Genomic DNA, 52,877 nt, shown 5'->3' with positions numbered 1-52,877 from the left:
AAACACGCACACGCCAATCAACGCGCCGCGCTATGCTTTTTACCAGCCCCACACACAACGACGCCACCCGAAGGTGGCGTCGTTGTTTTGCTTTCACTGCGCATCACGCAACGCAGAGCACGTGCTAGCCGATTACTTGGCCGCACCGCCCTCCGGCACGAACTTGATCAGCTGATTGCTGGTCGCGGCGGTGCCGAAGTTGAAGCGGCCGTAGCCGGCGCCCCAATACAGCGCACCATTGACCACGGCCGGCGAGCTGAGCACCGAGCCGGTGGCGTCGTAGTTCCACAGCGTGGCGCCAGTGTCGGTGTCGAGGGCGACCATGTTGCCGGCCATCGAACCGGCGTACAGCAGGTTCGGCGACACCGTCAGCGAGCCCTGGCCGCCTGCCGGTACGGTCGGGTTGACGCGGTTGATACCCGGCACCTTGACCTGCCACTTGATCTTGCCGGTAGCCGCATCCAGCGCCGCCCACGAGCCGCCGTTGTGGCTGACGGTGTTGTCCGGTCCCAGGGTGTAGGTGGTGTTGTTGTTGTTGTTGATGGCCACATAGATCTGCGACTTGTACGGGTCGAACGCGGTGCCCCACTCGACGCCGCCGGTGGTGCCGCCGGGGCCGACCTGGGTCGACCATACCTTGGCGCCGGTCTTGGCGTTGAAGGCCCAGTAGATACCGCTCTTCTGCCCGGCGCCGACTAACTGCTGCGGCTTGCCGTCGCGCCACACGGTGAACAGGTTGACGCCAGCGCCGCCGAAATCGTAATCGGGGCCGGTCAGGTTGGTGGCCTGCGTATTCGGGCACAGACCGTTGGTGGGCGCGATGATGCACGACAGGTTCCAGGCATCGTAGCCCTGTGCACGATTGGCCCAGGCCAGCTTGCCTGTGTCCAGATTCAGCGCGACCACCGAGTCGACATAGTTATCCGGTGCCATGCAGTTCAGCTCGTCCTGCACGGTGAGGTCGCTGCCCAGATAGGAGCGTGCATTGGAGACGCAATTGCCCACGCCCTCGGGGATGTTGTAGTTGTTGCCGGTGCCGAAATACAGACGCTTGCTGATCGGGTCGATCGCCACCTGGCCCCACACCGAGGCGCCGGTGTAACCCTCAGGCACGTTGTAGAACTGCCACAGCTTCTTGCCGGTGTTCAGATCCAGGGCCACCACGCTGCCGCGGAAGCTGAAGGTGTGGTTGGGCGCCAGATTGCCCCAGTCGCCCGAGGAGATGCCGACGTAGATGCGGTTGCCGTAGATCACCGGCGAGGAGGTGATGCGCGCCTGCGGGTTGGCTTCGGCGGTGGTCTTCCACAACAGCTTGCCGGTCTTCTTGTCGATCGCCATCACGGTGCCGGCAGCCTGGTCGCCGACGATGATGCTCTTGGCGGTGATGGCCGGGGTATTGCGCGTCACCGAGGCGGCGTTGCCGGTGTAGTCGGACAGCTTGGCCTGCCAGTTCGGCTTGCCGGTCTGGGTGTCGACGCTATACAGAGTGCCGCCCCAGTCGGGCACGTAGAGGGTGCCGCCTTCGACGCTCGGCGTGGCCGAGATGTCGCCGGTGGTGGTCAGGGTCCAGGCCGGCTTGAGGCCTTTGACGGTGGTGCGATTGATCTTCCACTCACCCGGCGCGAAGCGCGCGTTGAAGTAACCGCCACCGGCGGTGGTCCAGCTGGTGGGGCTCGCGAACGGGAGGTTGCTGCCGAAGGCGCTCCACACCTGGCCGGAGCGCGCGAAGGCCTGGGTGTCCAGCGCAGACACCGGCTGTTGTGCGGTGGCGGAGCCGGGCTGGGCGAAAGCCACTGCGCTGGCGAGCAGGCAGGGAATGAGCGTCAAACTGCGTAACCGCAAGCGGCGATTGGAGTTGGTCATCACGGCATGTCCATTAATGGAAGGAAGCGCTGGATCCCCCCGGATCTGCGTGGTGAAGATCGCCGATTGCGGTGCCCGTGCAACACGCGTACTCCGTTGCATTCACGCAACGGTCGGGTCCGTCTGCATCTGGTGATACCAAGTCGAAAATTTTGCGTTCAGCACGTGCGTTAATCGCACAAATAGTGATGATTCATCACTATTTCGCTCCAGTACGATAGAAAGAATGATTCAACGCTGCAGCAGCGAATTCGTCAGTAATTCATGGGTTTGCAAAAAGTAACCAGGAAATTTTGCGCCACCTTGTACGGTGGGTCGCTGTCGGATGAGGCGCTGCCCGCGCCACTCAACGTGGCGCGTCACTGACTCTCGATGGGCGAGCCAGCCAATCAGCTACACGACGACAAAGCCCCTCTCCCGCAGGAGAGGGGTTGGGGTGAGGGTACGAAGCGAAGCCCTGTTGTATCCCAACCGCAGGGGGCTTTGTGCGCACCGGCATACGGCGCTTCGTACCACCTTCTTCCGATGGGAGAAGGAACGATCAAAAGCCCCTCTCCCCGCGGGAGAGGGGTTGGGGTGAGGGTACGAAGCGAAGCCCTGATGTATCCCAACCGCGCGACGCTTTGTGCGTACCGGCATCCGGCGCTTCGTGCCACCTTCTCCCGATGGGAGAAGGAACGATCAAAAGCCCCTCTCCCCGCGGGAGAGGGGTTGGGGTGAGGGTACGAGGCGTAGCCCTGATGTATCCCAACCGCGCGACGCTTTGCGCGCACCGGCATACGGCGCTTCGCGCCACCTTCTCCCGATGGCAAAGGAACGATCGAGCGCACGCTCAGTGGTGGGCTTGGCCAGCAGTGAGCTCGGCGCGTTACGCGCGTTGAGATGAGTGCGCGGCTGTGTGCACTGCAGCAGACGCGCTCAGCGCCAACTGCGCAATCGCATCGCGCACCACTTCCGGCACGGTCGCGTCCACATCGACCGACACCACATCTGCCTCGTCCAACGGCAGCTCCAGCGTCTGCAGCTGGCTGTCGAGCAGGCTGGGCGGCATGAAGTGGCCGGCGCGTGCGCTCAGGCGTGCGGCAATCACATGCGGCGCCGCATGCAGGAACACAAAGCGCATCTGCACGCCGCTGCCGCGCAGCAATTGGCGGTGCGTGCCGCGCAATCCGGAAAATGCCAGCACGACCGATTCGCCGGCATTCACGCAGTCGCGCAAGGTGGCGGCCAGCAGCTCCACCCACGGCAGACGCATGGCATCTGTGAGCGGTTGGCCGGCCGCCATCTGCGCGCGCGCAGCCACGCTGTGATAGTCGTCGGCATCCAGAAAGCGGAAGCGGTAATGCGCGGCGAGCGCCTGCGCGATGGTGGTCTTGCCGCTGCCCGAGACGCCCATCACAACGATGGCCATGGGCGAAGCGGACGCAGGCGTGGCAGGTACGGCGGTGTCCATCACGTCAGGTTATATCTCCGGATCGATTCGGCATTTGAGCCGATTTCACGTTGGCGGCAGCCGATGCGTGGTGTAGCGTCGGCGCTCCTTGCCAGGTGAGCGGGCACCCAGCGTAACGGCGTGCCCGGCCGGGTACAACGCATCCGAAGGTCTGTCGATGACGTCAACACCCGCACCGTCTCCTGCACCGGCGCGCCTGCGCTGGCGCGAAAAGCTGGGCTACGGCGCCGGCGATTTGGGCCTGAATCTGTATTGGGCCAACATCTCGGCGTTTCTGCTGATCTTCTACACCGACACCATGCATCTGCCGGCCGCAGCGGTGGGCACGATGATCCTGCTGACCAAGATCGCCGATGCGATTGCCGACCCGGCAATGGGCGCCATCGCCGACCGCACCCGCAGCCGCTGGGGCAAGTTCCGCCCGTATCTGTTGTGGGGCGCAATACCAATGGCGCTGACCGGCGTGCTTGCCTACACCACGCCGGACCTGGATCAGAACGGGCGCATGGTGTGGGCCACGGTGACCTTCCTGGTGATGATGCTGGCCTACACCGTGGTGAGCATTCCGTACTCGGCCTTGTCGGGCGTGATCACCGCCGACAGCCAGCAGCGTACCGGGCTGATCAGCCTGCGTTTCATCGGTGCATTTGCAGGCACCACGTTGGTCAATTACTTCACGATGGATCTGGTGCGCTGGTTCGGCGGCGGCAACGATGCGCTGGGCTGGCAGCGCACGATGATGCTGTACGGCGCAGTGGCGCTGGTGTTGTTTGTCACCGTGGCATTGACCACGCGCGAGCGCGTGCAACCGCCCCCGCAACAACGCACACCGATCCGGCGCGACATCGCCGATCTGCTGCAGAACAAACCGTGGTGCGTGTTGTTCGTGCTGTCGTTGATCATCATGATCACGATCACCATGCGCGGTGGTGCAGGCGTGTACTACCTCAAGTACTACGTGCAACGCCCGGATCTGGTCGGCTTGTTCCTGGGCAGCTACTCGGTGGCCTTGGGCATAGGTGCAGCCATCACCCCATTGCTGACGCGGCACTGGGACAAGCGCCAGCTGATGTGCGGGCTGATGGTGATCGTCGGTGTGTTGAGTTGTGCGATGTTCTTCGTGCCTGCCAATGCGGTATGGGCGATCTTCGGGTTGAACATGTTGATCGGCCTGGCCCTGGGGCCGAAGTCGCCGCTGGCGTTTTCGATGTATGCCGACAGCGCCGACTACACCGAATGGCGCACCGGTCGGCGCGCGACGGCGATGACGTTTGCGGCGGCGACGTTTTCGCAAAAGCTTGGCGGCGCTCTGGCCTCGGCCGGCATCGCGTGGGTGCTGGCCGGGATGGGTTATGTGGCCAACAGTGCGCAGTCCACCGGGTCGTTGACCGGCATCGTGCTGCTGCTGACGGTGATCCCTGGGGTGGTCGCGCTGCTGGCTGCCTGGACCATGCGTTTCTATCCGCTGGACGACGGCTTGCTGAGCCAGATCCAGCACGAACTGGCCGCGCGCAAGCGCGACGAACCGGAGCACCCCTGACCGTGTCTGCAACGCCCACCGCTGCGTCCGACTCACTGTCCACCTTGATGGCGCCCAGCGCCGATGGCATGCGCTACGCGCTCTACAGCCCGACCGCCATGCCCAATGCCGGCGGCTTTTTGTGGAACCGCCGCATGATGTTGCAGCTCACCTGCCGTGGCTATGCCACCGGCCAGTTCATGCAGCCGGAGCCATCCAAGTACGCGCATGCACCGATGCTGGAAGCGCGCAATTTCATGATGCCCGAGCAGCCGTATTACGCACATCACCCCGGGCGTTTTTTCTATCTCAAGGACGAAGACAGTGGCGCGCTGTACTCGGTACCGCACGAGCCGGTGCGCGCGCAGCCGCAGGCCTTCGAATTCTCTGCCGGCAAGCACGATGTGCGTTGGCGCGTGCAGCATGACGACATCGTGGTGGAGCTGTGCGTGGCCTTGCCTACCGACGATGCGTTGGAGCTGTGGGAATGCCGCGTGCATAACGCCTCCGGGCGCGCGCGGCGGTTGAGCCTGTACGTGTATTTCCCGGTCGGTTACATGTCGTGGATGCATCAATCCGGCGGCTACGAGCCGGCGCTGGGCGGCATCGTCTGCCGCAGCGTGGCGCCGTACCAGAAAGTGGACGATTATTTTCGTCAGCGCGATTTCAAGGACTGCACCTTCCTGCTGCATGAGCAAGCGCCGGTGACGTGGGAGGCGCGGCAACTGGCGTTCGAAGGCGAGGGTGGGCTGCATGCGCCTTCTGCCATCCAGGCCGAGCAGCTGGGCAACAGCGAGGCGCATTACGAAACGCCGGCCGCCGCGCTGCAATATCGCCTGAGTCTGCAAGCCGACGCGGCCAGCGTGTACCGCTTTGCATTCGGGCCGGCCAAGGACGATGCAGAAATTGCCGCGCTGCGCGCGCGCTATCTGTCGCAGGAAGGCTTTGCCGAGGCGGCACGCGCCTATGCGCAGTATCTGCAGGCCGGCCACGGTTGCATGCAGATCGCCACACCCGATGCGGCGCTGGATAACCTGGTCAATCATTGGTTGCCGCGGCAGGTGTTCTATCACGGCGATGTCAATCGCCTGACCACCGATCCGCAGACACGCAATTATCTGCAAGACCACATGGGCATGGCCTATCTGCAGCCGGCGACCGCGCGTGCAGCGTTGCTGCATGCCCTGTCGCAGCAGGAACCCAGCGGCGCGATGCCGGACGGCATTTTGCTGGTGGAAGGCGCCGAGCTGAAATACATCAACCAGGTGCCGCATACCGACCATTGCGTGTGGTTGCCGATCTTCCTGAGTGCGTATCTGGCCGAAACCAACGATGCCAGCGTGCTGGAGACGGTGGTGCGCGCTCACGATGGCCAGGCGCTGAGCGTGGCCGAGCGATTGGATGCGGCGATGCAGTGGTTGCTGGATGCGCGCGATGCGCGCGGCCTGAGTTTCATCGCCCAGGGCGATTGGAACGACCCCATGAACATGGTCGGCTGGCGCGGCAAGGGCGTCTCCGGCTGGCTCACCGTGGCGACCGCGTATGCGCTGCGACTGTGGTCGGACATCTGCGCCGCGTATGGACGCACCGCGCAGGCGGAGGTATTCGGCCAGGCAGTGGGCAGGGTAAACGCCGACGCAAATCGTGAGTTGTGGGACGGCAACTGGTATGCGCGCGGCATCACCGACGACGGCATGCGCTTCGGCATTGCCGACGATTTGGAAGGGCGTATCTATCTCAATCCGCAGAGTTTTGCGCTGTTGGCCGGCACCGCCGATGCGCAGCAACGCACGGCACTGCTGGAGGCGGTGCGCGAACAACTGCACACGCCGTATGGCCCGGTGATGCTGGCACCGGCCTATACCCACATGCGCGACGACGTGGGTCGCCTTACCCAGAAATGGCCGGGTGCGGCGGAGAACGGTGCGGTCTACAACCACGCGGTGGCGTTCTATCTGTACAGCCTGTACCAGATTGGCGAGGCCGACCGCGCCTGGGAAATCCTGCGCGCGATGCTGCCGGGCCCAGCCCGCGAAGACGTGCTGCAGCGCGGTCATCTGCCGGTGTCGCTGCCCAACTACTACCGTGGCGCGTGGCATCAATACCCGCGCACCGCCGGGCGATCGAGCCAGTTGTTCAACACCGGCACGGTGGCGTGGGTGTATCGCTGCGTGCTGGAAGGTTTGTTTGGCCTGGTCGGCGAGGGCGACGCGTTGGCGATCCGCCCGCAGCTGCCTTCGCACTGGCCGCATGCGCAGGTGACGCGGCAATTTCGTGGCGCGCAGTTCGAGGTCGTGTTGACGCGGGAGGCGGGTCGTCGCGGCAGCGAGGTGCTGGTGGATGGCGAGGTCTGCCCGGATCAACGGGTTCACAACATCGTGGCCGGTCGCACGTATCAGGTGCGCGTGCGTCTGCCGGGCTGAGGGGTGTCTGCGGCTTGCTCAGCCAGCGGCCCTCACCCGCCCTTCGGGCACCCTCTCCCCCAGGGGGGAGAGGGGAGGTTGCCGGCTTTTTAGATTGTCGTTGCTAGAGCTGGAGCTGGAGCCAGATCCAAAGCCAAAGCTAACGCCAAAGCTAACGCCAAAGCCAAAGCTAACGCTCAAAGCCAGATCCAGGATCTAGAAGCCGTAAGCCGTAAGCCGTAAGCCGTAAGCCGTAAGCCAGAAGCCAGAAGCCAGAAGCCAACAGCCAGAAGCCAACAGCCAGAAGCCAACAGCCAGAAGCCAACAGCCAACAGCCAACAGCCAGCAGCCGGCCTTCCGTTCTCATTCGCTAGGCCTCCTTCCCCCGCCTGCGGGGGAAGGTGCCCGAAGGGCGGATGGGGGTAGCCACGTCATCCCCACCTCCTCCAGCCGTCCACGCGCAGCGCCCCGCTGCCCAATCCGCCGCCGGCAGCGTCCCGTCGCCCACGCGCTGTTCCCCACTGCGTAAACTCCCAGGCTCGCATCGCGCCGCCTAGGACACCCATTGGTCTCGAGCTGGATATTGCTGCTGGTCTCGCTGGGTTACGCCGCGCTGCTGTTCGGGGTGGCGTGGTGGGGCGATCGTCGGCCGATGTATCCGGAGCGGCCGTGGCTGCGCCCGGCGGTCTACAGCCTGGCGCTGGCGGTGTACTGCTCGTCATGGACGTTCTACGGCGCGGTGGGCTCGGCGGTGCGCAACGGTATCGGCTATCTGCCGATCTACCTCGGCCCGTTGCTGTTGCTGCTGTTCGGCTGGCGCATCATCGAGCGGCTGGCGCTGATCGCACGCTCCGAAAACACCGTGTCCATCGCCGATTTCATTTCCTCGCGCTACGGCCGCTCGCGGCGGCTGGCCGCGTTGGTGGCGGTGATCGCGCTGGTCGGCATCGTTCCGTATCTGGCGCTGCAGTACAAAGCGGTGGCGATGAGCCTGGAGGTGCTGACCGGGCATAGCAGCGCCGGGCGCGGCATCTTTGCCGATCCGGCGTTGTATGTGGCGCTGCTGATGGCCTTGTTCGCCACCTTGTTCGGCACCCGCCAGGTGGATGCCACCGAACACCATCACGGCATGATGCTGGCCATCGCGCTGGAGTCGGTGATCAAGCTGATCGCCATCGTGGCGGTGGGTCTGTTTGCGTGGATGTGGCTGAGCGATCACCAACTGCACATCGCCGATTCGGCGCGCACCTTGTTCGAACACACGCCGTCGGTGGGATTCATCTCGCAGACGCTGCTGAGTTTTCTGGCGGTGATCTGCCTGCCGCGGCAATTCCATGTGGCGGTGGTCGAATGCAGCGATGTCGGCGATATCCGGCGCGCGCGCTGGTTGTTCGGTGCGTACCTGGTGATCATTTCGGCGATGGTGGTGCCGATCGCCTCGGCCGGCATCGCGTTGTTCGGCAAGGGCAGTGCGGTGGTGGACGATGCGGTGGTGCTGGCCTTGCCGCTGAGCCAGGGCAATACGGTGCTGGCGCTGGTGGCCTACGTGGGCGGGTTTTCGGCCGCCACCGGCATGGTGATCGTGGCCAGCATCGCCTTGGCCACCATGGTCAGCAACGACCTGGTGATGCCGGTGCTGCTACGCCGCCGCGGCAGCGCGGATGCGCGTGCAGCGGTGGCTTCGCGCGTGCTGTGGATCCGCCGCGTGGCCATCCTGCTGCTGGCGCTGGTGGCCTACGGCTATCACCGCAGCGTGGCCAACGACACCACGCTGGCGGCCTACGGATTGATGGCGTTTGCGGCGGTGGCGCAGTTTGCGCCGGGCGTGATCGGCGGGCTGTATTGGCGCGGGGCCAGCCGCAAGGGCGTGGAAACCGGCATGGTGCTCGGCTTCATGACCTGGATCTACACGCTGTTGCTGCCGGCCGCCACGCGTGCGGGCTGGCTGCAGCCGGAGTGGTTGGTGGATGGGCCGTTCGGTATCGGCTGGCTTCAGCCGCAGCAGTTGTTCGGCATGCGCGGCTGGGACCCGCTGGCGCATGGCACGTTCTGGTCGCTGCTGATCAACGTCGGCGCGATGATGCTGGTGTCGGCACGCTGGCGCCCGGGCGTGGACGAGCGGCTGCGTGCGGCACCGTTTCTGGACCCGTATGCGCAGCGTCCGGCGGTGGCCGGCGACTGGCCCGGGCATGTGCGCGTGGCCGATCTGCAGGCGCTGGCCGAGCGCGTGGTGGGCGAGCGGCATGCGCATCGTGCCTTTGTCGAGCAGGCCTTGCTGCTGGAGCGCGAGCTGCAACCGACCGTGGTGGCCGATCGCGCCTGGGTGCAGTTCACCGAGCGCTTGCTGGCGGCCTCCATCGGCGCCGCGTCGGCGCGGCTGGTGTTGACCAGCTTGTTGCGTGGTTCGGGCATGGAACTGGGTGAAGTGGTGGCGGTGCTGGACGAGGCCGGCCAGGAACTGCGCTTCAATCGCGAGATCCTGTCCACCACGCTGGAAAACATCAGCGCCGCGGTCAGCGTGGTCGATCCGGAGATGCGCCTCACCGCATGGAATCGGCGTTATCAGCAGTTGTTCGGTTACCCGGATGGCATGTTGTATGTCGGCCGCCCGGTTGCCGATCTGATCCGCTACAACGCCGAACGCGGCGAGCTGGGCGAAGGCGATATCGAAGACCAGATCGACCGCCGCATCCGCCACATGCGTGCCGGCTCGCCGCATGTGTTCGAGCGCACCCGCAGCGACGGCAAGGTGATCGAAATGCGCGGCCAGGCGCTGCCCGGCGGCGGCTATGTCACCAGCTATAACGACATCACCGACTACAAGCGCGCCGAGCGCGCGCTGCTGGACGCCAACGAAAACCTGGAGCAACGTGTGGCCGATCGCTCGCGCGAAGCCGAGCTGGCGCAGCAGTCAAAGACGCGCTTTCTGGCCGCGATCAGCCACGACGTGTTGCAGCCGCTCAATGCCGCGCGGCTGTTCGCCTCCGCATTGCGCGAGAGCCATCAGAACAACGAAGAACAACGCCATCTGGCCGAGCGTGTGGATGCGTCGTTGCGTGCGGCCGAAGAATTGCTCGACGGTCTGCTCGACGTGTCGCGTCTGGATGCCGGCGGGCTGCGCCCCACGGTCGAAGACTTCGATGCCAGCGCATTGATGCACGAGCTGGCCGCGCAATACGCGCCGGTGGCATCCAGCCGCGGCCTGCGCCTGCAGGTGCATAGCCGGCCGATCTGGGTGCGCAGCGACCGCCGCCTGCTGCGCCGGGTGATGCAGAACTTCCTGGCCAACGCGCTGCGCTACACGCGCCAGGGACGTATCGTGCTGGGCATGCGCGGGCGTGGCGAACAGGTGGAACTGCAGGTGTGGGACACCGGTCCTGGCATTCCCGAGCACCACATGCGGCAGATCTTTGAAGAGTTTCGCCGCTATCAGCAGCCCTTCGATTGGGGCGAGCAGGGCTTGGGATTGGGGTTGTCGATCTGCCAACGTATCTCGCGTCTGCTCGATCATGATCTGAGTGCGCGCAGCCAGGTCGGCCGCGGCAGCATGTTCTCGATCCTGTTGCCGCGCGTGGCGCCGGTGCCGGTGGCGCCGCTGGTGCCGGTACCGGCCACGCGCACCTTGCCCAGCGGCGATTCGCTGGCCGGATTGCGCGTGCTGTGCGTGGATAACGACCGCGAGATTCTCGATGGCATGCGCGCGTTGCTCGGCCGCTGGCAGGTGGAGGTGATCACTGCCAGCACCGTGGATCAGGCGCTGGACTGTGCGCGCGAGCAACCGGATGTGATGTTGGTGGACTATCACCTGCACGACCGTCTGGATGGACTGGACACGCTGGATGCGGTGCAGGCCGCCGCGACTGCGCCGATCGCTGGCGCGCTACTGACTGCCGACGGTCGCGACGAACTCAAACAACTTGCACGTGCGCGCGGCTATCGCTTGCTCACCAAACCGGTAAAACCCGCCTCGCTGCGTGCATTCTTGAGCGCACTCCACGATGCGAAAAAGCGCTGAGGAGTAGCCACCCGAATGCAGCGTAGGAGCGTGCCTGCGCGCGACAGGGCATTGCCGATAACGCTTCGTCGCGCGCAGGCACGCTCCTACGAAGAACTGGCGATGAAGATGGCGCTTGCGCTGGCTGCGATGAACGCAAGCAACTTGAGCGCTAACGCGGCTACCGCTTGCTCACCAAACCGGTAAAGCTCGCCTCGCTGCGTGCATTCCTAAGCGCTCTCCACGATTCAAAAAACGCTCACTGTTATCGATCCGCATGCAGCGTAGGAGCGTGCCTGCGCGCGACGGGGGATTGCCGATAAGGCCTCATCGCGCTCAGGCGCGCTCCTACGAAAAAAAACTGCCAGTGAGCGTACGCACACGATGGCCGCGATGAACTCAGGCACGCTTCTATAGAAAACAGGCAGTCGAAAGATTCCCTGTGCGCAGGGGCTTACGCCGCGCCGCTGAGGTGTTCGTACAGGATCACGCTGCCGACGATCACCAGGATCGCGCCGCCCAGGATCTCGGCACGTTTGCCGATCAGCGCGCCCAGTGCGCGGCCCAGCATGATGCCGGCGGTGACCATGCTGAAGGTGCACAGGCCGACCACTACGGCCACCACGCCGATGTGCACATCCAAAAATGCCAGGCTGACGCCCACCGCCATCGCATCGATGCTGGTGGCGAAGCCGGTGGCGGCCAGTGCAAGCAGGCCGTTTTTCTTCGGCGCATCGGCTGCCTCATCTGCATCGTCAGGATCGGCACGCAGCCCGGCCACGATCATGTGCGTGCCCAGGGCGCCAAGCAGTACGAAGGCGATCCAGTGGTCATAGGCGGACACATAGCTGGACGCCGCACGGCCCAGCAACCAGCCGATCACCGGTGTGATCGCTTCGATGCACCCAAAGATCAATCCGGCGCGTAGCGCATCGCGCCACTGCGGTTTGCGCATCGCCGCGCCCTTGCCGATCGCAGCGGCAAACGCATCGGTGGACATCGCAAAACCGATCAACACAATGGAAAAAGGAGACATCGGCACTCTCGGGCTGGGCACGGTCACAACGGCATGCGCCCGCGCCAACCGTCGTCGTACGCGCATGCCGCTGGTCTCGCCAAACCACGATTGGTTGCCTGCACCACGGCGCAACGGCCGAGTATGTTGATGCAGGCGCTTTCGATAAACGAAAGCAGGCTACTCCCCAAGGGGCGCGCAGTGTAACAACGCAAAACCCGCTTTCGGGCGTTTTGCCTGCACGCGAAGGTCGGTCTGATCTTTATAGCCGTGGCTATGCAGCGGCCATCGGTGGGGTTGCAGGCGCAGTAGAACAGCCGGGAAACCATGGGCGAGCCCACGGCCCGATGGCTGTGCTGTCAGTGTGTCGGCCGCGCTTGCTGGCCACCCAGCAGGGCACGCACGGTGTCCATTTCCACATCCCGGCCGGCCTGCAGATCCTGCACGGTGCTCTGCACCGGCACGTCGGGCAGCACGCCGCGATCGGGTTGCGCGCTGGTTGCGAACTGCCCGACCAGCGGCAGATCCACCTCGATGTGCGAGTTGGGCAAGTGCAAAAAGAAGAACGCGCTGCCGTTGATGCCGCGCAGATTGCCGCCGGTGGGCTGGCCGACCAGCGTGCCCAAGCCGTTGCGCTGTAGTTGCTGCGCGAACGCGAATGTGGCCGAGCTGTTTTCGGCGTCGATCAACACAAACACCCGACCAGTGAAATGCGGTGTACGCAATGGCAGGTAGCGCTGTGCAGCGCTGCCGGTTTGCGCATTGAGCGTGTAGAACCGCGTGTCGTAGGCAACCGCGCGCGTGCCCCAGTCGCGGAAGCCGCGATCCCAGGTGGTGACGTAGGCCGCCAACGCATCGGGCACGCGTCGATAGCGCACCAGGTTGCGCATCGGCGCCGCCGCGATCTCGCCTGCTGCCAGATACCCCAGCAGCACGCTGCCCACGTCCAGCCCGCCCTCGTTGCCACGCAGATCGATCACCAACGCAGGCACCTTGCGCTCGGCCAGGCGCGTGAAGCTGCGCGCCAGAAATGCCTGCCAATCCCAGGCGCTTTCATAGAGCGCCCAATCCGGCATGCGCAGAATCGCCAGATCGGCCGAGTCCATCGTCAGCGTCCATGCCGGCGCTGCGCTGTCGCGCGCACGTTTGGGCGCCATTGCATCGCGCTGCGCCGCGTCGATGCCGTGCACCTGCAGCGCGCGTGGAGCGGTGGCGCCGGGCGCGCGGAACTGCAGCACCGGGTTGGCGGAAATCTGCGGAAACAGCAACGGCAGATACGCATCGAATGCCTCGATCTGCGCAAATCCCTGCACTTGCATCTGGGCGATGCGCTTGGCGTCGTTGCTGCCATCGGCGCGCGCCACTGTCATCAACGCCGCCAGAATCTGCGAGGTGGCAATGCCATCGATGGACAGCACTTCGGTGCCGGGCAGCAAGCCGGGCTGATCCGAGCCATTCCGGCTGACGATCATGCCGCCCTGTAGCCAACGAAAGTGGAACGGCAGGCGCCGGCCGTCGCCGAACAGGGCCTGCTGGATCGGCTCGGGTTGATTGACGAAATTGGGGAAGCTGTGGCCGCAGCGCACGCTGGCGGTCAGGCGGGAGATGGCGAGGTAGGCCTGGCCAAGCGTGGCGCCGTCTGCCAGTTCGGCGCGCAGCTCGGCAAAGCGTTGCGCAACCTGCGCCTCGGTGGCGTAGCGATACAGGCCCGGATGCAGTGCGCCATAGGCCTGTTGCAGCACATCGATATCGGCCAGCAGCGCCGGACCGGGCAGTGGACTGTCGCGTGTCAACGCGGGTGCGGGCGGGGCCGCCCACGCGACGCAGATCGGACAGAGCAGCACTAACAACACTGAAAGAAGTCGGATGCGATGGGACATGGCAGCTCCTGGGCAAGAGTCGCCAGCATCGGCAGACGCGCGGTGGCGGGCGACTCAAATGCCCAATTGCCAAAAAATTTTCAGGATGTGCGACGTTGCGCGCGCCGGTAGTCGCTGGGCGTGCAGCCGAAGTGGGCACGAAACACCCGGTTGAAGCTGGCCTTGGAACCGAACCCCACCGCCAGCGCGATGGAGAGGATGTCCTGATCGCCGGCCAGCAGGCGCTGGGCGTCGGCGATGCGCAGCGCGTTGATGAAGGCGCTGAAGGTCTGCCCCAGGCCTTCGTTGAGCGCACGCGACAGATAGTTGCTGTTGGTGCCCATGCGGCGCGCCAGCTCGGGCAGGCTGAGGTCGGGCTCGCGCCACCAGCCGTGCGCAGCGACTTCGGCAGCCACGCGTTGCCCCAGTGCCTGCCAGTCCTTTTCCGCCGCAGGCTGGGGGGCAGCAAGCGTTGCCGGGTCGGGCGGATCTGGTGGCGGCTCCAGCATCAGCGGCGTATCGCGCGGCGGGTAGTGCAGCCGGGCATGGCGCCAGCCTTCCAGCCCCAGGTAATAGACCAGCGCTGCGGTGGCCAGGTAGCGCGGAAACTCGTCGAAATAGGACAGCGGCTTCCACAGCCGGTCGCTGGCGGTGAAGCCAAGCCGCAACACCAGCAGAAAGAATGCGGCCAGCAGAAAACCGCGTAGCCACGGCAAGCGCAGCTCCTCGCGTGCACCGCTGTGATGTTCCAGCCAGCGTTGATAGGCCAGGTATTCGCGCCAGGCCAGCACCAGATAAGTCGTCAGCGATGCCAGCACCAAGGCGTCTTGCAGCGGGGCGACCCAGGGCACGTGGACGGCGGCGTTCCAGTCCCACTTGCGTTGCAGTGGCCAGGTGAACAGCCAGGTGTAATAGCCGCCTTGCAGCAGCGCCGGCAACAGATGCAGCGCCCAGCGCCGCGGCAGCTGCCGGCGCGCCAGTTGGCGCACGTAGAGCCACACCAGTGGCCCGATCGCCAGTTCCCAGAACAGCGGCGCGTAGGTCAGGTCAGGGTAGGCATCGTAGGCGCCGGCATAGCCGAGTGTGTACGGCGTTATCAGCGCCACCACCACCAGTAGCAGTGCGGCAAGGCAACGGTTGGCGATCCGGTTGGCTGGGGCCAGCAGCAACAGGCCTGCGCCGAGCACGCCATGCGCGCTGCCCAGCAGCAGGATGGTGCTCCACATCCCGAACGTGAGGCTGGACATGCGATCCCGCGTGGTCGACCGCGCCGAGTATAGGGCGATGCCTGGTGCAACACGCCTGGGCATCTGCGCCAGGCGGCGTGGATTGCCTGAGGTCAGTGCAGCGCGTTTGAAATCTCTTGCGTGGCCGCACACAGCGCCTGCAAGGCCGCGTGCGGGCCCACCAGTTCCGGGCGGCGTGCGATGAACGGCACGGTGAGCGTGTAGGTCGCACTGCCGCGTTGCAGGATCGGCGCAGTCAGATCGACCACGCCCACCACCGCCTCGCTGGGTTGCATGGCGTAGCCATCGTTGCGTGCCTGCGCGGCGGCGGCCAGGAACTGCGCACGCTCGAACGGCACCTCGCTGGCGTCCAGCATGTCCAGCCAGCGCGCCTGCACCTCCGGTTGCTGAAAGGCGAACAGCACCAGCCCGGAGCTGGAGTGGGTCAGCGGGCGGCGATGGCCCGGGCGCACCACCAGGCCCAGATCGCTGGGCACATCCATCTGCGCGATCACCACGATCTGGTCGCCCGATGGCGCCACCAGGTGGCAGGGCTGGCAGATCGCATCGGCCAGCCGCCGCATCACCGGCAACGCGGCCTCGCTGATGCTCTGTACCGGCGGCTGCTGCATGCCGAGCATGAATAGGCGGTTGGTCAGCACATAGTCGCCTTCGCCATCGCGGGTGAGATATCCGCGCTCCTCCAGCACCTGCAGCATGCGGAAGATCTCGCCGCGCGAGCGACCGATGCCTTGCGAGATCGCGCCCATGCTCATCGGCTGCGCCTGGCGGGCAAGAAGCTCGAGGATATCCAGCCCCTTGTCCAGGGCCGGCGCGCGGTACTTGGCGGGTTCGGGGCTCATCCGTTTGCGATTCCAGGCAAGGTGCGGCGCGCCAGGGTACAGGCATCGCCGGCAGGGGTCAGGGTGGGTGCTTGCGTGCAAATATAAACAAAGATTTTATATTTGCATGGCGTTGGCGTGCGCAGTACGCTCGCGCCATTGCAACGCAAGCGCCACAGCCTTGGGAGGGGATCGGTCGCATGCATCACAGTGACATTGCCGCGTCACCGCGCGGCAACCTGGCGCGTACCGCCATGGTTCCCCTGTTGTTGATCGTCAGCCTGTTCTTTTTGTGGGGCATGGCCAACAACCTCAACGACATCCTGATCAAGCAGTTCAAAAAGGCGTTCGAGCTGAGCGACCTGCAGGCCGGGTTGGTGCAGAGCGCCTTCTACATGGGCTATTTCGTCTTCGCGATGCCGGCGGCGATGTTCATGCGTCGCTACAGCTACAAGGCCGCGGTGGTGCTCGGGTTGCTGCTGTATGCGTGCGGGGCGTTTCTGTTTTACCCGGCCGCGCAGGTGCACACCTACTGGCTGTTCTTGCTGGCGCTGTTCGTCATCGCCAGTGGCCTGGCGTTTCTGGAAACCACCGCCAATCCGCTGGTCACGGTGCTCGGCCCGGCCGAGGGCGCGGCGCGGCGGCTGAATCTTGCGCAGGCGTTCAACCCCTTGGGGTCGATCACCGGCGTGTTGGTCGGCCAGCATTTCATCTTCTCCGGTGTGGAGCACACGCCCGCCGAGCTGGCGGCGATGGCGCCGGCCGCGCGCGAGGCGTTCTTCGCTGCCGAATCCTCGGCCGTGCAGATGCCGTACCTGATCATCGGCGCAGTGGTGGTGCTGTGGGCGATCCTGATCGCGCTGGTGCGTTTTCCCACCGGCGCGCCGGAGAGCGACAGCGGCGTGGCGCCCAAACGCGCACGCTTCGGCGAATTGCTGCGCAACCGGCGCTTCATGTTTTCGGTGGTGGCGCAGTTCTTCTACGTGGGCGCGCAGGTCGGCATCTGGAGTTATCTGATCCGCTACCTGCAGGACGCGGTGCCGGGCACGCCGGAAAAGACCGCGGCCACGTATCTGACCATCTCGCTGGTGCTGTTCATGGCCGGCCGCTTTGTCGGCACCGCGTTGCTGCGCTATCTGGCACCGGCGAAATTGCTGGCGAGTTTTGCCACGATCAATGTGGTGTTGTGCGCGGTTGCCATCGCGCTGCCCGGCTGGACCGGGTTGTACGCACTGGTGGCGGCAAGCGTGTTCATGTCGGTGATGTTCCCCACCATCTTTGCGCTTGGCCTGGATGGTATGCACGACGACGCACGCAAGCTGGGCTCCTCCTTGCTGGTGATGTCGATCATCGGTGGCGCGCTGCTTACGGCGGTGATGGGCGCGGTGTCGGACATGGCCGGCATTCACTGGGCGATGGCGGTGCCGGGCGCGTGCTTTGCGGTGATCTTGCTGTTCGCGTTGCGCGCACGTCGGGTTACGCCTGTGATCGCCGGAGCCTGAGCATGCCGCGTCTTTGCTATGTACTGGATCTGCACGACGATGCCGCACTGATCGCCGACTACGAGCGCTGGCATCAGCCCACCGAGGTGTGGCCGGAAGTGGTGGCCTCGTTACAGCAGGCCGGCATCCTGGAACTGGAGATCTTTCGCAGCGGCGATCGGTTGGTGATGCTGATGGAGGTGGGCGACGATTACGATCCAGCCGCCAAGGCCGCGCGCGATGCGGCCGATCCGCGCATCCAGGCGTGGGAAGCGCTGATGTGGCGATTCCAGAAACCGCTGCCGGGCAGTGCGCCTGGGGACAAGTGGCGGGAGGCCTGGCGGATTTTTGCGTTGAGTGAGGCGGTAGCGGCGCAAGTGTGAGTCGCATCCCTCATCCGCCCTACGGGCACCTTCTCCCGCAGGCGGGAGAAGGGTGGTGGTGAAGTGGCTGCAGCGTGCATGTTCCGCTCGCAGCCATGACTAGGCTAGGGTTCTCGCACTTTCCGGTCGCAGCCATGGCTAGGCTATCGCCCTCGCCCTCGCAGTCATGACTGCTCTTTCTCTTGGCTCGGCCCGGCCGATGGCGCGGCGCGTCGCGGCGGCTGGATCTTGCTGCTTGCAGTGATCTCTGCTGCGTCGTTGCCCGCTCCCGCTTCCCTTCTCCCGCACGCGGGAGAAGGTGCCCGAAGGGCGGATGAGGGCGCTGGTTAGCCCTGTCGATTGGCTGCCAGGTCTTCCACCCAGAAACGTCCATCCGGGTAGCTGAATGCGGCAATCGAAGACGCGTGCATTTCTGCCGAGAAGCCGGGTACCTGTGGGGCAAGATAGCGGCCGTGCTGGATGCGTACCGGGTCCAGGAAGTGCTGATGCAGATGGTCGACGAATTCGATCGCGCGGTCTTCCATCTGGCCGGTGATCGCGACGAAGTCGGCCATCGCCAAATGCTGCACCAACTCGCACAGGCCCACGCCGCCGGCATGCGGGAACACGCGCACGTTGAACTTGGCGGCCAGCAGCAAGATGGCGAGGTTTTCGTTGACGCCACCGACGCGCGCGGCATCGATCTGGATCAAATCCACCGCGCCGGCTTGCAACAACTGCTTGAACATCACTCGGTTCTGGGTGTGCTCGCCGGTGGACACCGGCACCGGGGTGATGCCCTGGCGGATCGCCGCATGGCCAAGGACATCGTCCGGGCTGGTGGGTTCTTCGATCCAGGCGATGTCGAATTCGGCCAGTTGGCGCATCCAGTCGATCGCCGGGCCCACGTCCCAGCGCTGGTTGGCATCCACCGCCATCGCGATGTCCGGGCCGATCGCTTCGCGCGCGAGGCGGCAGCGGCGGATGTCGTCCTGCACGTTGGCGCCGACCTTGAGCTTGATGGTGCGGAAGCCATCGGCCACCGCTTCCTTGGCTAGGCGCACCAGTTTTTCGTCGGAGTACCCAAGCCAGCCGGGCGAGGTGGTGTAGGCCGGGTAGCCTTGCTCGATCAACTGCGCAGTACGCTGCGCGCGCTGCGGCTGCGCGGCGCGCAACATGGCCAGCGCTTCATCGCGGGTGAGCGCATCGGTGAGGTAGCGGAAGTCGATGGTGTCGACCAGCTGCTCGGGGGTGAGTTCGGCGATATAGCGCCACAGCGGCTTGTTGGCGGCACGCGCAGCCAGATCCCAGGCGGCGTTGATCACCGCGCCGATGGCCATGTGCATCACGCCTTTTTCCGGGCCCAGCCAACGCAGTTGCGAGTCGTTGGTGAGCCGGCGCGCGAAGCCGCCCAGGTCGGCGATGACGTCTTCCACGCGCATGCCGACCACGTGTTCGGCGAGCGCGGCCACGGCGGCGGTCTGCACGTCGTTGCCGCGGCCGATGGTGAACACCAGGCCGTAACCGGCCAGTGCATCCGGCGCATCGGTGCGCAGCACGACGTAGGCGGCCGAGTAATCGGGATCGGGATTCATCGCGTCCGACCCATCGAGCTCGCGCGAGGTGGGGAAGCGGACGTCGTGGGTATCGAGGGCGACGATGGTGCTCATGAAGGTCCTGGGCGATGGAAACGGGAAATAGAAAACGGGCGAAAAAGAGCGTGGGGAAGAGGGACGCTTGAGCCCCTCTCCCACCGGGAGAGGTGGTGAGGGTACGGACGCGCAGCGCCGACTGTGTTGAAGCGCTGCAATTACTCATGCGCTTGCAACGCAGATCAACGAATCACTGCACGACCAACTGCGTGTGGATACCGACGCGCGAAAGCACTTGGAAGTTCAACACCCTCGCACGCAGCTTGAAAATTTTGCGCATGACGCATCGACACAGGTGCCGACATGTCATGCCTGACAACAGGGCACATTGCGACGACCTGCCTGGATACGTCGCTACGTACCCTCACCCCAACCCCTCTCCCGAGGGGAGAGGGGCTTTAAGCTGCGTCGTGCGGAGGCGTTACCACGTGCGTTGAGCGCAACTTGGCACGCAATGCGACCAAAATCCTGGAAGGGAAAAGAAGCTTTAGGCCGCATCGCGCGGATGCGCCACTACCGGTTGACGCTGACGCCCCAATCCTTCGATCTCCAGTTCCATCAGATCGCCCGGCTTCAAATACACCGGCGGCTTCTGGCCCAGGCCCACGCCCGGTGGGGTGCCGGTGCTGATCACATCGCCTGGCATCAGCGTCATGTAGCGGCTGATGTGGCTGACCAGTTCGGCCACGCCGAACACCATCGTGCGGGTGCTGCCGTTCTGGTAACGGTGGCCGTTGACCTCCAGCCACATCGACAGGTTCTGCGGGTCGGGCACTTCATCGCGGGTGACCAGCCACGGGCCGATCGGGCCGAAGGTGTCGGCACTCTTGCCCTTGACCCACTGGCCGCCGTGTTCGAGCTGGAACTCGCGTTCGGACAGGTCGTTGATCAGCGCATAGCCGGCCACATGATTCAGTGCGTCGTCCATCGACACATCGCGTGCGATATCGCCGATCACCACGCCCAGTTCCACTTCCCAGTCGCTCTTGACCGAGCCGCGCGGGATGATGACGGTATCGTTCGGGCCGCACACCGCGGTGGTGGCCTTCATGAAAAGAATCGGCATTTTTGGCACTTCCATGCCCGATTCGGCGGCGTGGTCGGCGTAGTTCAAGCCCACGCAGATGAACTTGCCGATGCGGCCCACTGCGGCGCCATAGCGCTGCTCGCCTTCGATCAGCGGCAACGTGGACAGATCCACTGCACGCAGTTTTTCCATGCCGGCATTGGTGAGGTGCTCACCGGCGACATCGTCGATGACACCGCTCAGGTCGCGGATGCGGCCTTCGTTGTCGATCACGCCGGGACGTTCGTGGCCTTCGGCGCCAATACGTACGAGTTTCATGCAGTCTTCCTTTGCAGGGGAGGAATCGGAGCGAGTCGCCACATGTTGCAAGATGTTTCAGCAGCAGGTGGACGACGCGCTCGGAACAGGAATGGCGGTGATGCGTGCTGGCAACAGGTCACGTCAGGCGTGCGATGCGGCGTGCTGGCAGCGGTATTAAGCGCAGCTGGGACACCATCGCGAGCGGCCATGGATCTGGCCGCTGCACAGCAGTGTGGTCGGCTGGGTTTTGAGCGGCTAACAAAACGTAGCGAGCAGTCGTCAGGTGGGTGTGGACGGCGCGCAGGAACCGGAGTGTACGGGTGGTACATGAGCATTCCGAGCACCGGCCGCGCCCGCCTGGCGGTGAGCACAGTAGTTTTGTTAGCTGCTCTTAGTTGGACCAGCCCCCGTCGATGATGTGGGTCTGGCCGGTGGTGAACGACGATTCGTCCGAGGCCAGATACACCACCAGCTGCGCGATTTCGCGCGGGTCGCCCAGGCGGCCCATCGGCTGGCGATCGGTGAAGCTCTTCCACACCGCCTGTTCGTCGCCGCCCAGGGCCTGCACGCGCTGACCCAGCGACGGCGTCTTGATGGTGCCCGGGCAGATCGCGTTGCAGCGCACGCCTTGGGCCACGTAATCGGCAGCAATGGCCTTGCTCAGGCCGATCACCGCGGCCTTGGTCACGCCGTACACAAAGCGGTTCGGCACGCCCTTGATGCTGGACGCGACCGAGGACATGTTGATGATGCTGCCGCGGCCGCGTTCGAGCATGCCCGGCAGCACCGCCTTGCAGGTGTAATACATCGCATCGACGTTGATCGAGAACGAGCGGCGCCATGCCGGCTCGTCGCAGTCGAGAATGCTGCCCTGATGCACGTAGCCGGCGCAGTTGAACAACACATCGAACGGGCCGTGTTCGGCGACCAGCGCCGCAATCGCGGCGGCATCGGTGACATCGAGCAGCTGGGTGGTGATCGCATCCGACTCGGACGCCAGCGCCTGCAACGCAGCGGCGTCGATGTCGGTGGCGATCACCTGCGCGCCGGCACGTGCGCAGGCCAGCGCGCTTTCGCGGCCGATGCCGGCGCCAGCGGCGGTGATCAGGCAACGCTTGCCCTGCAGACGGGTGTTGGGCGTGGTGGGAATGGAGACTGTCATACCGATAAGGTTCCGTGGGTGGGGGCCGCCGGCCGTGGCAGACGATAGAACGTGCGTGCGTTGTCGCCGAACACTGCATCAGCGTGTTCGGCGGCATGACGGGTGACGAGCTGTTGCGCAAGATCGAACCATTGCGCGTAATCGGCGCGCAGGGTCAGCACCGGCCAGTCGCTGCCCCAGAGCAGCCGCTGCGCACCGAAGCGCGCAAACAGATGCGCAACATACGGCTCCAGTGCATCGATGCCGGCACCGCGCGCGGCTTCGGTGAGCAATCCGGACAGTTTGCAGTGCACGTTGGGATGCTGTGCCAACGCGGCCATGCCGGCGGCCCAGGCGACGAATTCGCCGGCCGCAATCTGCGGCTTGCCGCCGTGATCGACGACCACGCGCAACTGCGGGTGACGCTTCAAGCGCGCCTGCAATGCCGGCACATGCACAGCGCGGATCAAGGCATCGAAGGCCAGATCGTGGGCCAGCATCGCGTCGAAGGCGGCGTCCAATGCGGGGTTTGCCAGCCACTGCACATCGGCGATGTCCTGCACCATCGGGCGCAGCCCCTTGAGTACACCGCCGCCTGCGCGGACCAGTGCGCCGATGCGTGCGGCGGCATCGGGCGCAGCAAAATCCGTCCAGCCGACCACGCCGGCAATGCGTGGCGCGTCGTGGGCGAGCTCGAGCAGGTAACAGGTTTCGGCTTCGGTTGCGGCGGCTTGCACCACCACCACGCTGTCGACACCGGCCGCATCCAGCGCGTCGTCCACGTCATGCGGCGCGAAGTCGCGGTACAGCGGCGCAAGCTCCGGCGTCAGCCAGGCGTAATCGCCACGGGCCAGGTGCCAGAAATGCAGATGCGCATCGACGCGGCTCATGGCGTGGGCAGGTCCGTATCGAGCAGCCCGCCATCGCGCAGGCGCTGCCACAGCGCAGGCGGGATCGATGCCTGCAAGCGCGTGGCGGCCGATTGCACCTCGGCCAGGGTGCGCATGCCGGCCACCACGGTGGTCACCGCCGGATGCGCCAGCGGGAACTGTAGGGCGGCCGCGCCGATATCCACCTCGAACGCCGCGCACGCCGCATACAGGCGCTGCGCATGCTGCAAGGTGGCGGTGTCCACCGGGGCGTAGTTATAGGTGGCGCCGGGGCCGCGCGCATCGCTGAGCAGGCCGGAACTGTACGGGCCGGCCGACAGGATCGACACGCCGTGTTGCTGCGCCTGGTCGAGCAGCGCACGCGCGCCGTGCTGCTCCAGCAGGGTGTAGCGCCCAGCCAGCATCACGCAGTCGATCGGGAAGCGTGCCAGCACCTCCAGTGCCACGTCCTGCTCGTTGACGCCCAGCCCGATCGCCCCGCACGCACCGGACGCTTTCAACTCCGCCATGGCCGGCAAGGCCTCCTCAAAGGCCTGCTGCAGCACATGGGCGTGGTTGTCGCCGTGGGTCAGCGCACCGATGTCGTGCAACAGCAGCACGTCGATGTAGTCGGTGCCCAGGCGCTCCAGGCTGGAGGCGAACGCGCGCCGCACGCCGTCAGCGCTGTAGTCGAATGCGGCGCGGCGGCCGGCCACGGCAAAACCGTCGCGCCCGGCAACAGCCTGTGCGTCGTCGTAGACGCAGCGGCCAACCTTGGTCGACAGCGTGTAGGCAGCGCGCGGCACGCCGGCCAGGCCGCGGCCCAGGCGTGTCTCGCTGAGTCCGTAGCCGTAGTAAGGCGCGGTGTCGAAGTGGCGGATGCCGGCCTCGAACGCGCCTGCCACCGCCGCCAGTGCGTCTGCCTCTGCGACCTCGGTGTACAGGTTGCCGATCGGCGCAGCGCCGAAGCCCAGCGCCGACAACTGCACGTCGGTGCGGCCCAGACGCTGCCGTGCCACGGCGCTCATGCGCCACGCTCCGCAAGGGTGGCGCAGGCGCGAATGGAATCTGGAGGGCAGCTGTGCATCGCAACGTCCACCAGCCGGCAGGTGCCCGGCTGTTCGCATATGAATATCGCAATCATCAATGAACAGATCACGCTGCAGTGCAGCATGGCGAGCCACGGCGGCTGACGGATTGGGTGATCGGTGCCGTGCGCGTCGCTTTTCTCGCGCTATCTCTCTGTTCGTGCGCGCATCGCTTGTGGTCGTCTGGTCCAATGGCCATTGGCCATTGGCTAACGGCTAACGGCAACACCGCACTCCGCACTCCGCTGACCAATCGGATTTCTCGTGCGGCAGCGCCGGTGCCGCCGGCGGGCCGGCAAGCGTGTGGAACCCGTGACCCAGACACGCATGGTCTTCGACCCTCGCCCCCATTGCGAACTCGGTTGTCCGCGCGCGCTGGAGAGATCGCCCTGCGGCTCTCCAGGCCAAGGGTAGCGCCGCGCTGATCGCGCTGGCGCGCCTGTTTTCGCCGTCTGGACACCCGCACTACAGCGCAGCGGCGTGCCCCCTCGCATTGCAACGCACTCCATCCCGGCTATTTCAAAATCCGGGCCCCGCATCACCAGTTCCTATAACGCGGCCTGCGCGGTTGCCTCGCATCGGCGGCTAGGGCTAGATACCAGCCTTGATCCGATGAAGCTGATGCATGCCAGACACGACACGGCGGGAGTTGTTCAAGGTGCTGGCCGCAGGCGCATTGGTCGCGCCGTTGCCGGCTGCCGCGCAGGCGTCAGCCGTGCCATGCGCCGCGCATCCGCCGCCGTGGGCGCGCGGCATCGAGGGCCAGCGCAAGGCCGACCTGGGCAACGGCACCTATCTCAACCCTATCGTGGCCGGTGATCACCCGGATCCCACCATCCTCAAGGATGGCGACGACTACTACATGACGTTTTCGTCGTTCTTTTCGTACCCGGGCATCGTGCTGTGGCACTCCACCGACCTGGTCAACTGGACCCCGATCGGCCCGGCGCTGCGCCAGGAACTGGGCACGATCTGGGCGCTGGATCTGTGCAAGCACGACGGCCGTTACTTCATCTATATCCCGGCCAATCCGGACGACAAGGGCTGGTCGATCTTCGTGATCTGGGCCGATGACATCCGCGGGCCATGGAGCGCGCCGATCGATCTGAACATCGCCGGCTGCATCGACCCCGGCCATGTCGTCGGCGAGGACGGCAAGCGCTATCTGTTCGTCAACGGCATCCGCAAGATCGGCCTGCGCGACGACGGCCTGGCCACCGATGGGCAACTCGAACCGGCCTACGCGCCGTGGCGGTATCCCGACGACTGGGTGGTGGAGAACTTCGCGCCCGAAGGCCCCAAGCTCACCTGGCACAACGGCTGGCTGTATCTGGTCACCGCCGTCGGTGGCACCGCCGGGCCGGTGACCGGGCATATGGTCATCGCCGCGCGGTCGCGCTCGGTGCACGGGCCGTGGGAACACTGCCCGCGCAACCCGCTGGTGCGCACGCTGTCCGAACAGGAGCCGTGGTGGTCGCGCGGCCATGCCACGCTGGTGCAAGGCCCACGCGGCGACTGGTGGCTGGTCTATCACGGCTACGAAAACGGCTTCCGCACCCTGGGGCGCCAGACCCTGCTGGAGCCGATCGAGTGGACCGCCGACGGCTGGTTTCGCGCCACCGGCGGCGACCTGTCCAAGCCGTTGCGCACGCCGGCACGCGCTGCCACCGGCAGTGCGAATGTGGCGAGCGGCTTCGCGTTGTCCGATGACTTTTCCACCGACCGATTCGGCACACAGTGGAGCCTGCACGCGCCCAAGCCCGGCGAGCAGGCGCGCGTGCGGCGGGCCAACAAAGCGCTGACGCTGACCTGCGCCGGCACATCGCCCATCGACAGCGCACCGTTGACCTGCGGCGTACCTGATCGCGCCTATGTGGCCGAGGTGACGCTGGAGCTGGTCGGCAATGCCGAAGGCGGCCTGCTGCTGTTCTACAACCACAAGGCCTTCGTCGGCATCGGCTTCACCGCCGACACCATGAAGACCTACGAATATTCCGAAGAACTGGTGTGGGCACGCGCACCCAACACGCATCGCCGCATCCGCGTGCGGCTGACCAACGATCGCCACATCGTGAGCTTTGCGTATTCGTTCGACGACGGCCGGCAGTGGACGCGCCATCCCACGCGCATGGAGGTGTCCGGATTCCACCACAACGTGTTCGGCGGCTTTTTGAGTCTGCAGTTGGGCGTGTATGCCGCGCAGCAGGGCGAGGTGGTGTTGCGTGACTTTAGGTATCGCGCGCTGGGCTGAGCGTGGCTGAGCACTGACGGCTGATGCTGCGCAGTGATCCTGCATGTTGTCAGCGTTTCGGTTTCAGGATGGCTGTCGGAGATACCGTCAGCCCGATCCGATGTTTGAAAGCAGACGCCTTCGTCGACCTCTCAAGGCAATCCTTGCACCTGCCAAAAAAAATCGTGGAGACATCGAGTATGTCTGCCGCGCGGGCTCTTGTGTTGCCTTGCATGCCTGCGGCTTTCAATGCCGCGACGATGTGGGGTGGGTTTCCGCTATGCCGCAACGGGGCACGGAAACGGTCGATTGACGCATCGTAGTTTGCAAGCGTAGTCAGCACGCTGACAGCGCCGCTGCATATGCCGTGCAAGATCCCGAAGAGAATCAGTGAGAGACCTCGTCAACTGATCCGCGACGCCGCACTGCACGCGCACTGCACGCGGATTCGAGTGCATCAACGAGCAGATCGCGCTGGTCTTCCAGCAGTAGTTTCAGCGGTTTTACGCCAAGCTGGGCGCGTACGTGTCACCGCAGAGGGCGGGGCCTTGATGGCCCCGCCGCTGGACTCAACCGCAGCAGTAGCAGACGTTGCCTTGTCCCAAATCGCCGCCGAACTCCGGACACTCGGCCTTGCAGGCCCATGCACTACACGACTCGGCCTTCGGCTGTGCGCCGTCCACGGCCATCACCTGGAACGCACCGAAGCCGGTGCTGGCCAGAAACGTCGCTGCCATCAACGCACTGCGCAAGCTTACCCAACGCTTTTTCATGCATTACTCCCTCAACGTTGCAAAAGCCGCTGGCGCATCCGTGCGGCCCAAGGCGGCGACCAGGTCCTGCACCCGCTCCGTGGTATCGAACACGCCAACATGGGAATGGCGCACGCGCCCGTCCCCATCGATGGCCATCAACAGCGGCACGTTGCGCGCACGGAACAGCATCAGCGCGCGACGATCGGTCAACGTGACCACCGGAAAATCGAAGCCATGCACATGCGCATAGCGCGCGGCCTGCACCGCATCGCAATGGCACACACCCAGTAATTGCGGTCGGCCCGGCAGGTTGGCCTGCAACTGCCGCGCCGCGCGCAGCACGGTTGGTGCCGAGCGCTGGCAGTACGGGCACGTGGTCGTGAAAAAGAACAGCACCTGCGCCGGCCCCTGCGGCGCACCCAGCAGATGGCGCTGACCGTCGGCGTCCATCGCCTCGATGCGCGGCACGTACATGCCCTCGTACGGCGTGCTGATGCGCGTCTGCAGCCATTGCTGCTGCACGCGCAGTTGTCGGTTTTGCCACGCCAGCGCCGCAATCAATGCACAGGCCATCAGCAGGCCGATCCATAGCCAGGGAAAACGTCGCGCCATGCCAGCTCCAAAGCGTCCTTGATGCCCGAGCCTTGCCCAGGCATCAGCTCATGGTCAATGGTGATATCGACAACTGCGATGTCGCGCGGTGCGCAGGTGTGGATGCGATCACGCCGGTGCGCTTGGGCTTGCCACCGTCGGGCGATGACATGCGGACGATTTGCGCAAATAGTGCTGCAGGCAGGCCTTGCGACCGGTAACGCACGCAGCAGTCGCGCCATGCCATCTACCGAAGCGATCAGGCTGTTGCGCTTGGGCTTGCCATCGTTGGGCAACGACACGCGGGCGGTTTGCGCGAACGCGGCTGCAGGCATTGCCTTGCGACCGTTAACGCACGCAGCAGTCGCGCCATGCTGTCTACCGATGCGATCAGGTTGGTGCGCTTGGGCTTGCCACCGTGGGGCGATGACATGCGGGCGGTTTGCGCAAATAGTGATGCAGGCAGGCCTTGCGACAGTAACGCACGCAGCAGTCGCGCCATGCCACCTGCCGATGCGATCAGGCCGGTGCGCTTGGGCTTGCCACCGTCGGGCGATGACATGCGGGTGGTTTGCGCAAACACGGCTGCAGGCAGGTCTTGCGACAAGTGCGCGGCGTAGCTGTCGCGCGCTGCCATTTGCCAGTGCGCGGTGCATGGCATGCTGTGCAGTGCGGCGCGTCGGTACGTGCCGGTTTTGGGGGAGCGATGCACAAGAATTCAATGGCGCGTCGGCTGCTGCTGGCGATGTTCGTCTGTGCGACAGCGCACGCCAACGACAGTAGTTTTGGCGACGACAACGGCACCATCCGGCTGCTGCACCAGCCCGACATCAGCATGGACAAGGAAGCGCTGCTGCTCAGCGAAGAACGCGTGCAGGTGGACTACGTGTTCACCAACAACAGCGAGCGCGACCTCAGCGTGCCGGTGGCCTTCCCGATGCCGCCAATGTATTTCGGCATGGCCGACCACAGCGAACTCACCGACTTCAAACTGTGGGTGGACGGCAAGCCGATCGCCACCACGCGCAAGCTTGTGGTGTTGCTGGACGACGGCAGCGACATCTCCAAGGCGTTTGCCGCCACCGGGTGGACCCAGGACGATGTGGAGGCCTTCACCGAATCCGGCACCCCGCCCAAGGCCCGCAAACCGCTGCCCGCACGCTGGGTCGATGCCGACGCGCAACCGCGTTTCACTCTCAACGAGTACTTCGTCTGGCAACAGCTATTTCCGGCGCGCCGCAGCGTGCAGATCCGGCATGCCTATGCGCCCAGCCTGTCCACCGGCGTACCGCAGCCCAGCACGTATCTGCTGGAGTCCTATGCAAAGGACACCTGCATCGAACCGGCCACCAAGACCAGCATGCAGCGCCGGGAAGGCCAGTCCGGTCTGGCCTGGGCCAACTTGCGCTACGTGCTCACCACCGGCAAGAACTGGAACGGCGCGATCAAGGACTTCCAGCTGACCATCCGCAAGCAGGCCGCCAGCGACATCCTGAGTCTGTGCTTCGACGGCGAGCTGAAAAAGATCGACCCGTTGACCTTCCAGTTCAAGCAGGCCAACTTCATCCCGATGCGCGATCTGAACGTCTTGTTCGTGCGCGCGCCGGAGTAAACGCCACAAGCCCCACACGTAGGAGCGCACCCGGGCGCGATGGAGCTTTACCGGTAACGCCCAGCACAGTCGTACGTGCCAACGCGCGTAAGGTTTCTTTTGCAAAACAAGCTTCACCGGTAACGCCCATCGCGCCCAGGTGCGCTCCTACGCTGGTGTCGTGTCGTGTCGTGTCGTGTCGCGTTGCACGGCATAGCAAATCTATCGTGCCCACCAACGAGGACGGCAGAAGTAGTGGGATCACACGTAGGAGCGCACCTGGGCGCGACAGGGCTTTCCCAACCACCCCCAACGCCCGCAGACACGTCGCTGCGCGCGTCAGTCGTCTTCCGGCGGCGGCAACACGATGCCGTCGGAGTCGATGGCGAGCTTGCCGGCCATCAGCACGGCCTGGGTACGGTTGGTGACGCCGAGCTTGCGCAGGATTGCGGTGACGTGCGCCTTGATGGTGGCTTCGGACACGCCCAGATCGTAGGCGATCTGCTTGTTGAGCCGGCCCGCGCCGAGCATCTGCAGCACGCGGAATTGTTGCGGGGTGAGATCGCGCAACCGCTGGCCAACCTCGCGCTCTTCGCTATCGGTGGGCGGCAGGTTCTGCGCTTCGGCGGGAATCCAGCGTTCGCCATCCAGCACCGTGGCCAGCGCGCGGCCGATGGTGTCCGAGTCGGCGGATTTGGGAATGAAACCGAACGCGCCATGGTCGATGGCACGCCGCATCACCGTGGGTTCTTCGCGTGCGGACACCACCACCACCGGCAACTGCGGATGCAGCGAGCGCATATGCACCAGGGCACTGAAGCCCTGCGCGCCCGGCATGTTGAGATCCATCAACAGCAGGTCCGCGTCCGGTTGCGCATCGGCCAGCGTGTACAACGCATCCACGTTGTCGGCTTCGAACAGTTGCACGCCCGGCATGACCCGCTGCACCGCCCCGCGCAAGGCCTCGCGAAACAGGGGATGGTCATCGGCAATCAGCAGGGTGGTCATTGAGGGGCCGGGAGTGGGGAATCGGGAATCGGGAATCGCAAAGGCAACAGCGAAGAGCAGCGCGGCAAACAGCAACAGCAACAGCAACAGCAACGATGCGGTGACGTTGAAGATGAGAATTGGCAGCTATGAACAAATGTAGGGGTCGGGAACCCGCTTTTACGAATTCCCAATCCGACGATTTACTTCCCACTCCTCAGGGAACCGCTCTCACGATTCCCCAATCCCGATTCCTCATTCCCAACGCGCGTCAGCGCGTTAGCCGCTCATTGACCAGCGAATCCACCACCGACGGGTCGGCCAGGGTGGAGGTGTCGCCGAGTTGATCGGGTGCGTTTTCGGCGATCTTGCGCAGGATGCGGCGCATGATCTTGCCCGAGCGCGTCTTCGGCAGGCCGGGGGCCCACTGCAGGTGATCGGGCGAGGCGATCGGGCCGATTTCCTTACGCACCCAACTCACCAGCTCCTTGTGCAGCTCTTCGCTGGGGTTCTCGCCGGCGATCAAGGTGACGTAGGCATAGATGCCCTGGCCCTTGACGTCGTGCGGGAAGCCCACCACCGCCGCTTCGGCGACCTTGGGGTGCGAGACCAGCGCGCTTTCCACTTCGGCAGTGCCGATGCGATGGCCGGAGACGTTGATCACGTCGTCCACGCGGCCGGTGATCCAGTAGTAGCCATCGGCATCGCGGCGGCAGCCGTCACCGGTGAAGTAGCTGCCCGGATAGGTGCGGAAATAGGTGTCGATGAACCGCTGGTGGTCGCCGTAGACGCTGCGCATCTGGCCCGGCCACGAATCCAGCAGCACCAGGTTGCCTTCGGTGGCGCCGTCCAGGATCTTGCCTTCGGCATCGACCAGCGCCGGCTGCACGCCGAAGAACGGCAGCGTGGCCGACCCCGGCTTGAGGTCGACCGCGCCGGCCAGCGGCGAAATCAAAATGCCGCCGGTTTCGGTCTGCCACCAGGTATCCACGATCGGGCAACGGCTGTCGCCGACCACTTCGTAATACCAACGCCAGGCTTCCGGATTGATTGGCTCGCCGACGCTGCCGAGCAGGCGCAGGCTCTTGCGCGAGGTCCGCTTGACCGGCGCTTCGCCATCGCGCATCAGCGCGCGGATCGCGGTGGGCGCGGTGTAGAACAAGGTGACCTGGTGCTTGTCGATCACGTCCCAGAAGCGCGAGACGTTGGGGTAGTTGGGCACGCCTTCGAACATCACCGCAGTGGCGCCATTGGCGAGCGGGCCGTAGACGATGTAGCTGTGGCCGGTGACCCAGCCCACGTCGGCGGTGCACCAGTAGATGTCGTCTTCGCGCAGGTCGAACACCACTTCGTGCGTGTAGCTGGCAAACAGCAGATAGCCGCCGGTGGTGTGCAGCACGCCCTTCGGCTTGCCGGTGGAACCGGAGGTGTAGAGGATGAACAACGGATCTTCCGCGTTCATGCGCTCGGGTTCGCACTCGGCCGGCTGGCCATCGACCACGTCATGGAACCAGCGATCGCGCGGCGCCTGCATGTCCACCGCGCCACCGGTATGGCGCACCACCAGCACGGTTTCGACCGTGTTGGTGCCGGGAATCTTCAGCGCCGCATCCACGTTGGCCTTGAGCGGAATCTTCTTGCCGCCGCGCAGGCCTTCGTCGGCGGTGATGATCAGCTTGCTCTGGCAGTCGATCACGCGGTCGGCGATCGAGTTGGCGGCAAAACCGCCGAACACCACCGAGTGCACCGCACCGATGCGCGCGCAGGCGAGCATGGCCACGGCCGCATCGACGATCATCGGCAGGTAGATGGTGACCCGGTCGCCCTTCTTGACGCCGAGGTTGCGCAGCGCGTTGCCGAGCTTGCAGACGCGCTCGTACAACTCGCGGTAGGTGACCGGGTAGGACGCCGCATCCGGGCTGTCGGGCTCGAACAGCAGCGCGGTCTTGTCGCCGCGCGTGGCGAGCTGGCGGTCCAGGCAGTTGACGCTGGCGTTGAGCTCGCCGTCGCCGAACCAGCGGATATGGAAGTCGTCCAGCGCAAAGCTGACGTCCTTGACCTGGGTGGGTTGCTTGAACCAGTCCAGCCGCTGCGCGGCCTTGCCCCAGAACTGCTCGGGATGCTCGATCGATTCGCGGTACAGCGTTGCGTACTGCTCGCCATTGACGCGTGCGCCCTTGGCGAACGCGGGATCGACGGGATAAACATCAGCCATGGCACCCTCACTTGCGATGAACTTGTTGGGAGAGGGCACGGCAGCTGCCCTCGGTAGGCGATCAGTGTGCCGCATCCATTCTGTCCCGGCGGTCAACGGCGCGTTAGACCATGGTCGTAACCTAAGGCGTGCGCTGGCGCACATCCATTGCGGGTCCTGGTGCGACCATCGGTCACCTTGTGGAATGCTGCGTTGCAGCTACGACCAAAGGCGAATAGGCTGCAAACCGCGGACTGCCTCACGCTCCGCACAGCATCGCCATCAAGCGCGAGGCCTTCATTGGGGAGAGGGTTCCATGAAACACCGTACTGCACCGTTGGTGCGCCATCCGTTGGCGGCCGCATTGTTCGTGGCCAGCATTCTGCCGGGCGTTGCGTTCGCGCAGACGGCAAAGGAAAAGGCGCTGGAAACACGTATTGCCGAGCTCGAGCGTCAGGTCCAACTACTGGTGACCGCGCAGCAACAACAACAGGGCCAGATTGCCCAGACGCAGACGCAGGTCACCGAGGTGCGCACCTTGCAGGCGCAGACTCCGCCCGCGCCCGCGCTCCCGGCCGGCAAAAAGCCGATCCAGCTGACCAGCATCACGCCGAACGCGTTGCCGGGGACAACGTTTCGTTACGGTGGTTTCATCAAGGCCGACTTCATGACCACCCGCACCAGCGACGGCGCCTTGCCTGAAGGTGCGGTGGGACGTTACCTGTACATCCCGACGCAGACGCCTGTCGGGGGACAGGCGTCGAGCACCGACACCGACTTCCATGCCAAGTTCTCGCGCTTCAACCTGGGCGTGGACACGGTGACCGAAAACGGCGACAAGCTGACTGGGTTCATCGAACTGGACTTCTTCGGTAACGCGCTGGCCAACCAGGTCAACAATCTGTACGGCGGCACCTTGCGGCACGCCTACATGAGCTGGAACAACTGGCTGGCCGGCCAGACCTGGTCCAACTTCGTCGACGCCACGATCCTGCCGGAAGCGGCCGACATCGTCGGGCCGACCGACGGTGCGCTGTTCAGCCGTCAGACCCAGATCCGCTACACCCGCGGCGCTTTCAGCGTGTCGGCAGAAAACACCGAAACGCTGACCACGCCATACCGGGGCGGCAACACCATCCTGGCCTCGGACCATGGCGCGATGCCGGATCTGACCGCGCGGTACAACTGGAAGGGCACCTGGGGCACGTTCGGTCTGTCGGCGATCGCACGCCAGTACCGCACCCGCAGCGCGCTGACCAACGACACCGACTTCGGCGGCGCCATCGCCGGCGGCGGCCGCTGGATCATCAACTCCAGCAACGACCTGCGCTACCAGCTGGCCTACGGCGAAGGCCTTGGCCGCTATCTGGGCCTGGGCAACGGCTCGGACGTGGAAATCGACATCGACGGCAACATCCAGACCGTCAGCACGGTGGCCGGCTGGGTGGCTTGGCGGCACGACTACAACGCCAAGTTGCGCAGCACCATCATGTATTCGCGCGTGGATTACGACCATTCGCTGGCCAACACCGGCGGGCTGGCGAGCAAGTCGCAGCAGAGCATCCGCGCCAACGTCTTCTATTCGCCGCTACCCAAGGTGGATGTGGGCGCAGAGCTGATGTACGGCCGCCGCGAAGCCGAAAACGGCGATTCCGGCGACATCTCGCGCCTGCAGTTCACCACCAAGTACAGCTTCTAAAGGTTCACCCATCGGCCGCCCGCCACGCATGTGGGCGGGCCGTGCTGCCCGCACTCCAGGAGACAGACCATGACCGTCTCGAATGACGCATTGATCGCCAAGATCGATGCCAATCCGAAGTACCACGCGCTCAAGCGCCAGCGCAACACGCTCGGCTGGACGCTCACCGTGCTGATGTTGTTGGCCTATTTCGGCTATATCGGCCTGATCGCTTTCGACAAGGCATTTTTGGCCAAACCCATCGGCGATGGAGTGACTTCGATCGGCATTCCGATCGCGATCGGGGTGATGGTGTTCACCATCGTCATCACCGCCATCTACGTGCGTCGTGCCAACGGCACCTACGACCAGCTGACCGCGCAGATCCTGGAGGAAGCCCGCAAATGAGCAAGACTTCGCGCCTTCTTCTGATTTTGGCCGGCTTGCTGCCGGCAGGCCTCGCGCTGGCCGCCGGTGGCGACATGGGCCAGGTCGACAAGCAGCCCACCAACTGGGTGGCGATCGGCATGTTCGGCTTCTTCGTGCTGGGCACCTTGTGGATCACCAAATGGGCAGCGGCCAAGACCAAGTCGGCCGCTGACTTCTACACCGCCGGCGGCGGCATCACCGGCTTCCAGAACGGCCTGGCGATCGCCGGCGACTTCATGTCGGCGGCGTCGTTCCTGGGCATTACCGCGGCGGTGATGGCCAACGGCTACGACGGCTTGATCTATGCCATCGGCTTTCTGGTCGGTTGGCCGATCCTGACCTTCCTGATGGCCGAACGGCTGCGCAACCTTGGCAAGTACACCTTCGCCGACGTGGCCGGCTACCGCTTCGCGCCCACCGCCATCCGCAGCTTTGCCGCTTCCGGCACGCTGGTGGTGGTGCTGTTCTATCTGATCGCGCAGATGGTCGGTGCCGGTGCATTGATCAAGCTGCTGTTCGGGCTGGATTACTGGGTGGCAGTGACCCTGGTCGGCGTGCTGATGATGGTCTACGTGCTGTTCGGCGGCATGACCGCCACCACCTGGGTGCAGATCATCAAGGCAGTGTTGCTGCTGACCGGCGTGACCTTCATGGCCGTGGCGATCATGTGGCACTTCAACTTCAGCTTCGAGGCGCTGTTCGCCGAGGGCGTGCGGGTGAAGACCGCAATTGCGGCCAACGGCGGTGCATCGCCAGACGACGCAGCCAAGGCTGGCCTGTCGATCATGGGGCCGGGCGGTTTTGTGAAGGACCCGATCTCGGCGATCTCCTTCGGCATGGCGCTGATGTTCGGTACCGCCGGCTTGCCGCACATCCTGATGCGCTTCTTCACCGTTCCCGATGCCAAGCAGGCGCGTAAGTCGGTGCTGTGGGCCACCACCTGGATCGGCTACTTCTACATCCTGATCTTCATCATCGGCTTCGGTGCGATCGCCCTGGTGCTGACCAACCCGCAGTTTGCGGACGTCGCCACCGGCACCATCCACGGCGGCAAGGGTGCGGCCAACATGGCGGCGGTGCTGGTCGGCAATGCAGTCGGCGGCAACGTGTTCATGGGCTTCATCTCGGCGGTGGCCTTCGCCACCATCCTGGCGGTGGTTGCAGGGTTGACCCTGTCCGGTGCCTCGGCGGTGTCGCACGACCTGTACGCCACGGTGATCAAGAAGGGCAACCCGGCGCCGGGTTCGGAGCTGAAGGTCTCGCGTGCCACCACCCTGGTGCTGGGCGTGATCGCAGTGCTGCTGGGCATCGTGTTCGAGAAGCAGAACGTGGCCTTCATGGTGTCGCTGGCCTTCGCCATCGCTGCTTCGGCCAACTTCCCGGTGCTGATCCTGTCCTTGCTGTGGAAGAACTGCACCACGCGCGGCGCGGTGACCGGCGGCTTCCTGGGCCTGATCTCCTCGCTGGTGCTCACGGTGCTGTCGCCGTCGGTGTGGGTGGACACGCTGGGTAACGCGGCCGGGTCGGCGCCGTTCCCGTACACCTCGCCGGCACTGTTCTCGATGACCATTGGCTTTGTCGGCATCTGGCTGTTCTCGGTCCTGGATCGCAGCCCGCAGGCGGCCAACGAACGCGCAGCGTTCAAGGCGCAGCAGATCCGTGCCGAAACCGGCCTGGGTGCCAGCGGTGCGTCGGGTCACTGACCGATCGCGTAACCCATCGCTGTCAACGCAGAACGCCGGCCTTGTGCCGGCGTTCTGCGTTTTGGCGGAGGGTGAGACCGCGCAGCGAGGCGCATCCGCCAGCGCCAAGGCCGATTCGCAGCGATCGACGGTTGGCAGAGCGCAGAGGCAGGCAGCGATCCAACGCGGTACTGACCAAGATGCGAGCGGCTTCAGATGTCGATACGCAGGACCCACCGTGCTGCCCGCGCATGCCGCCTTCGCGGCGTCGTTGCGTGGCACGGCGCGATTGCGGTCGTCTACTTCGTTTTTCACGCAACGCCTGCGCGATCGCGAACAACCGCAACACCAGCGAAGAAATTAAGTCATAGAGAGTGACTAAATTGGCCCGCAAGCCGAACGCTGATCACGCACGGCTTGGCCTCTCCCCCGGTATCGACCGGCTGGCGAGTGCGCTGCAAGCGAGTTCGCCGGTTGCGTCGACCCATCGGCTCTCGTCCATCCCTTGCCCTTCCTGCACCTACGAACCGGGACACAGAGACCATGCTTACCCTCCTCGCTCCACATCCGCTGGCCCGCGCCTGCCGCCTGCTCGGCGCACTGGCCCTGCTCGCGGCACTGCCGCAGCTGGCACTGGCTGCCTGCAGCGACAGCTCCGACGTCAAGATGCAACGCATCTTGTTCAACTCCTCCAATACCGTCGTGCTGGCGCACCGTGGCTTATGGGGCAACTACGCCGGCATCGCCGACATGCCGGAAAACTCGCGTGGTTCGCTGCAGACTGCCAACGACCAATGCATGGATGGCGTGGAGCTGGACGTCAAGCTCACCAGCGATGGCGTGCCGGTGTTGCTGCACGACTACAACCTGGGGCGCACCACCACGGTGTGGCAGCACCATCCGGGGGTGAAGTACGACCCGATCACCAATCAGGGCGTCAACCCATCCGTGTTGGTCACCCCGTGGTCGGAAGTCAGCCAGTTGTTCCTGCTGGCGCCGAATCGTCGTACCACCACCGGCTATCACGTGCCGCGTGTGGATGAGCTGTTCGCCTATTACAAACAGCGCCAGCTGCGCACACCGATGGTGTTCGATATCAAGGACGCCAAAACCGTGCGTGCGGTCAGCAGTGCAGCCAATAAGGTGTTTGGCATCGCTTCCGGCAGCTACGTCGCCGCCAAGGTCAATGCAACGCTGTACACCAGTCGCGATGCTTACCGTGCCGATGGCAGCGGCATGGTCGGCATTCCGGTGTTCACCACCAACATGCTGGGCAAGATCAATGTGCGCCAGACGATCTCGGCATGGATGAACTCGGGTCACCAGACGATGGAGATCAACGTCAAGCAACTCGGCGGCTTGCTGCAGAGCGATGCCGATTTCATTCGCGAGCGTGGTTATCGCGTGGGCGTGTTCCAGGCAATTCCGGATGGCCCGTCTGCCGGCAAGTTCTATCAGAACAGCGGCGCTTGCTGCTATGCGCTGTCGGATCTGTATTTCTCTTACGCCGGTGGCCGCGACACGGCCGACAATCGCGGCAATCTGGATTTCATCGTGCGCGACGAGGCCTTCGGCCTGATCACCAGCGACAACCCGAAAGCGGCCATCGCCTACCTGCGTGCGCGCGGCAAGCACGACTAAGAGCGACTCACAACACCACTGCGCGGCCGCCAGGCGGGCGCGGACGGTGCTATGAATCGGCATGTACCACTCATACACGCCGGTTCTGAGCGCGCCGTCCACGCCCACCTGACGACCGCTCACTACGTTGTGTTAGCCGCTCCAAGCAGCTGTTACCGGCCCGTGCGGGCCGGCTGTCCTGGCGGCGGCACCTGCCGCCGCCGGGTTCATGCCATCACGGAGATTGCCCATGTTTTCCACATCGCATTTTTTCAAAGTGCTTTCGCTGAGCCTTGCCTGCTGCACGCCGCTGGCGCAGGCTGCTACGGCCGATGCACACCTGCAGGCTGGCCCGGCTTCCGGAAAGGTGCTGCAGATCGGGCAGCAGGCGTTCAGTGCGCCGGAATATCGCGCGCTGGCCCTGGCCGATTTGCCGCAGAACGCCAATCCGGCCGTTGCGGCCGACCCGAGTTTCGTTCGCGAATTCGCCGACCGGCTGCTGCTGGTGGACCAGGCGCGTCAGACGCATCTGCAAGACGACCCGGTGGTGGCCGCGCACATCCGTCAGGCCACCGATGCGATTCTTGCCGAGGCGATGCAGCGGCGCGCACGCGATGCCGCAGCGATCGACGCGACCCAAGTGCAAGCGCAGTTCGATGCGCATCCGCACGATTACGACGAGGTGCGCCTGAGCCATCTGTTCGTCGCGTTGCAGCCACAAGGCGATGCGCGGCGTGGCACACCGTTGACCGATGCGCAGGCGCTTGCACGCGCACAGCAGCTCAAGCAGCAGCTGGATGCCGGGACGCCCTTCGAAGAACTGGCGATGCGCGAATCCGACGATGGCAGCACCGCGGCTGAGGGCGGCCAGTTGTCATCGATTTTCCTGCGTAACGTGGCCGATGCCTTTGTTGCGCCGGTGGAGGGAATGGGCGTGGGGGAGGTGTCGGCCCCGGTGCGCGGGCCGGAGGGGTATCACCTGATCCGTATGGATGCGCGTAGTCCCGCCACGCTGGAGACAGCGCGCGGGCAGATCGAAGTGCAATTGCGCGACCAGGCCGCCACCGCTGCGCTGGAACGTCTGCGCCAGGCCCATCCATTGCAGTTCGATCGTGGCGCGCTGGAAGCGGCACTGCGTTGATGCCGGCGCCTGCGCTGAACGCCGGCACGCAGCCATGCCATCGGCCCCGGCTGCTCTGGCCGGTGGCGGGGGCGGTGTGTGTGATTGCAGCGGCGTTGGCAGCAGGGATGTGGAGCGTGCGCACGCCGGCTGCATCGCCTCTGCAGCGCAGCGTCGCTGCGCCCCAGTTGCTGCCTGCCGGCGTTGCGTCCGCGCAGCCGCCTGCACGCGCCGCGCAGAACTTGTTCGACAGCGCCATGCAACAGCTGGCCTGTCGCGAGCAGGATGAGCAACGCGCGGCGCAGATCGCGCACGGCAGAGCGCCCAGGCCGTCGTTGGACGCGCGTCGTTGCGTCGCCGGTACACCGTTGCAGATCGAGGCGCTGCTGCGCACGGCCGCAGCGCACGGCGATGCCAACGCGCAACGCTATCTGCTTGCCCAGCGCGTGAGCGAGTTGCTGCAACGTGCGGTGGCCGCCGCACCCGCCGGCATGCCCGCGCAACTGTCGGCGAGCGACGAACAGGAGGTGGCCGCGACGGTGGCCGAGCTGGAAACGCTGGCGCTGGCAGGCCATCGCGATGCCATCGAGACCCTGGCGCAGGTGGTGGAATCGCCGCTGTTGCACGCACCCGACCCGGTGTATGCGGCGGCCTGGCGACTGGCCGCGCGGCAACCGCCGGGCCGTGCGTTGGATGCAGCCGCACCGTTGCAGGCAGAAGACGAGTTGCTGGAGTCTATGCCGCAACAACAGCAGCAACAGGCACGTGCGCTGGCGGTGGAATTATTCGGCTATTGCTGCCGCACGCGGGTTGCGGCAGCACGGTAATGCGCCCTCTCCAGCGCGACCGTCGAGCGGGTGCGTGGTCGACAGCCAGGCGCGTGCCTGCCAGCGCCAGCGCCGCTGTATCGCTGCCACCACTCAACGGAAGTAACGCGCCTTCAACGGCAGCGTGGCCGCGCCGATCGCACATGCATCGGCCGGTGCTTCGGCCGGCAGCAGCAGCGGCATCGGGCGGCCCTGGCCACGGCGCGGTTGGTTGTCGATCTGCACGGCGGCGATCAGCCGTTGCGCCAGATCCGCCGGCAGGCGACCGCCGAAGACGATGGCTTCCGGGTCGCACACCGCGGTGATCGCCGAGACGATCAGCGACACGCCCGGCGCGCTGCGTGCGATCCAGCGTTCGATCGCCGGCCATGCCGGGTCGTAGGCGGCCAGCAACGCACGCACGTCCGGCAGCGCGATGCCGTCTTCGGCCACAAGTTCGCGTAGCAACTCCAGGGTGGCGCGTTCGAGCTGTTGCGCGGGCAGCATGCCGGCGAACTCACCGGCGTTGCCGCGGGCGCCGCGCAGCACCTGGCCATCGACCACCAGCCCGCCGCCGAAGCCGTAACTGAGGTAGAGATAGGCGAAATCGCGATGCCGCCGTCCCACGCCCAGCATCGCTTCGCCTGCCGCTGCCACGCTGCCGTCGTTGTCCATCCACACCGGCTGGGTAAAGGCGTCGGCCAGCCACGGACACAGCGCGATCTGGCCCAGGGCACGCAGCGGCTCGGGCGGATTGATGAAGGTGTCCACACCGGTAAAAAAGCCGCTCATCGCCACCCCGATGCCCAGGCGCGGGCCGGCATCGTCGACGCTCGCCAGCAGCGCGGCATCGGCGGCCTGCAGCTGGGTCAGCACGCCGTACAAGGTGGTATCGGTCAGCGCGACCTCGTTGCCAGCCAGCACCGCACCGGAAAAATCCATCAGCGCCAGGCTCAGCGCATCGGTGGCGATGGAGATGCCCAAGGTGTGGCCGTGCCCCGGGTTCAACGACACCGCCACGCCCGGCTTGCCACGCCCGGCGCGCGCGATGCTGCTGCCCATGTGCACCATGCCGCGCGCCTGCAAGCCTTCGATCAGGCGCACCGCGGTCTGCACGGTCAGCCCGGTGCCGCGGCTCAGGTCGGCGCGGGTCAGCACCCCGGCCAGCCGCAAGCGGTCGAGCATGTCGCGCTCGTTGAGGCTCAAGCCGGGCAAGGTGGGCGTGTGTGGAGGCAGCGCAAAGGCGGCAGTTGAGGACATGGCGCGCGGTGTCACGGGGGAACCGCAAGCTTACCCGCACCGGACTGAAATAATTAATTCACAGGAAGTTATTAAATTAGCGGTCTCATCCTCGACCGGCCGCCCCATGTCCCGCTTCACTACCCGCCCGTGCCCCCGCCTGTGTCTGCTGGCTTTGTGCGTCAGCGCCAGCCTGAGCGCCCATGCCGCCGAGCCGGCGCCGTCCGCGGCGGCTCCCGCCAGCGACGCACCGGTGCAGCTGGATGCGGTGCAGGTCTCTGGCCAGCATCTGTCGATCCGCCAGGCCATCGGTGCCAAGCGCGAGGCCGCAGTGGTGTCCGATGGCGTGGCCGCCGACGATATCGGCTCGATCCCCGACTTCGGCCTCGGCGAGGCGTTGCAGCGCGTGCCGGGCGTGTCGATGGTGGTCAACAACGGCCGCGGCGAGGCGCAGTTCATGAGCCTGCGCGGCTTCAATCCCGACTACAACACGGTGCTGATCGACGGGGTGGCGCTGCCGTCCACCGAAACCAGCCGGCGCGTGCAGTCGCTGGATGTGATTCCTGCATCGCTGGCGCAGCAGGTGGATATCTACAAGACCTTCAACGCCGACATGGACAGCAATGCCATCGGCGGCATCGCGTCGCTGCGCACGCGCAGCGCGTTCGATCACGACGGCCCGTTCGCCACCGTGCGCGCGAATCTGGCCGATTGGGAAAACCGCCGGCAGCTGCAAAGCAGCGGCCCGTCCGGCCAGGTGCAGGGCAGTTTCAGCAACACCTTCGGGCCGGACCATCGCTTCGGTGTGGTGCTGTCGGCCGATTATTTCCGTCGCGATTCGTCGTCGTTGAACACCGCCATCGACAGCTACAGCTACTACGCCAACGGCGCGCGGCAGACCCTCGTCCCCACGCTGGACACCAACGGCATGGCGATCGCCCCGGACCGTTTCCGCCCGCTCAGCTACGACAACGTGCGTCAGCGCCGCAGCGTGTTCGGCAAGCTGGAATACGACGATGGCGATGCGCTGAAACTGGCGTTGAGCGCCGGCTCCTTCGAACACGGCAACGACGAACAACGCCGCTCGCAGTGGATCAACCGCGTTGGCAACGCACTGGTGACCGATGCCGACGACGGCCGCTATGCGCAGGGCAGCGCACAGACCGATGCCAACCGCTTTGACCAGACCCGCACGCTGCGCTATGCGCAAGTCAACGGCAGCTTCCGCCTCAATCCGCAGGGCCACATCGATGTGTTGTTCAACCGTGCCACCGGCAAGTATCGACAAGACACGCGCGAAGATGTGTTCACTGCGGCCGCCTCCGCACGGCTGGGATTCGGCTACGCGCTGGGCAACGACACGCGCCCGACCATCGCCCTGGTCGACCCCGGCTACTACAGCAATCCGGCCAATTACCTACAGTCGTACTTTCTGACCCGGGTGGAAAAGAGCAGCACCGACACCACCACCTTCAAGGTCGACTACAGCCAAAACGCCGATGCCGATGCACAGGGATGGGGGCTGCGTACCGGCCTGCAGTACCGCGATCTGCAGCAGCGCTACAACCTGGACGAAGTGCGTCGCAATCCGGTCGGGCGGGTCAGCCTGGCGACGGTCGGGACCGACGATGCGCGCGTCTGTCCGTATGCCGATTTCAGCTGCCTGCTGCTGGTCGACCCGGCGCGGGTGGCCGCGTTTGCGGCCGCATCGCCAGGCGCCTACGTGCTGGCCAACACCAATGCACGCAATAGCGCGATCGGCGATTTCCGTATCGACGAACGCAATGGCGCGGCCTACCTGATGGGCACCTGGAATGGTGAACGCACGCAGGCCACCTTCGGCCTGCGCAACGAGTACCTGCAGCGCGAGGTGCTCAGTGCGGTGCCGCAGCCGCTGAGCAGCACCACCAATTATCTGCAGCAATCCGACGCCAGCGACCGGCGCTTTCTGCTGCCATCGGCCAACCTTGCCTGGGACATCACCCCGGCGCTGAAACTGCGCATGGCCGGTAGCCGCACCATCGGCCTGCCCACCTATGGCGACATCGGCCAGAACAGCAGTCCGGTGGTCGATACCACAGGCTTGACCATCAACCGCAGCATCGCCAACCCGCAATTGCGTCCGCGCCGCGCCGACAATCTGGATCTGTCGCTGGAGTGGTACCCGGATCAGGATTCGCAACTGTCGATGGCGGTGTTCCACAAGCGCATCGACGACGAGATCGTGCGCGTCACCAACACCGATCTGCAGCGTGATCCGGGTGGGCTGGTCGGCACCTATCAGGTCACCACCACCCAGGCGATCAATACCGGCGCGGCCAGCGTGCGCGGCGTCGAGTTCACCGCCATCGATACGCGGTTCGATTTTCTGCCAGGTGTGTGGTCGCATCTGGGCGCGATGGCCAATCTGACCGTGCTCGACCCGCGCACCGCCGACGTGCAGATGAGCGATGGCAGCCTGCGCGCGCTGCCCGGCCTGATGGAATCGCCCAAGCGCAGCGCCAACGCCTCGCTGCTGTACGACATTGGCCGCTTCAGTGCACGCGTCAGCGCCAATTACACCGGTCTGCAATTGCTGTCCGCAGCCACCGACAACCGCGTCAATGATCGCTACTACGATGCCATCACCAGCTACGACGCACAGCTGGCATGGCGCTTCACCAGCAAGCTGCGCATGACCGTGCAGGGCCGCAACCTCAGCAACGCGCGGCTGACCCGCGTCATCGGCGCCGATCAGCAATTGATGCGCGAGCAACTGGATAACGGCCGCGCGTATTACCTGGGAGTGGACTATGCGTTCTGATCGACGCAGCGCAGCGGCGCTGGGTATTTGTCTGATGGCCGCATGCATCGGCAATGCGTGTGCCGACCAAGCGGCCACGCCCGCAGCAACGCCGCCGTTCGTGGCGATGGAGACCATCGTCAGCGGCGATTGCTGGGGCCAATGGCCCGACGACGTGCTGGCGGCGGTAACCCGCTGCAAACCGGCCGAGCACAATCGCATCGCCTTGCAGGTGCTCGACGATGCCGACGGCCCGGCACGCGTGGGCAGCGACATTGCACCCTGCAATGGCGCGCGCTGCATCGGCCTGGCACAGCTGCTGCAGTCGGCACCGGCGCAAGCGCTGCTATTGCGCACACCTCCGGCACGCATCGATGCGGTCCTGGCCGCGCTGGATCACGCACAGGCGCGTGCGCGCGTGACTATCGAGCCGCTGGTGCAACCGGTGCCCGCACCTGCCGCGCCGGTCACCCTGGCGCCGGGCGTGCGCTATTGGCGCCAGCGCGTGGATGGGCCGCAGCCGGTGACGCTGCACATCGCCCAGATCGACCTGACCACGCCGGGCCTGCAACTGGTCGGCACGCATGGCGACCGCAGCGGCGGTGGCGAATTTCTCGCCAACCCCACCACTGCATTCGTGCGCGATAACGGGTTTGCGTTGGCGATCAATGCCGACTATTTCCTGCCGTTCGATGGTGGTCATCTGTTCGACAAGGCGTTCGTCCCGGCAGCCGGGCAGGGCGTCACTGCCGAAGGCCTGGCCATCGACGATGGCCATCTCGATTCGGCCGCCGCAACCAGTGATGCGCGCGTCGATGCCGCTTTTTGCGTGAGCGCGCGCAACGCCGTGCGCATCGTGCGCGGCAGTTGCCCGTCCGGCACACGCGTCGGTGTGGGCGCCGGCCCGCTGCTGTTGCTCGATGGCAAGCGCCAACCGCGCGAAGCCAGCCGCGCCGACTACTACGACGGCCCCGAACCGCGCAGCGCGCTGGGCCTGGACCGTGCCGGCAAGACGCTGTGGATGGTGGTGGCCGACGGCCGCCAGCCCGGCTACAGCGCCGGCATGTCGCTGGACGCGCTGACCGCCGTGCTGCAGCACCTCGGTGCCAACGCCGCCATCAACCTGGACGGCGGCGGCTCCAGCACCCTGGCCGCCCGCGTGGACGGCCGCGTGCGCACGCTCAACCGCCCCATCCACACCGGCATTCCGGGGCGCGAGCGCCCGGTCGCCAATCAGTTGGGTGTGCGGATCGTGGGGCAGCCCTGAGGCGTCGGGAGATGGCGCGGTACCATTGGTGGTTTGAACCACGGCCCCCGCCATGAAGATCGCCTCCTGGAACGTCAACTCGCTCAACGTGCGCCTGCCGCATCTGCAACAGTGGCTCACCGACGTCGCGCCGGATGTGGTGGGTATCCAGGAAACCAAGCTGGAAGACCACAAGTTCCCGGACGCGGCGCTGGCCGCGCTTGGGTATCGCAGCGTGTTTTGCGGGCAGAAGACCTACAACGGCGTGGCGATCCTGTCGCGCGCGCCGGCGTTGGACGTGCAGATGGGCATCCCCGGGTTCGATGACGTGCAACAGCGCGTCATCGCCGCCACCGTCGATGGCGTGCGCATCATCAATCTGTACGTGGTCAACGGGCAGGACGTGGGCACCGACAAATACGAATACAAACTGCGCTGGCTGGACGCGGTGCACGCCTGGATCGCGCAGGAGCTGCAGCGCCATCCGCAGTTGGTGGTGCTGGGCGACTTCAATATCGCCCCGGACGCGCGCGACGTGCACGACCCGGTGGTGTGGAACGAGACCCACATCCTCACCTCCACCGCCGAGCGCGCCGCGCTGGAAAAACTGTTGGAGCTGGGCCTGCACGATGCGTTCCGGTTGCATCATGACGACGCCGAGCAGTTCAGTTGGTGGGACTACCGCCAGGCCGCGTACCGCCGCAACCTGGGGCTGCGCATCGACCTGACCCTGGTGTCGGATGCGCTGCGCGCACGCGCGGTGGCGTCGGGCATCGACCGCGAACCGCGCACCTGGGAACGCCCCAGCGACCACGCCCCAGCCTGGGTGCAACTGGCAGAGGCCGGCGCATGAGCGAGCGTCACCTGCGTCGCAGCACGCACAAGATCGGCGACGTGACGCTGGGGCCGGTCCACCGCTTGAGCTGCCATTGCGGCGCCGTGCAGATCGACCTGGACTTGCCGCACGGCCTGCTCGATCCACGCCGTTGCGATTGTTCGATGTGCCGCCGCCGTGGCGCCATCGTCGCCTCGGTCGCGCTCGATGGCCTGCACGTGCGGCAGGGCCAGGACGTGCTGCGCCTGTATCAGTTCAACACGCACGCCGCCGCGCATTATTTCTGCGGCGTATGTGGCATCTACACCCATCACCGGCGCCGCTCCAATCCCAACGAATACGGCTACAACGTCGGCTGCCTGGAAGGCGTCAATCCGTATGCGCTGAATATCGCGGTGCAGGTGGAAGACGGCGTCAACCATCCGGCAGATCGCGCCGCTGCCGGCAGCTGAAACGACACTGCCCGGGCAAGCCCGGACAGTGCAGTCACCGATGTGGCGCGATTTAGATCGGCTAACAAACGACTATGCAGCCGCCAGGCGGGCGCGGCCGCTGCTCAGTGCGGCATGTACCACGCGTACACGCCGGTTATGAGCGTGCCGTCCACACCCAACTGAAGACTGCTCGCTACGTTCTGTTAGCCACTCTCAGATCGGCTAACCAATCGACCGCGCAGTCGTCAGAGGCGCGGCCAGTGCCCGGAATCCGCTCGTACGCTGCGGTTTTCCCGTGCCGTCCATCTCCACCGGCGACTGCTCTTTAGCCGTTTTTAAAGCGACCAGTAAAACAGCCAGGCAATTACCGGATGGATGCGGCCCATGCCCGGAGGCGGATGCCGCGCGTACGCTACGATGACGCCGTGTTGTCCGCATGCACCTGACGGCCGCACCCACTGGTTTGTCGGACGCTGTTAACGCACGCGGCCACGGGTAAACAGATTGACGATGGCCAGCAGAATCACCGCACCCACCAGCGACCAGACAAAGGTCATCACGGTGATCGCCTGATTGATGCCGCCGCCTAAAAACCAGCCAGCGATCATTGCACCGACGATGCCGACCACCACATTGAGAATGATGCCCTGCTGTGCATCGCGACGCATGATGATGCTGGCCAGCCAACCCACGATGCCGCCGATGATCAACCAGATAATGATGCCCATGGTGCCAATCTCCTCGTTCGCTTGCACCGGGAGCGGTGCATGGGCGCCATTGGACGCAGCGCGCCGTGAAGCAGCTGTCGAGCGCGATGCGCGCACTAGTCCAGCGTTGGGGTTGGTGTGCACGGCGTGACAGCGCACGCTGGGTGGCAGCATGGCCCGGTGCAGCTATGGCTGCGTCCGCATCGGCCCGGTGAGCGTGGCGAGCCGCAGGCGCGGCAGCTGCTTGGCCCGGCCCTGGCGATCGACCCGGCCGAGGTGCCGCTGCTGCGCGATGCGCGCGGCCGCCCCTCCCTGCAACCGGCGCTGCCCGACTGGGATGCCGGCTGGAGCCACAGTGGCGACTATCTGCTGGTCGGGTTGGGCCGCGGCGTGCGGCTGGGGGTGGATCTGGAACGCATCCGCGCACGCCCACGCCTGCTGGACATCGCGCAGCGTTTCTTTCATCCGGACGAACTGGCGTTGCTGGCGGCGCTTGAGACTGACGCACAGCAGGCGCTGTTTTTCCGTCTGTGGTGCGCCAAGGAAGCCTTGCTCAAGGCCTACGGGCATGGCCTGTCGTTCGGCCTGCATCGGCTTGCGTACGCCGTTGACTCGGATGGCGCATTGCACCTGCAGTGGTGCGACCCCGAACTAGGTGATGCCGCACAGTGGCAGCTGCACGAATGGTGGGCCGCGCCGGACTGCCGCGCCGCGTTGGCGTTTTATCCTCAGCCCGCCGCTTGAGGCGCCGCGCCATACGGCAAGATCGGCTGACGGAACTGCGCCACGCCATCGAGATCGCGCAAGGTCACCGTCAACACGCCGCTGGCGCCGTCGATCTCCACCTCTCCGAAGAACTGATACCCGGCCAACGGTGAGGTGTTCGGCGCGGGCGGTGCCTTCTGGAACACCACCGTCGGGCCGAAGGTGGCATCCAATGCATTCGGCCCGAAGCTGCCGGCATTGAGCGGGCCGCCGACGAATTCCCAGAACGGCTCGAACTGCTGAAACGCGGCGCGGTCCGGATGGTAGTAGTGCGCGGCGCAGTAATGCACATCGGCCGTCAGCCACACCGTGTTGCGGATGCGCGCGCGGCTGATAAAGCGCAGCAACGCGGCGATCTCCTGCTCGCGTCCGCGCGGCGCGCCGTCATCGCCATTGGCGATCGCTTCCCAACGCGGGCGCCCATTGCCATCTTCGCCATCGGGGACCTGCAAACCGATCGGCATGTCGGCGGCAATCACCTTCCACTGCGCGCGTGAGCCGGCCAGCTCGCGCTGCAGCCAGGCCAGCTGCTCGGCGCCGAGAAATGCGGTGTCCGCGCTCGGCGTGGGTTGCAGATTGTCGCTATTGGCACCGCGATAACTGCGCATGTCCAGCACGAATACATCCAGCAGCGGGCCATAGCCGATCTTGCGATAGATGCGCCCATTGCCATCGGCACGCACGCCGCGCATCGGTGCATATTCCAGAAACGCCTTGCGCGCACGCCTGGCTAGCACGCCGATGTCGCGCACCTGGTAGCGCGCATCCAATTGCTTGCCGGGCGACCAATTGTTGGTGGTTTCGTGGTCGTCCCATTGCCACAGTTGCGGCACCTCGGCATTGAAGCGGCGCACATGCTCATCGAGCAGGTTGTAGCGGTAGTTGCCGCGAAATTCGTCCAGCGTTTCGGCCACCTTGCTCTTGGCCGCGGTAGTGAGATTGCGCCAGCGTTTGCCGTCTTCCACGGTGAGTTCGGCCGGGATCGGGCTGTCGGCGTAGATGGTATCGCCGCTATGCAGAAAGAAATCCGGGTTGCGTGCGCGCATCGCGCTGTAGATGCGCATGCCGCCGATGTCGGGATTGATGCCGAAGCCCTGGCCCACGGTGTCGCCGCTCCAGACAAAACGCACATCGCGGCGCGTTTGCGGTGCGCTGCGCAGATGGCCATGCACCGGCGCACTCAGCACACCGCTGTCGGCATCTTCGAAGCGCACCCGATAGAAAATGTCCTGGTCGCACGGCAGCCCGCCCAGATCCAAGCGCGCGGTGAAATCGTGGGCGGGTACCGCCATGCCTCCCTCCACGCGACGCGCCTGGCGCAGGCTTGGTCGCGTATCCCATTCCACCCGCATCCGCGCCGGACGGTCCGCACGGCTCCACAGCAGTGCGCGACCGTCGCGCACATCGCCGCTCTGCACGCCATCGGTGATGATCGGCCGCCCGGAGGGCGCGGCCAGACTGCGCGCAGACCAACCGCCGGCCGCCGGCAGCAACAGCCCGGCGCCCAAACCTTGCAACACGCGGCGGCGCGCGGGATCTGAGGCGGTCATGGGGTGTCCTTCGCGCAACGGGGGAGCCTGCAGATGTAGCGCCGCTGTCTTACCGCTGCGTGTCCGGCACCGGCACGGCTCCAGGCCGCGTGACCGGGATCACGCCGATGCCGGCAAGCGATGCGCCCGCATCGCCGGACACGCCGGACCGCACGCCCGCAGTGCGTTGCCGTATCGCGGCCGCCAACCAATGCCGTGAAGTGCCGGCCGACTGCGTCGACGCACGCTCCGTTTGAATCCTGCTTCAGATCATTCCTGCGAGCATCGACGATTCCCGATTCCCGATTCCCAATCCCCAATCCCCAATCCCGCCACGCCACGCCACGCCCACCTGCGATAATCGCGCCATGAACGATGCCGCACTTCCCCCCGATGTCTCCGCCGCACTGGCGCATGGCCTGCAGGCCCAATCCCTGGATGCGGATTTCGCCGCGCCGTTGCTGCGCTATCTCACGCTACTGGTGCGCTGGAACAAGACCTACAACCTCACCGCCGTGCGTGACCCGCGCGAGATGGTCACTCGCCATCTGCTCGATTCGCTGGCCATGCAGCCCTACATCGCCAGCGGCACCCTGGCCGATCTGGGTACCGGCCCCGGCCTGCCCGGTATCCCGCTGGCGATCACCCGCCCGCAGCTGCAGGTGACCCTGGTGGAAAGCAACGGCAAGAAGGCGCGCTTCATGCGCGAGGCCTTGCGTCACCTGGCGCTGGGCAATGCGCGCGTGGCCGAGTCGCGCGCTGAAGCGCTGGACGAGCCGGCTGCCTACGACCACCTCACCGCCCGCGCGCTGGATACGTTGGCCGGCATCATCGACGTCGGTGGTCACCTGCTGCGCCCGGGCGGCAGCCTGCTGGCGATGAAGGGGATCTATCCGCACGAAGAAATCGCCGCGCTCCCGGCCGGCTGGACGCTAGCCGAGGTACACCCGCTGCAGGTGCCTGGCCTGGATGGCGAACGGCATCTGGTGGTAGTGCGTAAGGCCTGAGCCGAAGCCACGTTTATCGGCCTCGAGCGGCCCTCACCCCGACCCTCTCCCGCAAGCGGGAGAGGGGGTGATACTGCTCTCGCCAAGCACGTCACGTCCTAACTGCCCTCGCCAAGCACGTCACGTCCTTTACCTCCGGCGAAGAGGTGACGACCGGCTTCTGACAAGCCCACCACGTCCCTTCCCCCGCCTGCGGGGGAAGGTGCCCGCAGGGCGGATGGGGGCAGTCCCTGACTCGCCCCGCCATATCAATCCAGCCGCCGACACTCCAGCCACACCCGTGCGCCGGCCCGCGTTGGGACTTCCGGCCCATGGCAGCGCTCCCGGGGGCTGCCATGATCGGGCGTTCGCTCCAGATCAGGCTCTCCGCACGTGACCTCTCCTCTCGCCGCCGCACTCTCGTTTGCCCTGCTGGGCCTGTCCTTCGGCGCTGTCGCCGCCCCGCCCGTCGCCGCGCCGGCCACGCTGACTGCCGACGCACCTGCCGACGCGCGCTTCCGCGCGATCTACGAAAAAGAGTGGGCATGGCGCCAGGCCGAAACCGGCCAGGCCGATGAAGACACCGACACCACCGGCGACAACACCAAGCTGCCGGACGTCGGCGCGGCCGCGCAGCAGGCGCGTCTGACGATCTGGGAGGGTGTGCTCAAGCAGCTCGACGGCATCGACCCCAAGCAGCTCTCGCCGGCCAACCAGATCAACCTTGCGATCTATCGCCCGCAGGTGGAAAACCTCGCAGCCGAAGTGCGCCTGCGCCTGTACGAGATGCCGTTCAATTCCGACAGCTCGTTCTGGTCCAACCTGGGCTTCATGGCGCAGCGGCCGATGAAGACCGCCGCCGAGTACCGCGCCTACATCGCGCGCTTGAACGATGTGCGGCGCTATTTCGACCAGCAGATCGTCAACATGCGCACCGGCCTGGCGCGCGGCTTCAGCGTGCCGCGCGCGGTGCTGGACGGGCGCGATGTCTCCATCGCCACCGTCGCCGAGGTCAAGGACCCCACCGACTCCACCTTCTACGCGCCGTTCAAGCAACTGCCGGCGCAGATCCCGGCCGCCGAGCAGGCGCAGTTGCGTGCGCAGGCCAGGGCCGCGGTCAGCGGCGCGGTGCTTCCGGCCTACGCCAAGTTGCTGACCTTTTTCCGCACCGACTACATGCCCAAGGCGCGCACCACCCTGGCCGCCGAAGCGCTGCCCGATGGCAAGGCGTTCTACCGGCAGCAGATCCGCGAATACACCACGCTGGAATTGACGCCTGAGCAGATCCACCAGATCGGCCTGGACGAGGTGGCGCGCATCCAGACCCAGATGAACGCCATCATCCAGCAGGTTGGGTTCAAGGGCAGCTTCGCGCAGTTCCTCAGCTTCCTGCGCACCGACCCGCAGTTCTACGCCAAGACCCCGCAGGAGCTGCTCGATCGCGCCGCATGGATCTCCAAGCGCGTGGACGGGCAGGTGGGCAAGTTCATCGGCACGCTGCCGCGCGGGCGCTTCACCATCAAGCCGGTGCCGGCCGATATCGCCCCGTTCTGGACTGCCGGGCGCGGTGGCGCCACGACCTATTGGGTCAACACCTACAACCTGCCGTCGCGGCCGCTGTACAACCTGCCGGCGCTGACCTTGCACGAGTCTTCGCCCGGGCATTCGTTGCAGGGCTCGCTCGCATTGGAGCAGGGCGAGCAGCCGGCGTTCCGGCGCGAAAACTACATTTCTGCCTATGGCGAAGGCTGGGCGCTGTACACCGAAAAGCTCGGCCAGGAGATGGGCATCTACGAGACCCCGTACGAGGAATTCGGCCGGCTCACCTACGAAATGTGGCGCGCCTGCCGGCTGGTGATCGACACCGGCGTGCACCACGACGGCTGGACCCGCGAACAGGCGCTGGCCTATCTGCGCGACCGCACCGCGCTCAGCGAGCATGAAGTCACCACCGAAGTGGACCGCTACATCTCCTGGCCCGGCCAGGCGCTGAGCTACAAGCTGGGCGAGATCACCATCGTCAAGCTGCGCGTCGAAGCCGAAAAGGAGCTGGGCGAGCGCTTCGACATCAAGGCCTTTCACGACGTGGTGCTGAAGCAGGGCTCGGTCACCCTGCCGGTGCTGGAGCAGCAGGTGCGTGCGTTTATCGCCGAGAGCAAGGCGCGCCCGGCCAAGCCCAAGTCAACCGCTGCCGCCGCGCCCTGAGCGATGCCGGCGATGCGGCCAAGGCCGCGCCTACGTCGACCGCGTCGACCGGGTTGTGACCGCATCGCGGCCAGGTCCGCTCCTACAAGGCGACGAAGCCGGCTGATTGTGCCAAAGCCAAGCTGTCGTAGGAGCGGCCCCGGCCGCGATGCCGTCCCGACACCCTCAACGCCGCAACGCGTGATCGGCCATTTGGCACAGCAGATGCCCGCATCGGCGGTCCATCCGCCTCCTTCCGGTGGCTGTGAATTGGTCGGGACCGCGTCGCGGCCAGGTCCGCTCCTACAAGGCGACGGAGCCGGCTGATTGTGCCAAAGCCAAGCTGTCGTAGGAGCGGCCCCGGCCGCGATGCCGTCCCGACACCCTCAACGCC

38 protein-coding genes, 3 other RNA genes, 1 pseudogene and 1 riboswitch are annotated in these 52,877 nt (G+C 65.4%); of the genes and pseudogenes, 22 read left to right on the top strand and 20 right to left on the bottom strand.

Features of this window, described 5'->3' with window-relative positions; genetic code table 11:
- Positions 1-132: 132 nt before the first annotated feature.
- Both ABQZ00_RS21840 and ABQZ00_RS21835 read right to left on the bottom strand, forming a co-directional pair.
- The gene (locus ABQZ00_RS21840; RefSeq protein ID WP_323539059.1) at positions 133-1,863 is read right to left on the bottom strand and encodes an outer membrane protein assembly factor BamB family protein; all 1,731 of its coding nucleotides are present in this window, start codon (positions 1,861-1,863) and stop codon (positions 133-135) included.
- An 868-nt stretch (positions 1,864-2,731) separates the two neighbouring features.
- Complete coding sequence (locus ABQZ00_RS21835; RefSeq protein WP_323539058.1) at positions 2,732-3,316, bottom strand: gluconokinase; 585 nt, start codon at positions 3,314-3,316, stop codon at positions 2,732-2,734.
- A 157-nt stretch (positions 3,317-3,473) separates the two neighbouring features.
- Between ABQZ00_RS21835 and ABQZ00_RS21830 the strand changes: the two genes are divergently transcribed.
- The 3 genes from ABQZ00_RS21830 (at position 3,474) to ABQZ00_RS21820 (ending at position 11,252) form a co-directional block, all read left to right on the top strand.
- Positions 3,474-4,856, top strand: a complete 1,383-nt coding sequence (locus ABQZ00_RS21830; protein ID WP_323539057.1) for an MFS transporter — start codon at positions 3,474-3,476, stop codon at positions 4,854-4,856.
- Positions 4,857-4,858: 2 nt separating this feature from the next.
- The gene (locus ABQZ00_RS21825) at positions 4,859-7,258 is read left to right on the top strand and encodes a GH36-type glycosyl hydrolase domain-containing protein (protein WP_323539056.1); all 2,400 of its coding nucleotides are present in this window, start codon (positions 4,859-4,861) and stop codon (positions 7,256-7,258) included.
- A 544-nt stretch (positions 7,259-7,802) separates the two neighbouring features.
- The gene (locus ABQZ00_RS21820) at positions 7,803-11,252 is read left to right on the top strand and encodes a NahK/ErcS family hybrid sensor histidine kinase/response regulator (protein ID WP_323539055.1); all 3,450 of its coding nucleotides are present in this window, start codon (positions 7,803-7,805) and stop codon (positions 11,250-11,252) included.
- A 433-nt stretch (positions 11,253-11,685) separates the two neighbouring features.
- On the opposite strand, the gene ABQZ00_RS21815 is transcribed toward ABQZ00_RS21820, so the two are convergent.
- From ABQZ00_RS21815 to ABQZ00_RS21800, 4 genes are all read right to left on the bottom strand, one after another.
- Positions 11,686-12,267: a manganese efflux pump MntP gene (locus ABQZ00_RS21815; protein WP_055846732.1), complete on the bottom strand. Its 582-nt coding sequence runs from the start codon at positions 12,265-12,267 to the stop codon at positions 11,686-11,688.
- A 12-nt stretch (positions 12,268-12,279) separates the two neighbouring features.
- Positions 12,280-12,441, bottom strand: a riboswitch (yybP-ykoY riboswitch).
- A 164-nt stretch (positions 12,442-12,605) separates the two neighbouring features.
- Positions 12,606-14,075, bottom strand: coding sequence for a S41 family peptidase (locus ABQZ00_RS21810; RefSeq protein WP_323539072.1), 1,470 nt, complete (start codon positions 14,073-14,075; stop codon positions 12,606-12,608).
- A gap of 131 nt (positions 14,076-14,206) precedes the next feature.
- Positions 14,207-15,331, bottom strand: a complete 1,125-nt coding sequence (locus tag ABQZ00_RS21805) for an AraC family transcriptional regulator (protein WP_323539071.1) — start codon at positions 15,329-15,331, stop codon at positions 14,207-14,209.
- Between the two features lie 113 nt (positions 15,332-15,444).
- Complete coding sequence (locus ABQZ00_RS21800; RefSeq protein ID WP_115514303.1) at positions 15,445-16,194, bottom strand: IclR family transcriptional regulator; 750 nt, start codon at positions 16,192-16,194, stop codon at positions 15,445-15,447.
- Positions 16,195-16,373: 179 nt separating this feature from the next.
- Here ABQZ00_RS21800 and fucP point away from each other — a divergent pair, with 179 nt between their 5' ends.
- On the top strand, positions 16,374-17,675 hold the full coding sequence (fucP, locus tag ABQZ00_RS21795) for an L-fucose:H+ symporter permease (RefSeq protein ID WP_323539054.1): 1,302 nt from the start codon (positions 16,374-16,376) through the stop codon (positions 17,673-17,675).
- 2 nt (positions 17,676-17,677) lie between these two features.
- Positions 17,678-18,037 carry an L-fucose mutarotase gene (locus ABQZ00_RS21790; protein ID WP_323539053.1) on the top strand — a complete coding sequence of 120 codons (360 nt, stop codon included), beginning with the start codon at positions 17,678-17,680 and terminating at the stop codon, positions 18,035-18,037.
- Positions 18,038-18,363: 326 nt separating this feature from the next.
- Here the strand turns inward: ABQZ00_RS21790 and ABQZ00_RS21785 are convergent, their stop codons facing one another.
- From ABQZ00_RS21785 to ABQZ00_RS21760, 6 genes are all read right to left on the bottom strand, one after another.
- Positions 18,364-19,686, bottom strand: coding sequence for an L-fuconate dehydratase (locus ABQZ00_RS21785; protein ID WP_323539052.1), 1,323 nt, complete (start codon positions 19,684-19,686; stop codon positions 18,364-18,366).
- A 469-nt stretch (positions 19,687-20,155) separates the two neighbouring features.
- Positions 20,156-21,013, bottom strand: coding sequence for a fumarylacetoacetate hydrolase family protein (locus ABQZ00_RS21780; RefSeq protein ID WP_323539051.1), 858 nt, complete (start codon positions 21,011-21,013; stop codon positions 20,156-20,158).
- A 235-nt stretch (positions 21,014-21,248) separates the two neighbouring features.
- Positions 21,249-21,324, bottom strand: a non-coding RNA gene (locus tag ABQZ00_RS21775) — sX9 sRNA.
- Between the two features lie 62 nt (positions 21,325-21,386).
- Complete coding sequence (locus ABQZ00_RS21770; protein ID WP_115514299.1) at positions 21,387-22,157, bottom strand: SDR family oxidoreductase; 771 nt, start codon at positions 22,155-22,157, stop codon at positions 21,387-21,389.
- On the bottom strand, positions 22,154-23,026 hold the full coding sequence (locus tag ABQZ00_RS21765) for an amidohydrolase family protein (protein ID WP_323539050.1): 873 nt from the start codon (positions 23,024-23,026) through the stop codon (positions 22,154-22,156). Before ABQZ00_RS21765 ends, ABQZ00_RS21770 begins: the two co-directional genes overlap by 4 nt.
- The gene (locus ABQZ00_RS21760) at positions 23,023-24,033 is read right to left on the bottom strand and encodes an aldo/keto reductase (protein ID WP_323539049.1); all 1,011 of its coding nucleotides are present in this window, start codon (positions 24,031-24,033) and stop codon (positions 23,023-23,025) included. The genes ABQZ00_RS21765 and ABQZ00_RS21760 overlap by 4 nt, the downstream gene beginning before the upstream one ends.
- Positions 24,034-24,718: 685 nt before the next feature.
- On the opposite strand from ABQZ00_RS21760, the gene ABQZ00_RS21755 reads away from it, so the two are divergent.
- On the top strand, positions 24,719-26,344 hold the full coding sequence (locus ABQZ00_RS21755) for a family 43 glycosylhydrolase (protein WP_323539048.1): 1,626 nt from the start codon (positions 24,719-24,721) through the stop codon (positions 26,342-26,344).
- A gap of 548 nt (positions 26,345-26,892) precedes the next feature.
- Here the strand turns inward: ABQZ00_RS21755 and ABQZ00_RS21750 are convergent.
- Both ABQZ00_RS21750 and ABQZ00_RS21745 read right to left on the bottom strand, forming a co-directional pair.
- Entirely contained in the window at positions 26,893-27,096 is a 204-nt protein-coding gene (locus ABQZ00_RS21750; protein WP_039421648.1) for a hypothetical protein, read from the bottom strand.
- Positions 27,097-27,099: 3 nt separating this feature from the next.
- Entirely contained in the window at positions 27,100-27,663 is a 564-nt protein-coding gene (locus ABQZ00_RS21745) for a peroxiredoxin family protein (RefSeq protein WP_323523335.1), read from the bottom strand.
- A gap of 712 nt (positions 27,664-28,375) precedes the next feature.
- Between ABQZ00_RS21745 and ABQZ00_RS21740 the strand changes: the two genes are divergently transcribed.
- Positions 28,376-29,281 carry a DUF4424 domain-containing protein gene (locus ABQZ00_RS21740; RefSeq protein ID WP_115514293.1) on the top strand — a complete coding sequence of 302 codons (906 nt, stop codon included), beginning with the start codon at positions 28,376-28,378 and terminating at the stop codon, positions 29,279-29,281.
- 318 nt (positions 29,282-29,599) lie between these two features.
- Here the strand turns inward: ABQZ00_RS21740 and ABQZ00_RS21735 are convergent, their stop codons facing one another.
- On the bottom strand, positions 29,600-30,268 hold the full coding sequence (locus tag ABQZ00_RS21735) for a response regulator transcription factor (protein WP_055850166.1): 669 nt from the start codon (positions 30,266-30,268) through the stop codon (positions 29,600-29,602).
- Positions 30,269-30,518: 250 nt separating this feature from the next.
- Positions 30,519-32,462, bottom strand: a complete 1,944-nt coding sequence (acs, locus tag ABQZ00_RS21730; RefSeq protein ID WP_055846763.1) for an acetate--CoA ligase — start codon at positions 32,460-32,462, stop codon at positions 30,519-30,521.
- A 295-nt stretch (positions 32,463-32,757) separates the two neighbouring features.
- On the opposite strand from acs, the gene ABQZ00_RS21725 reads away from it, so the two are divergent.
- The 7 genes from ABQZ00_RS21725 to ABQZ00_RS21695 all read left to right on the top strand — a co-directional run bounded on the left by ABQZ00_RS21725 (position 32,758) and on the right by ABQZ00_RS21695 (position 39,797).
- A complete protein-coding gene (locus ABQZ00_RS21725) occupies positions 32,758-34,140 on the top strand; it encodes a DcaP family trimeric outer membrane transporter (RefSeq protein ID WP_055846766.1) in 1,383 nt (460 codons plus the stop codon).
- A 69-nt stretch (positions 34,141-34,209) separates the two neighbouring features.
- Positions 34,210-34,527: a DUF485 domain-containing protein gene (locus ABQZ00_RS21720; RefSeq protein ID WP_323539047.1), complete on the top strand. Its 318-nt coding sequence runs from the start codon at positions 34,210-34,212 to the stop codon at positions 34,525-34,527.
- Positions 34,524-36,251, top strand: a complete 1,728-nt coding sequence (locus tag ABQZ00_RS21715) for a cation acetate symporter (protein ID WP_323523086.1) — start codon at positions 34,524-34,526, stop codon at positions 36,249-36,251. Before ABQZ00_RS21720 ends, ABQZ00_RS21715 begins: the two co-directional genes overlap by 4 nt.
- Before the next feature lie 612 nt (positions 36,252-36,863).
- On the top strand, positions 36,864-37,871 hold the full coding sequence (locus ABQZ00_RS21710; protein WP_323539070.1) for a glycerophosphodiester phosphodiesterase family protein: 1,008 nt from the start codon (positions 36,864-36,866) through the stop codon (positions 37,869-37,871).
- Between the two features lie 61 nt (positions 37,872-37,932).
- A non-coding RNA gene (locus ABQZ00_RS21705) (sX9 sRNA) lies at positions 37,933-38,009 on the top strand.
- A gap of 91 nt (positions 38,010-38,100) precedes the next feature.
- A complete protein-coding gene (locus ABQZ00_RS21700) occupies positions 38,101-38,991 on the top strand; it encodes a peptidylprolyl isomerase (protein ID WP_323539046.1) in 891 nt (296 codons plus the stop codon).
- A 107-nt stretch (positions 38,992-39,098) separates the two neighbouring features.
- Positions 39,099-39,797: a hypothetical protein gene (locus ABQZ00_RS21695; RefSeq protein ID WP_323539045.1), complete on the top strand. Its 699-nt coding sequence runs from the start codon at positions 39,099-39,101 to the stop codon at positions 39,795-39,797.
- Positions 39,798-39,890: 93 nt separating this feature from the next.
- Here the strand turns inward: ABQZ00_RS21695 and ABQZ00_RS21690 are convergent, their stop codons facing one another.
- Positions 39,891-41,036: an ROK family transcriptional regulator gene (locus tag ABQZ00_RS21690; protein WP_115563384.1), complete on the bottom strand. Its 1,146-nt coding sequence runs from the start codon at positions 41,034-41,036 to the stop codon at positions 39,891-39,893.
- 106 nt (positions 41,037-41,142) lie between these two features.
- On the opposite strand from ABQZ00_RS21690, the gene ABQZ00_RS21685 reads away from it, so the two are divergent.
- From ABQZ00_RS21685 to ABQZ00_RS21665, 5 genes are all read left to right on the top strand, one after another.
- On the top strand, positions 41,143-43,818 hold the full coding sequence (locus ABQZ00_RS21685; RefSeq protein WP_323539044.1) for a TonB-dependent receptor: 2,676 nt from the start codon (positions 41,143-41,145) through the stop codon (positions 43,816-43,818).
- Positions 43,808-45,064: a phosphodiester glycosidase family protein gene (locus ABQZ00_RS21680; RefSeq protein WP_323539043.1), complete on the top strand. Its 1,257-nt coding sequence runs from the start codon at positions 43,808-43,810 to the stop codon at positions 45,062-45,064. The genes ABQZ00_RS21685 and ABQZ00_RS21680 overlap by 11 nt, the downstream gene beginning before the upstream one ends.
- 52 nt (positions 45,065-45,116) lie before the next feature.
- Entirely contained in the window at positions 45,117-45,896 is a 780-nt protein-coding gene (gene xth / locus ABQZ00_RS21675) for an exodeoxyribonuclease III (RefSeq protein WP_323539042.1), read from the top strand.
- The gene (locus ABQZ00_RS21670) at positions 45,893-46,330 is read left to right on the top strand and encodes a GFA family protein (protein ID WP_323539041.1); all 438 of its coding nucleotides are present in this window, start codon (positions 45,893-45,895) and stop codon (positions 46,328-46,330) included. The genes xth and ABQZ00_RS21670 overlap by 4 nt, the downstream gene beginning before the upstream one ends.
- Positions 46,331-46,444: 114 nt before the next feature.
- A non-coding RNA gene (locus ABQZ00_RS21665) (sX9 sRNA) lies at positions 46,445-46,521 on the top strand.
- Between the two features lie 267 nt (positions 46,522-46,788).
- On the opposite strand, the gene ABQZ00_RS21660 is transcribed toward ABQZ00_RS21665, so the two are convergent.
- The gene (locus tag ABQZ00_RS21660; protein ID WP_039425819.1) at positions 46,789-47,040 is read right to left on the bottom strand and encodes a GlsB/YeaQ/YmgE family stress response membrane protein; all 252 of its coding nucleotides are present in this window, start codon (positions 47,038-47,040) and stop codon (positions 46,789-46,791) included.
- 126 nt (positions 47,041-47,166) lie between these two features.
- On the opposite strand from ABQZ00_RS21660, the gene ABQZ00_RS21655 reads away from it, so the two are divergent.
- Complete coding sequence (locus ABQZ00_RS21655) at positions 47,167-47,763, top strand: 4'-phosphopantetheinyl transferase family protein (RefSeq protein WP_323539040.1); 597 nt, start codon at positions 47,167-47,169, stop codon at positions 47,761-47,763.
- Here ABQZ00_RS21655 and ABQZ00_RS23910 read toward each other — a convergent pair.
- Together ABQZ00_RS23910 and ABQZ00_RS21650 are read right to left on the bottom strand one after the other, a co-directional pair.
- The gene (locus tag ABQZ00_RS23910; protein WP_503064313.1) at positions 47,671-48,003 is read right to left on the bottom strand and encodes a hypothetical protein; all 333 of its coding nucleotides are present in this window, start codon (positions 48,001-48,003) and stop codon (positions 47,671-47,673) included. The two genes, ABQZ00_RS21655 and ABQZ00_RS23910, sit on opposite strands and share 93 nt — an antisense overlap.
- A pseudogene (locus ABQZ00_RS21650) lies at positions 47,886-49,334 on the bottom strand (alkaline phosphatase D family protein); the annotation flags it as partial. The gene ABQZ00_RS23910 and the pseudogene ABQZ00_RS21650, both read right to left, overlap by 118 nt.
- Positions 49,335-49,681: 347 nt before the next feature.
- Here ABQZ00_RS21650 and rsmG point away from each other — a divergent pair.
- On the top strand, positions 49,682-50,320 hold the full coding sequence (gene rsmG / locus ABQZ00_RS21645; protein ID WP_055846806.1) for a 16S rRNA (guanine(527)-N(7))-methyltransferase RsmG: 639 nt from the start codon (positions 49,682-49,684) through the stop codon (positions 50,318-50,320).
- A gap of 372 nt (positions 50,321-50,692) precedes the next feature.
- Positions 50,693-52,504 carry a DUF885 domain-containing protein gene (locus tag ABQZ00_RS21640; RefSeq protein ID WP_323539038.1) on the top strand — a complete coding sequence of 604 codons (1,812 nt, stop codon included), beginning with the start codon at positions 50,693-50,695 and terminating at the stop codon, positions 52,502-52,504.
- Positions 52,505-52,877 lie beyond the last annotated feature (373 nt).

This window comes from Xanthomonas sp. WHRI 10204, from assembly GCF_040202875.1.
Taxonomy (GTDB): domain Bacteria; phylum Pseudomonadota; class Gammaproteobacteria; order Xanthomonadales; family Xanthomonadaceae; genus Xanthomonas.
Note: the sequence above shows the minus strand (reverse complement) of the source record. Positions and strands in the feature narration are given on the sequence as shown.

Bases quoted from the DNA above. Each gene is read 5' to 3' on its own strand.
- ABQZ00_RS21840 (WP_323539059.1), bottom strand. From the start codon at position 1,863: ATGACCAACTCCAATCGCCGCTTGCGGTTACGCAGTTTGACGCTCATT.
- ABQZ00_RS21835 (WP_323539058.1), bottom strand. From the start codon at position 3,316: ATGGACACCGCCGTACCTGCCACGCCTGCGTCCGCTTCGCCCATGGCC.
- ABQZ00_RS21830 (WP_323539057.1), top strand. From the start codon at position 3,474: ATGACGTCAACACCCGCACCGTCTCCTGCACCGGCGCGCCTGCGCTGG.
- ABQZ00_RS21815 (WP_055846732.1), bottom strand. From the start codon at position 12,267: ATGTCTCCTTTTTCCATTGTGTTGATCGGTTTTGCGATGTCCACCGAT.
- ABQZ00_RS21805 (WP_323539071.1), bottom strand. From the start codon at position 15,331: ATGTGGAGCACCATCCTGCTGCTGGGCAGCGCGCATGGCGTGCTCGGC.
- ABQZ00_RS21800 (WP_115514303.1), bottom strand. From the start codon at position 16,194: ATGAGCCCCGAACCCGCCAAGTACCGCGCGCCGGCCCTGGACAAGGGG.
- fucP (WP_323539054.1), top strand. From the start codon at position 16,374: ATGCATCACAGTGACATTGCCGCGTCACCGCGCGGCAACCTGGCGCGT.
- ABQZ00_RS21790 (WP_323539053.1), top strand. From the start codon at position 17,678: ATGCCGCGTCTTTGCTATGTACTGGATCTGCACGACGATGCCGCACTG.
- ABQZ00_RS21785 (WP_323539052.1), bottom strand. From the start codon at position 19,686: ATGAGCACCATCGTCGCCCTCGATACCCACGACGTCCGCTTCCCCACC.
- ABQZ00_RS21780 (WP_323539051.1), bottom strand. From the start codon at position 21,013: ATGAAACTCGTACGTATTGGCGCCGAAGGCCACGAACGTCCCGGCGTG.
- ABQZ00_RS21770 (WP_115514299.1), bottom strand. From the start codon at position 22,157: ATGACAGTCTCCATTCCCACCACGCCCAACACCCGTCTGCAGGGCAAG.
- ABQZ00_RS21765 (WP_323539050.1), bottom strand. From the start codon at position 23,026: ATGAGCCGCGTCGATGCGCATCTGCATTTCTGGCACCTGGCCCGTGGC.
- ABQZ00_RS21760 (WP_323539049.1), bottom strand. From the start codon at position 24,033: ATGAGCGCCGTGGCACGGCAGCGTCTGGGCCGCACCGACGTGCAGTTG.
- ABQZ00_RS21755 (WP_323539048.1), top strand. From the start codon at position 24,719: ATGCCAGACACGACACGGCGGGAGTTGTTCAAGGTGCTGGCCGCAGGC.
- ABQZ00_RS21750 (WP_039421648.1), bottom strand. From the start codon at position 27,096: ATGAAAAAGCGTTGGGTAAGCTTGCGCAGTGCGTTGATGGCAGCGACG.
- ABQZ00_RS21740 (WP_115514293.1), top strand. From the start codon at position 28,376: ATGCACAAGAATTCAATGGCGCGTCGGCTGCTGCTGGCGATGTTCGTC.
- ABQZ00_RS21735 (WP_055850166.1), bottom strand. From the start codon at position 30,268: ATGACCACCCTGCTGATTGCCGATGACCATCCCCTGTTTCGCGAGGCC.
- acs (WP_055846763.1), bottom strand. From the start codon at position 32,462: ATGGCTGATGTTTATCCCGTCGATCCCGCGTTCGCCAAGGGCGCACGC.
- ABQZ00_RS21725 (WP_055846766.1), top strand. From the start codon at position 32,758: ATGAAACACCGTACTGCACCGTTGGTGCGCCATCCGTTGGCGGCCGCA.
- ABQZ00_RS21720 (WP_323539047.1), top strand. From the start codon at position 34,210: ATGACCGTCTCGAATGACGCATTGATCGCCAAGATCGATGCCAATCCG.
- ABQZ00_RS21715 (WP_323523086.1), top strand. From the start codon at position 34,524: ATGAGCAAGACTTCGCGCCTTCTTCTGATTTTGGCCGGCTTGCTGCCG.
- ABQZ00_RS21700 (WP_323539046.1), top strand. From the start codon at position 38,101: ATGTTTTCCACATCGCATTTTTTCAAAGTGCTTTCGCTGAGCCTTGCC.
- ABQZ00_RS21695 (WP_323539045.1), top strand. From the start codon at position 39,099: ATGTGGAGCGTGCGCACGCCGGCTGCATCGCCTCTGCAGCGCAGCGTC.
- ABQZ00_RS21690 (WP_115563384.1), bottom strand. From the start codon at position 41,036: ATGTCCTCAACTGCCGCCTTTGCGCTGCCTCCACACACGCCCACCTTG.
- ABQZ00_RS21685 (WP_323539044.1), top strand. From the start codon at position 41,143: ATGTCCCGCTTCACTACCCGCCCGTGCCCCCGCCTGTGTCTGCTGGCT.
- ABQZ00_RS21680 (WP_323539043.1), top strand. From the start codon at position 43,808: ATGCGTTCTGATCGACGCAGCGCAGCGGCGCTGGGTATTTGTCTGATG.
- xth (WP_323539042.1), top strand. From the start codon at position 45,117: ATGAAGATCGCCTCCTGGAACGTCAACTCGCTCAACGTGCGCCTGCCG.
- ABQZ00_RS21670 (WP_323539041.1), top strand. From the start codon at position 45,893: ATGAGCGAGCGTCACCTGCGTCGCAGCACGCACAAGATCGGCGACGTG.
- ABQZ00_RS21660 (WP_039425819.1), bottom strand. From the start codon at position 47,040: ATGGGCATCATTATCTGGTTGATCATCGGCGGCATCGTGGGTTGGCTG.
- rsmG (WP_055846806.1), top strand. From the start codon at position 49,682: ATGAACGATGCCGCACTTCCCCCCGATGTCTCCGCCGCACTGGCGCAT.